Consider the following 52,514-nt stretch of genomic DNA (forward strand, 5'->3'; position numbering starts at 1 on the left):
GGACGGCGGCGCACCGACCCTACCCTCACGTAAGGGTAGAGTTGCCGGACGTGCCCGCTGCTCCCGCCCCTCACTCCGTCCGCGCGGCCCTCCGCTCGCCGCGCACGCTGCGCACCGAGGTGCTCGGCGGCCTGGTCGTGGCCCTCGCCCTGATCCCCGAGGCGATCGCGTTCTCGCTCGTCGCGGGCGTCGACCCGCGGGTGGGCCTGTTCGCCAGCTTCACCATGGCCGTCACCATCGCGATCGTCGGCGGCCGCCCGGCGATGATCTCGGCAGCCACGGGCGCGGTCGCGCTCGTCGTCGCCCCGGTGGTGCGCGACCACGGCCTCGACCACCTCGTCGCCACCGTGATCCTCGCCGGCCTGCTGCAGGTGGTGCTCGGCCTGCTCGGCGTCGCGCGGCTGATGCGGTTCGTCCCGCGCTCGGTGATGGTCGGCTTCGTCAACGCGCTGGCGATCCTCATCTTCCTGTCCCAGCTGCCGCACCTGCGGGACGTGCCCGTCGCCGTCTACCCGCTCGTGGCCGCCGGCATCGCCGTCATCGTGCTCTTCCCGCGCCTGACGAAGGTCGTGCCCGCCCCGCTCGTGGCCATCGCGCTGCTGACCGTCGTGGTGCTCGCGGCGGGCATCGCGGTGCCGACCGTCGGCGACCAGGGCGAGCTGCCCGAGTCGCTGCCCGCGCTGTTCGTCCCGGACGTGCCGCTGAACCTCGAGACGCTGCGGATCATCGCGCCCTACGCCCTCGGCATGGCCCTCGTGGGGCTGCTCGAGTCGCTCATGACCGCCAAGCTCGTGGACGAGGTCACCGACACCCGCTCCGACACGACCCGCGAGGCCTGGGGCCAGGGCGTGGCCAACGTGGTCACCGGCCTGTTCGGCGGCATGGGCGGGTGCGCCATGATCGGCCAGACCATGATCAACGTGAAGGCCTCGGGCTCGCGCACGCGGATCTCCACGTTCCTCGCCGGCGTCTTCCTGCTGGTCCTCGTGGTCGGGCTGGGGGACGTGGTGGCGGTCATCCCGATGGCCGCGCTGGTCGCGGTCATGGTGATGGTCTGCGTCGGCACCTTCGACTGGCACTCGGTGCGCCCGGCCACGCTGCGCCGCATGCCGAGGTCGGAGACCGCCGTCATGCTCGCCACCGTCGCGGTCACCGTCGCGACGCACAACCTCGCCTACGGCGTCATCGTGGGCGTGCTGGTCGCCACGGTGATGTTCGCGCGCCGCGTCGCGCACCTGACCACGGTCACCCCGCGGGACGCCGCGGACGACGCGGGGCGGCGGGTCTACGACGTCACCGGCGAGCTGTTCTTCGCCTCGTCGAACGACCTGGTCCACCAGTTCGACTACGTCGGCGACCCGCAGGACGTGGTCATCGACCTCAGCGCTGCCCACGTCTGGGACGCCTCCAGCGTCGCGGCGCTCGACGCCGTGCGGACCAAGTACGCCGCGCGGGGCAAGCACGTCACCGTGGTGGGGATGAACGCCGACTCCGCCGAGCGCCACGAGCGCCTCTCCGGCGCCCTCGGCGCCGGCGCCTGAGGCGGCCGGGCCCGCGCCGGGTCAGCGCAGCTCGTCGGGCGCCCCGGTGCCGGGCACCAGGGCGCGCTGCATCCGCAGCAGGTCGTGCCATGCGCCGAGCTTCCAGCCGACCTGCCGCTCGACGCCGACCTCGGCGAACCCCAGCGCGCGGTGCAGGCCCACGCTCGCGTCGTTCGGCAGCGCGATGCCGGTGATGACCTGCCGGTAGCCGCGCGCGGTCAGCCGCTCCAGCAGCGCGGCGTACAGCGCCCGCCCGGCGCCCGTGCGCCGCGGCGCGTCGAGGCCGAGGTACACGCTCGTCTCGGCGGTCCAGCGGTAGGCGGGGCGCGGCCGGTAGGGGCTGGCGTAGGCGTAGCCGACCAGCACGCCGTCGGCCTCGGCCACGAGCCACGCGTGGCTCGCGCCGTAGGTCTCGATGCGCCGCGCCATCTCGGCGTCCGACGGCGGGACGTCCTCGAAGCTGACCGCGGTGCCGGTCACGTACGGCGCGTACAGGGCCGCGCAGGCGGCGGCGTCGGACGCGGCGGCGTCGCGCAGGGTGATCGGCACGGTGTTCGGCACGGGGCGACGGTAGCGCGCGGCGCAGCCGCCGGCGTCCACGGCCCCGCCCGCGCGCCGGCCGGGCGAGCGCGCCGCCGTGGTGCGAGCCTCGAACCGTGCCCGACACGTCCACCTCGTCACGCCGCGCGGTCGCCACCGTCGGCCGGCTCCTGCGCCGCCGTCGCGCCGGCACCGCGCAGGGCGTCGTCGCGCGCCTCGCGCCCGGCATGCCGCCCACCCTGCAGCTCGTCAGCGACGCGTTCGCCGACGGCGCGCCGATCCCGCGCCGGTACGCCGGCCGCGGCGTGGGGGACAACGTCGCGCCCGGGTTCACGTGGTCGCGCCCGCCGGAGGGCACCGCCCAGCTCCTGCTCGTCGTCGAGGACCCGGACGCCCCGGCGCGGCGGCCGTTCGTGCACCTCGTGGCCCTGGGCGACCCCTCGGCCAAGCGCGCGGTCGAGGGGGCGCTGACCCTCACGAGCCCGGCGGAGCCGGCCCGCGTGGGCCGCGGCCGGGTGCGGTTCGTCCCCGGCTCGCTCGGCCTGCGGGGCTACCAGGGCCCGCGCGCGCTGCCGGGCCACGGCCGCCACACCTACGGCTTCCACCTCTTCGCGCTCGACCGGGCCATCCCGGACACCGCCCGGCTGCGGCGGCTCGACGACGTCATCGCGCTCGCGCGCGGCCACGTGCTCGCCCGCGGCGAGTACTTCGGCACGCAGGAGCGCTGACGTCACAGCGCTGACGTCACAGCGGCAGCTTGAAGCCCTCGTGCGACTGGGCGTAGCCGAGCGAGCGGTAGAAGCGGTGGGCGTCGGGGCGGGCCTTGTCGCTGGTGAGCTGGGCCAGCGCGCACCCGCGCTCGCGGCCGCGGGCGTGGGCGCGCTCCATGAGCCGGCGCCCCAGGCCCTGGCCGCGCAGCCGGGCGTCGACCCGCACCGCCTCGACGAGCAGCCGGGTGGCGCCCGCCCGCGAGATGCCCGGCACGAACGTCAGCTGCATGGTGCCGACGACGTCGCCGTCGAGCTCGGCGACCCACAGCTCGTCGTTCGGGCTGGCCTCGATCGCCGCGAAGGCGGCCTCGTGGGCCGGGCCGAACGCCCCGGTGCGGGCGGCCGCCACGGCGTCGTCGGCGATGAGCTCGACGACGCGCGCGAGGTCGGCGCGGCGGGCGAGGCGGAAGGTCACGCGGTCGGCGGGGGAGAGCGGCTCGGTCACAGCCCGACCGTACCGGCCGGTCTCAGTGCAGCGCGTACTTGAGCAGCACGACGAGCACGCCGAACGCGCCGGCGACCAGCGCCTCGGCGACCAGCGCGCCGCCGCGCGCCCCGGCCCGGTAGGCCGCGGCCCCGCCGGCGGCCACCAGCATGGCGATGGTGAACCACAGCGCCACCCAGGCCGCCGTCTGGGCGCCCGCGCCCAGCGCGCGAGCGAGCAGCAGCACGAGGATCGGCGGCGCGCTGCCGATGAGCACCGACCAGTTCTGCGCGAGCGACGTGGCGAGGCGGACGTGCGTCGGGTGCGCGGGGTCGACGAAGCGTCCGCCCACGGCGTCGACGTAGACGTGGGCGAGCCAGTAGACGACCGCCACCGCCGCGGTGGCCACGACGACGCCGGCGGTCTCCGGGGCGTGCGCGCTGAAGACGGCGAGGACCGACGCGGTGACGACGGCGCCGTAGAGCATCTCGGGCACGTGCGGGAGCGCGAGGCGGCGGTGGCGGGCGGCGGCGTGCTGGGTCATCGCGGGCTCCCGAACCTGCCCCCGCACGGGTGATCCGGTCGCCGGGTGCCGCGGCCACGATGGTTCTGCCGGGGCGACCGCCCGGCACCGCGGTGAGGACCGACGAGGGAGCTGGGGTCATGACCACGTTCACGGTGTGGAAGTACGACGAGCCGGAGGCCGCGCAGCGGACGGCCCGGATCCTGCAGGACGCCGCGGCCGACGGCCTCGTGACCGTCGTGGACCATGCGGTCGTCTCCTGGCCGCCGGGCGCCGACGCGCCCACGATGCACCACTCGCACGACGCGGGCCGGCGCACGGTCGGCTGGGGCGCGTTCTGGGGCGCGCTCGTCGGCACCCTGTTCCTCGCCCCCGTCGCGGGAGCGGCGGTCGGCGCGGCGGCGGGCGGCGCCAAGCGGGCCGTCGACGCCGTCGGGATCGACGAGGAGCAGCTCGAGCGGATCCGGTCGGAGGTGACGCCCGGGACGTCGGCGCTCTTCGCCGTCACCGAGGGCGCCGACCTCGACCGGCTCGGCGAGCGGTTCCACGGCGTCGGCGGCCGGCTCGTGGAGACGAACCTGACCCCGGCCGAGCGCAGCACGCTGGCCGAGGTCTTCGACGTCTGAGCCGACGTCGGGGCGGGGGTGCACGGTGCCCAGGCGCGGGTCCTCAGCGGGTCAGCCGCCGAGGATCCGCGCCTTCTGCGCGGCGAACTCGGCGTCGGTGAGGACGCCCTGGTCGCGCAGCTCGGCGAGCTGGCGCAGCTGCGCGATCGTCGGGTCCGTCTCGCCGCCGGTCGGTGCCTCCGGCGCCGGGGCGTACTGGGGCTGCGGATACTGGGGCTGCGCGTACTGCGGCGGGTAGCCGGCAGCCTGGGCGCGCTGCGCATCCTGCTCCGCCCAGCGGCCCTGCTGGCGGCGCTGCACGCGGCCCGAGACGGCGCTGGCCGTCCCGGCGATGACGGCGGTGCGGGCGACCCCGCGAAGCAGTCCGGGCATGGTGGTGCTCCTTCTCGGCTCAGTGGCCCTCTGCGGCGTCGAGCGCCGCGACCAGCGAGGGCACGGGGATCCTGCCGCTGGCGGCGATCATCCCGCCGCCGCGGCGCAGCGCCGCGGCGAACGGGGCCGCCCAGACGTTCTCGTAGACGAGCACTCCGGCCGCGCTGCCGGGCTGGAGCGTCGCGCCCGCCTCCTGCAGGTCGTCCTCGGCGAGGATCCCCGACGACGCCCCGTCGAACACGGCGAGGTCGAAGTCCCCGTCGACGTCGAGGTCGTGCAGCTCGATGCCGGCCACGGTGCCGTCGGCGGCCTTCTCGACGAAGGCGAGGTCCAGCAGGCGGATGATGCCGCGGTCGACGAGGTCCACCAGGAGCGGCAGCGCCTCACCGTTCAGCTTGTTCTCGGGGAACTCGACCACGAGGTAGTCGACGGGCCCCATCTCGTCGATCGTCCGGTCCATCTCGCGCCCCTTCGTCCCCGTCCGGCCGCCCGGATCCCGAATGCTCTCTGCGCCCCCACCGTGCGCCGGGGCCCGGTTCCCGTCCTCACCCGCGCGGGGTGAGGACCCGCGCGCGCCGCCGCCGCCTCCGCCGCCGCCTCCGTCGTCGACGACGCTGTCCATCAGCGCGAGCACCTCGGACAGGTCGACGTCGCGCACGGTGTACGACGACGTCTCGGCCGCCTCGGAACGGCTGATGCTGCCGAGCATCGCGCGCAGCACGATCCCCACGGGTCCGTGCACGGTCACCTCCACGTCCGGCCGGCCGCCCGCCGGGACCGTTCGCAGCTCGCGCAGCTCGAGGCCGAGCGCCGCCAGACGCTGCAGCACCCCGTACAGCGCGGACTGGTCCCGCACCGCGAGCTCGAGGACGGTGCAGGTGGTCGAGCGGCGGACGCCCAACTCGCTCAGATCCGTGCCCTGGCGGACCGCTCCCACGACGGTCAGCTCGACCTGCGTCATCCGGACCACCCCGCCGTCATCGGTCCCGCGAGGACGCGCGGCCGACAGCCGCGCGCACGCCGTCCAGCGTGCGCGCGTCGTCGCGCGGGGGGATCACCCGGCGGGGGTGGCGCCGCAGTACGTCTTCATGGCCCGCGTCACCCCCGCCCAGCTCTGGCGCACCTCGGCCAGGGACTCCTCGGCGGTCGCGCGCGCGTCGGCTGCGCCGGATCGCAGCGCGGCGCCGTAGTCGCGCAGCCGCGCCTCCAGGTCCTCGATCGCCGCGCTGGCCCGGTCGGCGGCCGTGTCGTCGTCCTGCTGCTGGGCCTCGGCGTCGAGCCGGTCGAGCTGGTCGAGAACCGACTGCACGGCGATGATCTCCACCTGGCCGCCGGCGCTGGGCGTGCCCGCGCTCGGCGGCGCGCTCGGCACGCGCGACGACAGGCTGTCCGGTCCGCCCGCGAGCAGCTGCTCGACCTGCACGGCGACCGCGTCGTAGCGCACGCACGGGCCCGACCCGCCGGCCTGCGAGCAGGCGCCGAGCGCCAGGGCCGCGGTCACGGCGGCGACGGCGGCGCCCCGACGTCGCCGGGTGGCTCCGGCCCCGCTCGACACGTCCATCCGCGGACTCCCGTCCTGCTGCCGTCCCGTCGTCGCCCTCGCCTCGCCCTCGCCGGCGCCCGCGCCGTCGTCGTCGCCGTCGCTGTCGTCGGCGCGCGCCGCCGCCACGGTACGAGCGGCCGGGCGTTCGTGTGTCACCCGACCTGGGTGATCGCCGGCGGGCAGCGGCGCTCGTACTCTCGTCGTATGGTCTCGGTCCGAGCGGGTGCCGAGCCGTGGCTCCGCGTGCGAGCCCCGGCCGCCGTGGGGCCGACGCGCGCCCGCACGAGCGTCCCCGTGCTTCCGCGCGCGCTGGTCCGCCGGCCCCGCCTCGAGGCGTCGCTCGACACCGCCGTCGAGCGACGGCTCACCCTGGTCTCGGCGGGACCGGGCTGGGGCAAGACGACGACGGTCGCCGCGTGGGCCCGGACGCGTGCGGGGCGCGTCGCGTGGGTCACTCTCGAGCCCTACGACGACACCCCGACGACGCTGTGGGCGGACGTCCTGGCGGCGGTGCGCGGTACCGGCGTCGCACCGCCGGGACACCCGCTGGACGCCGTCCAGATCCCCGCCCGGTTCACCTCCGACCTGCTGCGCCGGCTGCTCTTCGCGGTCGACATGCTGCCCGCGCCCGTGGTGCTGGTGCTCGACGACTTCCACCACGTCGCCGACCCGGAGGTGCTCGAGAGCATCGACGACCTGCTGCGCTACCCGCTGCCGCTGCACCTGGTCGTGCTGACCCGCCTCGACCCGATGCTGAGCCTGCAGCGGCTGCGCGGCCGGGGCGAGGTGGTCGAGCTCGGCGCCGGCGACCTGGCCTTCGACGAGTCGGACGTGGCGTCCCTCGGGGCGCTGGAGGGCCGCCGCCTCGCGCCCGCGCAGGTCGACCGGCTCCTGGCCGACACCGGCGGGTGGCCCGTCGGCGTCCGGCTGCGGGTGGAGGCGCCCACCGGACCGGCGGGCAGGGCGCGGGCGGAGCGGTCGGCGGCGGAGTTCCTGCTCACCGAGGTGCTCGACCGGCTCGATCGTGCGCAGCGGCAGTTCCTGCTGCGCACGTCGGTGGCGGCGGACGTCTGCGCGGAGCTCGCGGCGGTGCTCGACCCCGGCGCGCCGGCCGCGCGCCTGCTGCTCGAGCTGGCCGCGTCCAACGGGTTCGTGACGGCGCTGGACGCGCAAGGGACCTGGTACCGGTACCACCCGCTGCTGCGCGAGATGCTCCGCCACGAGCTGCAGCTGGAGGACCCGGGGCACCTCCAGGAGGCCCACCGGGCCGCCGCCCGGTGGTTCGCCCGGCACGGTGAGCCGCTGCGCGCGCTGGAGCACGCCGTCGACTCCGGCGACTGGTCGTTGGTGGGCGACGTGGTCGTCGACGCGGCAGCGGCCCACCTCGTCGGGCCTCGCCGACCGGCGCTCGCCGCAGCGCTGGCGCGTGTGCCGTTCGCTACCCTCGACCCCGACCCGTCCTTGCACCTGTGTGCCGCGGTTCTGGCCCTGGCCACCGACCGGTTCGACGCCGCGGAGCAGCACATCGCGCGTGGTCGCGCGTTGCTCGCCGCGGACGCCGAGGGCGCCGAGACACCGGCGGCGGTCCTGCTCGAGGTGCTGGACGCCGCGGCGGCCCGCGTCCGCGGCGACGTACGCCGCCTGGCGGCGGCGGGCGCGGCTGCCGTCGCCGCGGCGGACCGCGCGCCGTTCCCGTTCCTCGCCCTGGAGACGTACCGGAGCCTCGGCCGCGAGGACGAGCGTGCCGGCCTCGCGTGGTGCGGCGTCGACCCGCCGGCTCCGCTGCCGGGGGACGTGCGTGCGCTCTCGGCGGCTGACCCCACGTACGGCGGCGAGGTCGACCCTCAGGGGCCGGCGGACGTCGCCGACGGCGATCTGCGCGCCGCCCGGGAGCTCGTCGGGCTCGGGGCGCGGTCCGCGGCCGCCCTGCAGGCGGTCGCCTCGGGGCGGCCGTCGCAGGGCGAGCGCCTGGCGCGCGCCGTGCTCGAGGAGGCGTCGGCCAGGGGCTGGGCGGCGCACGTGCAGACGCGCGGAGCGCACGCGGCGCTCGGGTGGGCGGAGCTCCTGCGAGCCGACGACGCTGCGGCGGCAGGCCGGCTGGTGCACGCGCTGACCGTACGCTCAGGCGGGTGCGAGCCCGCGTCGGAGGCGGCGGTGCACCTCCTCCAGGCGCTCCTGGCGGCGTCGCACGGGCACTCCCAGGGCGCGCGCCGCTCGCTCGCGGAGTGCGATCGTGTGCTCGGGGCGGTCGCGCTGCCGCCCCTGCTCGCCGACCTGCGGGCGCGCGTCGAGACGGAGCTGGCGGTGCTCGACAGCGGCGGACCGCGCGACGTGGCGGCAGCCGACGGCACGCGGTGCTCCCCGCAGGTCGCCGACGTGAGCCGCGCCCGGGTCCTGCTCGCCACGGGGCGTGCGGGCGCGGCGGCACGGTCCGTCGCGGGCGTGCCGGGCGGGCGGGAGGGTGAGCTCGACGCGCTGACCCGGGTCGAGGCTCTGCTGGTGGAGGCGTCCGCGCTCGGGCGCGCGGGCACGCGCCGGGCGGACCGGGCGGTCGAGCGGGCTCTGGACACGGCGGAGCCCGAGGAGCTGGCCCTGCCCTTCCTGACCGTGGCGACCGCGGACCTGCGGCCCGTCGTCGCTGGCGCGGTCGCCCACCGGCCCGGCCCCCTCGCCCGGACGCTCCGTGAACGGCTGCCGGTCGCCGTGGACCGCCCCGGCCCAGACTCGCTCGTCGAGCCCCTGACCGAGCGCGAGCTCGCCATCCTCGCGGTGCTGCCGACCATGGAGAGCAACGTCGAGATCGCGGAGGACTTCGTGGTCTCCGTCAACACCGTCAAGGCGCACCTGAAGGCGCTCTACCGCAAGCTGGGCGTCGCCAGCCGCCGGGACGCGGTGCGCCGGGGCCGGGAGCTCGGCCTCATCCGCTGACGCCCTCGAGCTGCCGTCGAGCTGCCGTCGAGCCCGACAGGCAGGCTCAGCGCCGTCGCCCGACGCGCCGCAGCACCAGCTTGCCGAGCTCGACCAGCAGCAGAAACGCCAGCGCGACCAGCGCGCACACCCCCCACTGGCGGCCGTCCAGGGCCACCGTGCCGAAGACCCGCTGCAGGCCGTCGAGGGTCGAGACGAGGAAGGTCAGCGCCAGCACGACCACGACGAGCAGCACGAACCGGCCGTTCGCCAGCGTCTCGTGCGACAGGATGCTCGCGTGCGGGTCGCGCCACTCGAGGGCGGCGACCACCTGCATCAGCGACATGGCGGTCAGACCCATGGTGGTCGCCACCGCCAGGTCCGCGCGGCCGGCGCCCCACGCGACGGCGAGCAGCACGCCGGTCGCCACGAGCAGCCCGCCCACGCCGAGGCGCACGGCCAGGGCGCGGCCGATCACCGGGGCCGACGGCGGCCGCGGGCGGCGGCGCATGAGCCCCGGCGTGGGCGCGTCGAAGCCGAGGCCCGCCGCCAGCGGCACGTCGACGGCGAAGTTCACCCAGAGGATCTGCAGCGGGGTCAGGGGCGTGCCGCCCGCGACGGTGAAGATGCCGGCGCCGACGAACGTGAGGATGAACCCGACCAGGACGACCATCTGGAACCGGATGTACTTCATGAGGTTGTCGTAGAGCCCGCGGCCGCCCTCGACGGCGGTGACGATCGTCGCGAAGTCGTCGTCGGTGATGATCATCTCGGCGGCGTCCTTGGTGACCTCCGTGCCGGTGATGCCCATCGCCACCCCGATGTCGGCCCGGGCCAGCGCGGGCGCGTCGTTGACGCCGTCGCCCGTCATCGCCACCACGGCGCCCTGGCGCTTGAGCACCTCGACCAGCCGCACCTTGTCCTCGGGGGCCACGCGCGCCACCACGCCGATCCCGCCGACCTCGGCGCCGAGCTCGACGTCGGACATGGCCCGGAACTGGGCGCCGGTGATCGCGCGCCCCTCGATGCCGAGCTGGCGCGCGATCGCCGCCGCCGTCGTGACGTGGTCGCCGGTGATCATCCGGACCCGGATCCCCGCGGTGCGGCACGCGGCGATCGCGTCGCGCGCCTCGCGGCGGGGCGGGTCCACGATGCCGACGAGGGCCAGGAGCTCCAGGTCGTCGAGAGCGTCGAGCAGGTCGCCGGCCAGGTCGGCCTCGGTCACGTCGCGGCGCGCCACCGCCAGCACGCGCATGCCCTCGCGGGCCAGCGCGTCGTTCTCCCGGGCCACGAGCGTGCGGGCGGCGTCGTCGAGCGCCACGGTGCTGCCGTCCGCCGCGAGGTAGCGGCTCGAGCGGGCCAGCAGCACGTCGGGGGCGCCCTTGACGTAGCAGCGCAGCACCCCGTCGATCTCGTGGACCGTCGCCATGAGCTTGTAGGCGGCGTCGAACGGCACCTCCGCCAGGCGCGGGTGCTCCCGGCGCGTCTGCTCGACGTCGAGGCCCGCCTTCGCGGCCAGCACCACCAGCGCGCCCTCAGTCGGGTCGCCGAGGCACTCCCCGTCGCGCACCACGGCGTCGCTCGCCAGGGCCATCGGCAGGGCGAAGGGCTCGAGGGCGATGTCGCCCGCGCCGGCCGCGGCCAGCACGCGGCCCGCCGTCGAGTAGCCCTCGCCGTCGACGGTGAACCGCCGCCCGGCGAGCACGAGGCGCCGGGCGGTCATCTGGTTGAGGGTGAGGGTGCCGGTCTTGTCCGAGCAGATCGCCGACGTCGAGCCCAGCGTCTCCACCGACCTCAGGCGCTTGACGATCGCCCCGGAGTCGGCGAGCCGGCGCGTGCCCACGGACAGCAGCATCGTCACCACGGCCGGCAGGCCGGTGGGTATCGACGCGATCGCGAGGCTGACGGCCACGACGAAGAGGCTGTCGAAGGCCTCGCCGCGCAGCAGCCCGAGCCCGATCACCACGACCAGGGCGATGCCGGCCATCGACGTGATGAGCACGGTGATGCGGTCGAGCTGGCGGGTCAGCGGCGTGGTGTCGCGCTCGACGCTGCCGAGCATCCCGGAGATCCGGCCCACCTCGGTGGCCATCCCGGTGGCGGTGACCACCATCTCGCCGCGTCCGCGCGTCACCTGCGAGTTCATGTACGCGATGTCGGTGCGGTCCCCGAGCGCGGCGTCGGCCCGCGCTACAGGCTCGGCGGTCTTGGCCACCGGGGTGCTCTCGCCCGTCAGCCCCGCCTCCTCGATCTCGAGGGACGCGGCCACCAGCAGGCGACCGTCCGCCGGCACCTTGTCGCCCGCCTCGAACCCGACCACGTCGCCCGGCACGAGCTCCTCGGCCGGCACCTGCTGCTGGCGGCCGTCGCGGCGCACGGTGGCGGTCATGACGAGCATCTGGCGCAGCGCCGCGACGCTCTGCGCCGCCTTGCCCTCCTGGTGCAGGCCGATGAGCGCGTTGACCAGGGTCAGGGCCACCAGCACCACGCCCGTGCCGACGTCGCCGAGCGCCAGGAAGCTGACCAGGGCGGCGCCCAGCAGGACCAGCTGCATGAGGTCGCGGTACTGCCGGACGAACGCCTGCCAGGGCCGCTCCCCGCGCACCTGAGCCAGGGCGTTCGGACCGTAGTGAGCGCGCCGCCCGACCACCTCGTAGGACGTCAGCCCCACCGCCGGGTCGACGCCGAGGTCCGCGCACACCGCGCCGGCCGGCGCGGTGTGCCAGGCGGCAGCCGCCGGTTGCGTGCCGGTCGGCGTGGCGGGTGGTGCACCGGCCGGCACGCCCCGGCCGGCAGGTCCGGTCGTGGGACCCGAGGAGACCGGGCCCGGCGTGTGCGCAGGAGTCATCACGGCCTCCCTCGGCGGTCTCCGACCCACGGTCACAGGAGCCCCGGTGGCTCGGCTCACCCACCCAGGGTGACCTCGGCCCACCCGTCGCGGCGCAGCCCGGGGGACTACCCGGGACGGGTGAGGCCCGGCCCGCGGCGCCTGCCCACAGTGGTGTCGGCCGCGGGCGTTCGCGGCCCTGACTCGAGGAGCGCCCATGGACACCTTCTGGGACTGGTTCTGGCTCATGGTCTGGTGGTTCTGCTTCATCGCGTACCTCATCCTGCTGTTCCACATCGTCGCCGACCTGTTCCGGGACCGGGGGCTCAACGGCTGGCTCAAGGCGCTGTGGATCGTCGCCCTGATCGTGCTGCCGTTCCTCGCAGCGCTCGTCTACGTCATCGGTCGGGGCAAGGGGATGGCAGACCGCAGCGCGGAGGCCGCCGTGCAGGCGAAGCAGGCGACGGACGAGTACATCCGGCAGGCGGCCGGCAGCGGCCGCTCGGCGGCGGACGACATCGCGCAGGCCAAGGCCCTGTACGACGCCGGCGTGGTCGACGAGCGGGAGTACGCCCGCCTCAAGGAGAAGGCGCTGACCTGAGGCCCGCCGCCCCGCACGGGGCACCGACCGCATCGGGAGGACGCCGTGAGCGACGCGACCGGTCTGCCGGGGGACAACCCCGAGGGCTCGCCGGCGGAGGCGCCGGGGAAGCCGACCGGCTCCTCGACCGCCGCTCGGCTCGCCGCCCTCGAGCGGGAGAACGCCGAGCTGCGCGCGAGGCTTCTCGTCGGCGGCGCCCCGCCGGGCGGCGACGGCGAGCGGCCCCCTGCTCGCCGTGGCCGCCGGCGCGTGCGCAGCGTGGTCAGCGCGATCCTCGTCGTGCTCGGCACGCTCCTGGCGCCCGTCGGCGCCGTGGCGGCGTGGGCCCAGCGCGAGCTCACCGACACCGACCGGTACGTCGCGACGGTGGCCCCCCTGGCGAGCGACCCCACCGTGCAGTCGGCGGTGGCGGGGCGGATCACCCAGGAGGTCGTCTCGCGCATCGACGTCGGCGCGCTGCTCGACCAGGTCACGAGCGGCCTGGCCGAGCGGGGCGTCCCGCCGCGCGCCACCGATGCGATCGGGGCGCTGCAGGCGCCCCTGACCAGCGGCGTCGAGTCGTTCGTCCGACGGGCCGCCGACGACGTCGTCCAGAGCGACGCGTTCGCGCAGGCCTGGACGCAGGCGAACCGGGTCGCGCACCAGCAGCTCGAGCAGGTCATGCGGGGCGAGCAGGGGCAGGTCCTCCAGGTCGGTCAGGACGGGCAGCTGACCATCCAGCTCGCCGGCGTCGTCGACCTGCTCAAGCAGCGGCTCGTGGACCGTGGGCTCACCGTGGCGGCGCGGATCCCCGAGGTGGACGCCTCGTTCACGATCGCCCAGTCGAGCCAGCTGGTCGTGCTGCAGAACCGCTACGCCCAGGTCGTGACCCTGACGACGTGGCTGCCGTGGGTGGCGCTCGGCCTGCTGGCCGCGGGCGTCCTCGTCGCCGTCCACCGGGTGCGCACCCTCATGGTCGCCGGGCTGGCGCTCGCCGGGGCCATGGTCGTCCTCGGCGTCGGGCTCGCGGTGGCGCGGAACCTGTACCTCGACGCCCTGAGCGGCACGGTGCTGCGGCTCGACGCGGCCGAGGTGGTCTTCGACCAGCTCGTGGCGTTCCTGCGGCTCACGCTGCGCACCGTCGGCGTGCTGGGGCTCGTGGTCGCGCTGGGCGCCTACCTCGGGGGCGGCAGCGCCTCGGCCCGCAGCCTGCGCGCCGGCTTCTCCCGGGCCGCCGCGCGCGCCCGCGGGGCGGGCGAGGAGCGGGGCGTGACGACCGGGCCGGTCGGCGTGTGGCTCGGCCGGCACCGGGGCTTCGCGCGGGCCGTCGTGGTCGGCCTCGGGGCGCTGTGGCTGCTGCTGGCGGGCTCCCCGACGCCCGGGCTGATCGCCACCGTCGCCGTCGTCGTCCTCATCGCGCTGGGGCTGCTCGAGCTCCTCGCCCGGCCCGAGCCGGCCGGCGCGGACGGGGACGGCACGCCGGCAGCGGCCTCGATCCCGACCGGCTGAGTGGTTTTCGTCACCTGGGCGGCCGAGGGCGCCCGTGCAGGTCTACGGTCGAGGTGTCAGACGTCCTGACCGGCCGCGACGCAACACGCCGGGCCCGCCGGGGCACCACGTCCGCACGGGCACCCGGCCGCACGGTCGCCGCCGCTCGCGCCGGACCCGCGAGAAAGAGGTAGGCGATGACGTTCGACGGCAGGGTGGCCCTGGTGACCGGCGGGGGCTCGGGCATCGGCGAGGCGATCAGCAAGGAGCTCGCCGCGCACGGCGCCAGGGTGGTCGTGACCGACATCCGGCTCGAGGCGGCCCGGCGCGTGGCCGACGAGATCACGGCCGCCGGCGGCGAGGCCGCGGCGTTCCAGCAGGACACCGCCACGAAGGAGGACGCCGAGCGGGCCGTGGCGTTCGCGCGCGAGACCTTCGGCGGCCTGAACTACGCCGTCAACAACGCCGGCATCGGCGGCAAGGCCGCCCCGGCGGGGGAGACGGACCTGGACGACTGGGACCGGGTCATCGACATCAACCTCAACGGCGTGCTGTACGGGATGCGCTACCAGATCCCCGCGATGCTCGAGGCCGGCGCGCAGCAGTCCGCCATCGTCAACATGGCCTCGATCCACGGCACGGTCGCGGCGCTCGGCAACGGCGCGTACACCGCCGCGAAGCACGGCGTCGTCGGCATCACCAAGAACGCCGCCGCCGAGTACGGCCCGCAGGGCCTGCGCATCAACGCGGTCGGCCCCGCGTACATCCGCACGCCGCTGGTCGAGTCCAGCCTGACCGACGAGGCGCGCCAGGCGCTGGTCGGCCGGCACGCGCTGCGCCGCCTGGGCGAGCCGCGCGAGGTCGCCACCGTCGTGCGCTTCCTGCTGTCCGAGGACGCGTCCTTCGTCACCGGCGCGTACTGGCTGATCGACGGCGGGTACACCGCCGTCTGACGCGGCAGTCCGACGGGTCCGGACCGCGCGGTGCCCCGGGCACCGCGCGGTCCGAAAACCGCTCGCCCGCTGTCACCGGCACGGGGAAGGATCCTCCCGTGCCCTCACCTGCTCGCTCGCGCTCCGGCGCCCTCGACTTCTGGTCCGCCCTGCCCCGGGACGGCCGCTGGCTGCTGTCCACGGTCGTCGTGCAGTTCTTCGGCCGCGGCCTGACCCTGCCGTTCACGATCATCTACCTGCACGAGGTGCGCGGTTTCCCGCTCGCGCTGTCCGGCACGCTGATGGGCCTGGTCGCCGTCGTCGGCCTCGCCGTGACCGGCCCGGCGGGCTGGCTCGTGGACCGGTTCGGGGCGCGCATGGTCATCCTCGGCGGGCTCGCGTCCGCCGTGGCCGGGTGCACGGTGATCGCCCTCGCGACGACGCCGCTGGTCGCCGGCCTGGGCCTGGCGCTGTTCGGCGTGCAGCTCGGGGTGGCCTGGCCCGCGGTCAACGCGCTGGTCGCCACCGTGGTCACCGGCGAGCTGCGCCAGCGGTACTACGGCGTGAACTTCGCGCTGCTCAACCTCGGCATCGGCGTGGGCGGCGTGGTCGGCGGCTTCGTCGTCGACGTCGAGCGGCCCGGCACGTTCGTCGCCGCCTTCCTCGTCAACGCCGCCACCTTCGTGGTCCCCGCCGTGGTGCTGCTGGGCCCGCTGCGCCACCTGCACGGCCGCGCCGCCCGCCCCGCCGCCGACGCCGCGACGGCGGCCGGCGCGACGACCGGCTACCTCGCGATCCTGCGCCGCCCGGAGGTGGCGTGGCTGACCGCCCTGTCCGTCGTGGCCGCGTTCGTCGGGTACGGGCAGATGGAGGGCGGCTTCCCGGCGTACGCGCGGCAGGTCTCCGAGGTGTCCACGCGCACCGTCGGCCTGGCGTTCGTGGTCAACACCTGCGCGATCGTGCTGCTGCAGTTCTGGGTGATGAACCGCGCCCGCGGCCACCGGCGCACCCGGGTGCTCGTGGTGATGGCCGCCATCTGGGCCGCGTCCTGGGGGCTGCTCGGCCTCACCGGCCTGGTGCCCGGCACGGCGGCGGCAGTCGTCGGCGTGCTGGCCTTCCACAGCGTGTTCGGGCTGGGTGAGACCCTCATGCAGGCCGCGCTGCCCGCCGTGGTCAACGACATGGCGCCCGACCACCTGCGGGGGCGCTACAACGCCGTCAACTCCGCCGCGTTCCAGGGCGGCACCATCGCCGGTCCCGTCGCGGCGGGCGTGCTGCTGCAGCACGGGGCCGGCGGCGCGTTCGTCACCGTGATCGTGGTCGGCTGCGTGGCGCTCGCGGCGATGGCGCTGGTGCTCGAGCGGCGGGTGAGCGACGTCGTCAACGGCGTCGGCTGACCGGCCTGCTCAGCCCACCACCTGCAGCGCGCGCGGGGAGTCGTTGAGCCGGCGCGCCGCGCCGGGCACGGCGTCGTCGAACGCCACGACGACGTCCTCGATCCGCACCCCGAACCGGCCCGGCAGGTAGATCCCCGGCTCCACCGAGAAGCACATGCCCGCCTCGATCGGCCGGGTCTCGCCCTCGACCATGTACGGCGGCTCGTGCGTCGTCAGCCCGATGCCGTGCCCGGTGCGGTGGATGAAGTGCTCGCCGTAGCCGGCCTCCTCGACGACGGCGCGGGCCGCGCGGTCGACGTCCTGGCAGGTGGCGCCGGGTACGACGGCGCGCACGCCGGCCTCCTGGGCGGCGCGCACCACGTCGTGCACCTCGCGCTCCTGCGCGCTCGGCTCCCCGACGTGCACGGTGCGGGTGGTGTCCGAGCCGTACCCGTCGGCCAGCCCGCCGAAGTCGAGCACCACCATGTCGCCCTCGCGGAGCACCCGGTCGCCGGCGTCGTGGTGGGGGTCGGCGCCGTTCTCGCCGGCGCACACGAGCGTGAAGTCGACCTGCTTGTGCCCGTGCGCGCGCAGCAGCGCGTCGAGGTCCGCCGCCACCTCGCGCTCGCGCCGGCCGGCGAACGGCCGCGCGAGGATCTCGCCGAAGGCCGCGTCGGCGCCGGCCCCGGCGGCGGCCATCCGCGCCACCTCCTCCGGTGACTTCACCGCCCGCAGCATCGGCAGCGCGCGGGTGACCGGCACGAGCGCCGCGCCCGGGAGGGCCTCCAGCAGCCCCAGGACGTGCAGGGCCCAGGCGGAGTCGCTGATCGCGTACCGCCCGCCGGGCCGCAGCAGCCGTGCGGCGACGGCGTGCTCGTCCTCGCCGTCGGACCACGCCAGGGCCTCCACGGGCCCGACCGCCCCGACCTCGAGGTCGTGCGCCTCCAGGCGGGGCACCACGGCGAGCGCCTGGGCGACGCCGTCCGGCTCGGCCGCACCGTCGGCGGCCGGGACCACGAGCAGCGTGAGGCGCTCGGTCGTGGCGGCGGGGGAGTAGCCGAGGAAGTAGGCGAGGTCCGGACCGGGCGTGACCAGCAGGCCGTCCAGGCCGGCACGGGCCGCCTGCGCGGCGGCCCGGCGGCGGCGCTCGGCGTAGACGTGCGGGGCGAAGGGCGTCATGGGCCCAGCGTGCCACCGCGGCCGTGCCGCCACAGCGTGCCACCGCGGCCGTGCCGCCGGCCGGACGGCGGTCAGACGCGCACGACGATCTTGCCGCGCCCGTGGCGCGACTCGCTGGCCCGGTGCGCCTCGGCGGCGTCCGCGAGGCCGAACACCCGCGCCACCTCGACGCGCACCGCGCCGTCGTCGATCAGCCCGCGCAGCGCGTCGAGGTCCGCGGTCGACGGGCGCACCCACACGTAGTGGCCGCCGTGCTCGTCGCGCGCCGAGGCGTCGGTGATCGAGGTGATCACGCCGCCGGGGGCGAGCAGCGACGCGCTCTGGGCCACCGCGCCGTGGCCGGCGAAGTCGAGCACGACGTCGACGCCGTCCGGGGCCAGGGCGCGCACGCGGTCGCCCAGGCCCTCGCCGTAGGCGACCGGCTCGACGCCCAGGCCGCGCAGGTAGTCGTGGTTGCCCTCGCTCGCGGTGCCGATGACGCGCGCGCCGAGGTGGCGCGCGATCTGGACGCCGAACGAGCCGACGCCGCCGGCCGCGGCGTGCACCAGCACGGTCTGCCCGGCGCGCACCCCCGAGCGGGCGATCGACTGGTAGGCGGTCAGGCCGGCGAGCGGCACGGCAGCGGCCTCCTCGAAGCTGAGCGACGCCGGCTTGCGCGCGAGGGTGCGCACCGGGGCGGCGACGAGCTCGGCGAAGGTGCCGCCGTGCACCCAGTCCTTGCGCACGTAGCCGTACACCTCGTCGCCGACCTGCAGCTCGGGGGTGTCCAGGCCCACGCGCTCGACCACGCCGGCGACGTCCCAGCCCGGGATCACGGGGAAGGCCACGTCCATGAGGCCGTCCAGGTAGCCCTGGCGGATCGACCAGTCGACGGGGTTGACCGAGGCCGCGCGCACGCGCACCAGCACGGTGTCGGCGCCGACCTTCGGGTCGGGCTGCTCGGTGAGCTCGAGGACGTCGGCGCTGCCGTATCGGGAGTAGGTGATCGCTCGCATGACGGGGGCAACGGTCGGCGCCCGGCCGGATGTTCCCGCCCGGGCGCGCGACCGGGACCTCAGGGCCTCAGGCGCCGTCGCCGGCGTGGCCCGTGCCCTGCGCGAACGCCTGGGCCGCGGTCTCGGTGTCCATGGCCAGCACCTCCCAGTGGTGCCCGTCGAGGTCGCAGAAGCCGCGCGAGTACATCCACCCCAGGTCCTGCGTGGGGCGCGACTCGGTGCCGCCCGCGGCGAGCGCGGCGTCCGCGACGGCGTCGACGTCGGCGCGGCTGGCCAGGCCGAGCGCGGTGATCACCTCGATGGCCTGGGTCGGGTCGGTCTGCGGCCGGCTGGTGAACGTGCCGAAGTACTCCGGCCGCAGCAGCATGGCGTAGATCGACGTCCCGAACACGATCCCCGAGGCGTTCTCGTCGGTGAAGGTGGGGTCGACGGCGAAGCCGATCGCCTCGTAGAACCGCTTGGCGGCGTCGAGGTCGCGCACCGGCAGGTTGACGAAGACGTGCGACGCGGCGATGCGCGGCGTCGGGGGCGTGGGCAGGCCGGTGGGGGCGCCGGTGGTCTCGGCGGGGACGTCGGTGCTCATGGCGGGCTCCTTGGCGCGTGGTGATCGGGTGGGCACCGGGTCCGACGACGCCCGCGCCCGGGACTCATCGGCGGTCGCGGGCGGTCAGCGCTCGACGACGACGTCGTCGGGCGTCTTGTCCTCCCGCCAGCCGCGCCAGGACGGCTGGCGCAGGCGCGCGTCCGGGTCCTGGGCCGGGTCGCCGGTCCACTCGGCCATCTCCACCTCGCCCACGAGCCGCGGGGTGACCCAGCGCGCGTGCCGCGCCTCGGGCCGCGGCACGCCCTCGACGGGCGGCGTCTTGCGCGCCAGCGCGTGCAGGCGCTGCGCGACGGCCCGGCGGTCGGCCTCGGTGAAGCCGGTGCCGACCTTGCCGGCGTACCGCAGCTCTCCGTCGACGGGCACCGCCAGCAGCAGCGAGCCGGCGCGGTGGTCGTCCTCGCGGTGGGTGCCCGCGTGCAGCGGGCGCCACCCGACCACCACGACCTCCTGCGCGCTGGAGTGCTTGAGCTTGAGCCACTGCCGCGAGCGGCGGTCGGAGTAGGCGGCGTCGCGGCGCTTGGCGACGACGCCCTCCAGGCCCAGCCGGCGGGAGGTGCGCATCGCGGCGTCGAGGTCGCCGTCGAACGCCGGCGGCAGGTGCACGGGCGCGCGGGCGGCCAGGACGTCCTCGAGCACCTTGCGCCGCGCGTCGTACGGCTCGCGCACCAGGGTCCGGGCGCCCACCTGCAGCACGTCGAACACCATGAGGTCCACCGCCACCTTGGCGCGCGCCGCCGCCACGTCCGCCGCGCGCTGGATGTTCGCCCGCTGCTGCAGCAGGCGGAACCGCGGCCGGCCGCTGTCGTCCAGGGCGACGATCTCGCCGTCGAGCACCACGGGCAGGTCGTCGCCGACCTGCCCGGCGAGCACCTGGAGCTCCGGGTAGGTGCCGGTCATGTCCTGTCCGGTGCGCGAGACGAGCCGCACCCGGCGGCCGGCACGGCCGCCCTCGCCGGCTCCGTCGCCGGCCTCGTCGCCGGCCTCGTCGCCGGCTCCGTCGCCGGCCTCCACCACGGCGAGCGTGCGGAACCCGTCCCACTTCATCTCGAAGGCCCAGGCGGGCCGCCCGTCGTGGCCGTCCGCGGCGAGCGCGCGCTCCTCGCCCGCGTCCGCGAGCGTGGCCAGCATCGGGCGCAGCGGCACGTCGACGGCGGGGGAGCCAGGGTTCTCCTGGACCGCGGTCCCCGCGCCGGCGTCGACGGCGTCGGGCCCGGCCGCGCCGGCCGGCTGCTCCTTGGTGCGGTGGATGAGCCATCCGGCCTCGTCGCTCCCGCCGGTGTGGATGAGGGCGAGGCGGCGCGACCCCCGCCGCTCGCTGTGCAGGGTGACGATGACCTCCTTGCCCTCGCGCCACTTCTCGAGGTCGTACGTGCCGGCGTCCCAGATGGTCACCTCCCCGGCGCCGTACTCGCCCTTCGGGATGGTGCCCTCGAAGCCGCCGTACTCCAGCGGGTGGTCCTCGGTCTGGACGGCGAGGTGGTTCTGCCGCGGGTCGGCCGGCTCACCCTTGGGCAGCGCCCAGCTGACCAGCACGCCCTCGTGCTCGAGGCGGAAGTCCCAGTGCAGCCGGCGGGCGTGGTGCTCCTGGATGACGAACGTGGGCCGCTCGTCGCCGTCGCCGTCGCCGTCGTCGTCGCTGTCGTCGGGCGCCGCGCCGGGCGCGGCGCCCGGCTCGGCTGCCCCGAAGGGCTCCGGGGTCTTCTCCGGGTCGCGCTTGGCGCGGTAGACCTCGAGCCGCTCGAACCGCGCCATGTGCTCCGGCGTGGGCTCGAGCTGCGCCAGGTGCCCGGCGGTGAGCCCGGCGAGCAGGTCGCCGTCGCGCTCGACGCGCTCGAGCACCTCCGGGTAGGTCAGGTGCCGCAGGTCCGGGTCGTCCAGCTCCTCCCAGGTGCGCGGTGCGGCGACCGTCGGGTGGTCACGGCCGCGCAGCGAGTACGGCGCGATCGTCGTCTTGTTGCCGTTGTTCTGCGACCAGTCGACGAGCACCCGGCCCTGGCGCAGCGACTTCTTCATGTCGCTCACCACGAGGTCGGGGTGCTCTGCCTCGAGGTAGCGGGCCAGCTCGTGGGCCACCGCCGAGACCTGGTCGGCGGACCCCACCCCGCCGGTGCCCGCGTTGCCCGACGCGTCGAGCGCGGCGTAGAGGTGGATGCCCTTGGACCCGCTGGTCACCGGCAGCGGGTCGAGGCCCATCCCGGTGAGGACGGCGCGCGCCCAGCGCGCCACCTGCGCGCACTCGGCGAGCCCGACGCCCGGGCCCGGGTCGAGGTCGAGCACGAGCCGGTCGGGCGGGTGCGCCGCGCCCGTGCGCCCGAACTGCCACTGCGGCACGTGGATCTCCAGCGTCGCCGTCTGCCCCAGCCACGTGAGCGTCGCCAGGTCGTTCACCAGCACGTAGTCGTTGGTCGAGGACTTGTGCCGGATGCGGCGCGTGCGGACCCACGAGGGGGTGGAGGCGTCCGCGTTCTTCTGGAAGAACACCTGGCCCTCGACGCCGTTCGGCCACCGCTTGCGCGTGGCGGGGCGCTGGCGCGCGTGCGGCAGCAGCACCGGAGCGACCTGGGCGTAGTACTGGAGCACCTCGCCCTTGGTGGTTCCGGTGGCGGGGTAGAGCACCTTGTCGAGGTTGGTCAGCTGGACGCGGTGCCCCTCGACGGTGACGGTCTGCGCGGCGGCCATGCCTCATCCTGTGCCGGGGCGCTGCCCAGCGCCCGTCGGGTGGGCATCGGGTGGGCATCGGGTGGGCTGGGCGGGTGGGCTCGGCGACGTCCCGGACGCGTCTCACACGGGACGTTCACAGGTCCCCCGTGCCGGCGGCCCTACGGTGGAGGGCGTGACCGAGCCGCTCGCCGCCGACGACGCCCTGCGCCCCCCGATGCCCGACCCCGCGGTGGTGCGCGCGCGGATGCACGAGCTGCGGCGGCTGGTGCTGAACTACAAGTTCGGCATCGACGAGATCATGACGAAGATCTCGATCCTGCGCGACGAGTTCCGCCACATCCACGACTACAACCCGATCGAGCACGTCGGCTCGCGCCTGAAGTCGCTCGACTCCATCGCCGCCAAGTGCCGGCGCAAGGGCATCCCGCTGACGCCCGAGGGCATCCGGACGAAGATGTTCGACGTCGCCGGCGTGCGCATCACCTGCAGCTTCGTGTCCGACATCTACCGGGTGCGGGACATGCTGGCGGCGCAGAAGGATCTGACGCTCGTCGAGGAGCGCGACTACATCGCCCACCCCAAGGCGAACGGCTACAAGTCGCTGCACCTCATCGTCCAGGTGCCGGTCTACCTGTCGGACCGGGTCGAGGACGTCGTCGTGGAGATCCAGCTGCGCACCATCGCCATGGACTTCTGGGCGAGCCTGGAGCACAAGATCTACTACAAGTACGACCGGGACGTGCCGCGCCACCTGACCGACTCGCTCAAGCTGGCCGCCGACGTCGCGTGGTCGCTCGACAGCTCGATGGAGCGCATCCACGACGAGGTGCGCGCGATCGCGGGGGAGCGGGAGCCGGCCGAGCACCGCGACTCGCTGTTCAGCGCCCCCGAGATGGCCCAGGAGATGCTCGACGCCTTCTGGCGCACGGCCGAGGCGGCCGACGACGTCGCGCGCCGCCAGGGGGACTGACAGGGGCGACCGGCAGGGCGAGCGCGAGTGGCGCACGGAACAGCGCCGGGTGCGCGCCCGCGCCTACCATCACGGCCATGACCGACGGCACGACCGACCTCGCCCACCCCGCCCAGCTCACCATGTACGGCGCCGCCTGGTGCGGCGACTGCCGCCGCAGCAAGCGGCTGCTCGACGCCCGCGGCGTCGACTACGTGTACGTGGACCTCGAGGCGGACCCCACCAAGGCCGACGACGCGCACGCGATCTCCGGCCGCACCAACATCCCCGTCGTCGTGTTCCCGGACGGCGACCACTTCGTCGAGCCCACCGACGCGGAGCTGTCGGCCAAGCTCGACGCCGTGGGGCTGTGAGCGTGGCCGACGGCGGCGTGCAGCTGCCCGTCGCGTGGGCGGTGGTGCTCGTCGTCACGGCCCTGTGGAACCTGCTGATCTGGCCGCGGTTCTTCCAGCGCGTCGCCAAGGACCCGCGCGCCACCGACGCCGCCGGGCGCCGCACCCGGTTCTACACGGTGCACGCCGTGCTCATCGGCGTGTCCCTGGTGCTGGCGCTCGCCGTCGGCGTGCTCGGGGTCGTCGCGCTCGTGTGAGCGACCGGCGGCGCGCCGACGTCGGTGGCGCGCCGCCGCAGGCCGGGCCAGCATGGGCTCATGCGGTCGATCTGGAAGGGTGCCGTCTCGTTCGGCCTCGTCAACGTGCCGGTCAAGCTGTACAGCGCGACCGAGGACCACGACGTGCCGCTGCACCAGGTGCACGACGCCGACGGCGGCCGCATCCGGTACCAGCGGGTGTGCGAGATCGACGGCAAGACGGTGCCGTACGAGCACATCGACCGCGCGTACGACGACGGCGAGCACACGGTCGTGCTCACCAAGGACGACCTGTCCGCCCTGCCCGCCGAGCGTGACCGCGAGATCGAGGTGGTCGAGTTCGTGCCGAGCGACCAGATCGACCCGATCATGCTGGACCGCACGTACTACCTGGAGCCCGACTCCAAGTCCGCCAAGGCGTACGTGCTCCTGCGCCGCACGCTCGAGGAGACCGAGCGCTCCGCCGTCGTGAAGTTCGCGCTGCGCCAGCGCACCCGCCTGGCGGTGCTGCGCGTGCGCGGCAAGACGCTCGTGCTGCAGACGCTGCTGTGGGCGGACGAGGTGCGCGAGGCCGACTTCCCGTCGCTCGAGGACGACGTGACCGTCTCCGACCGCGAGCTGGCGATGTCGTCGCAGCTCGTGGAGAGCTTCGCGTCGGACTTCTCGCCCGAGGAGTTCACCGACGACTACCAGGTCCAGCTGCGCCAGCTCATCGAGGCGAAGATCGCCAAGGGCGAGTCGATCGACACCGCCGAGACGTTCGGCGAGCAGCCGGCCGAGGAGAGCGCCGAGGTGATCGACCTCATGGAGGCGCTGCGCAAGAGCGTCCAGGAGGCGCGGTCGCGCAAGGGTGGGGCCGCCGACGACGGCGCGCAGGACGGCGAGAAGCAGGGCTCGTCGTCGAAGTCGGCCTCGAAGTCGTCCTCGACGTCGGCGAAGTCCTCGGGCTCGAAGTCGTCCTCGAAGTCCTCGGGCTCGAAGTCCTCGGGCTCGAAGTCGTCGGCGTCGAGGTCCTCGTCGGCCAAGGGCTCGTCGTCGAAGGACGACGCGTCGTCCTCGCGCCGGCGCACCGCCGCCCGCAAGACCGGCTGACCTGCGCGCTGGCGTCGGCCGACCGGATCGTCCAGGGTGGTCGCGATGACCCGCCCGCCCCGCCGCACCCCGCCCCGTCCGCTGCGCTGGACCGTGGCCACCGTCGGTGCCTTCCTGGCCTGCCTGCTGTTCGGGATCACCACGGCGACCGCCGACCTGTCCCTCGGCCCGCACACCGCGCGGTACGAGATCTCGCTCGGCGGCGAGGTGACCGTCGACCTCGGCCCCCTCGGGACGCTGCAGATCGACTCGCCGGCGGGGCCGCTGGGTGTGGACGTCACCGTCTCGGAGATCCCCGCCGACCTCACGGAGATCGACCGGGCCACGACGCTCGACGGGCTGCAGCGGGACCTGCAGAGCTACCTGCAGTTCTTCGGCGACCCCGCCACGACCGTCGCCTCGGTGGTGCGGGCGCTCGTCGTCGACGCCGTGCGACGCACGCTCGTGGCCATGGCCGTCGTCGTGGTGGCCGGCCTCGGGCTTCGCGCGCTGCTCGGGCGGGCGCGCCGGCGCGAGCTGTCGGCCTGGCTCGCCCCGCGCACCGCCGAGGTCACCGTGGGCGTCGTCGTGGTCGCGCTCGTGGCCGGCGGCCTGAGCGCCGACGACGTCGAGCCGGGGGAGCGCGGGGTGCCCACGTCGCCGGTGTTCCGGGGCACGGCGCTCGAGGGCGCGCGCATCACCGGGCGGCTCGCGGGCGTCATCGACACCTACGGCGCCGAGCTGGTGGGCCTGTACCGGCAGAACGAGAAGTTCTACGACGACGCCCGCACCTCGCTCGTCGCGGCGTGGCAGGAGCGCCAGGCGGACGAGACGCAGCAGGCCCTCCGCGACGCCCTCGCCGCCGGCTCCGGGGCCCTGGAGGCGCTCGGGGCCCCGCCGGCGGGCGCCGGGGCGGGCCCGAGCCCCGTCCCGCCCTCGCCCTCGCCGTCGGCGCCGGCGCCGGACGAGGAGCCGGTGCGCCTGCTGGTGATCTCCGACCTGCACTGCAACACGAGCATGGCGCCCCTGGTCCGGGAGGTCGCCACGCGGGCGGGCATCGACGTGCTGCTCAACGCGGGCGACACGACGATGAACGGCACCGCCGTGGAGAAGGTCTGCGTCGACGCGTTCGCGTCCGCCCGCCCGTCCGGCGTGCCGATGGTCGTCTCCGACGGCAACCACGACTCGCAGGTCGTGTCCCAGGCGGAGCGGGCGAGCGGGCAGACCGTGCTCGACGGCGCGGTCGTGGAGGTGGCCGGCGTGCGCATCCTCGGCGACCGCGACCCGAACGAGACGCGCGTGGGCGGCGGGACGTCGTCGGTCGAGTCCGCGGTCGACGAGGGGCGCCGGCTGCGGGACGTGGCGTGCGACGCCGGCGACGTCGACCTGCTGCTGATCCACACCCCGTCGGTCGGGGACGCGGCGATGCACTCCGGCTGCGTGCCGTTCCAGGTCTCCGGGCACACCCACACGCGCTACGACCCGACGGCGTTCGGTCTCGGGGTGCGGTACGTCAACGGCTCCACCGCGGGCGCCGCCCCGAACCAGCCCACCGTGGGGCCGCTGCACGGCACCGCGGAGATGACGCTGCTCGAGTTCGACCCGGCGCAGGACCGGTTCACGCGCTGGAAGCTCGTCGAGGTGCGGCCGGACGCCACCGCGTCGGTGGGCGCCTGGCAGGACGTGCCGCCGCCGGTGGCGCCGCCCGCCTCGGGCATCGTGCCCGTGCCGGACGCCGTCGGGGCCGCTCCCTCGGGGGCGGCGCCGTCCGGCACCGCGTCGCCGTAGGCTCGGGGCCGTGGCACCCGAGCTCAGCACCGACCCGAGCACGCCCGAGCGGCCGGACCCCGACACGCTGACGCCGGTCGCGCAGGACTACCTCAAGGCCGTGTGGTCGGCCCTGGAGTGGTCCGACGACCGCGTCACGACGGGTCAGCTCGCCGACCGGCTCGGCGTCGGTCCCTCGACGGTCTCGGAGACGGTGCGGCGCCTGGCCGACCAGGGGCTGCTCGAGCACGAGCCGTACCGCGGGGTGGGCCTGACCGAGCTCGGCCGGGCGTACGCCCTGGTCATGGTGCGCCGCCACCGCCTCATCGAGACGTGGCTGGTGCGCCAGCTCGGCTACACCTGGGACGAGGTGCACGACGAGGCCGAGAGGCTCGAGCACGCGGTCTCCGACCTCCTCGTCGAGCGGCTCGACGCGCAGCTGGGCCGCCCGGTGCGCGACCCGCACGGGGACCCGATCCCCACCGCCGACGGGCGGGTGCTGCGCCCCGACGCCGTGCCGCTCGGTGCGCTGGCCGACGGCGCGGGCGGGGTGGTCGCGCGCATCTCCGACGCCGACCCCGGGGCGCTGCGGCGGCTCGCCGGGCTCGGCATCGAGCTCGACGTGCGCGTGACGGTCACCGGCCGGCGCGAGCGCGCCGGCACCGTGGCGCTGGCCTGGCACGCCGACGGCGTGGCGCGCGCCACGGAGCTCGACGCCCTCGCGGCGTCGCGCATCTGGGTGGTCCCGGCGTAGCCTTCTGGCATCCCCACGAGGCCGTGCGTGCCGGGCTGGGGCGCGCGGTCGAAACGATACGACGCCCTCGTCCCCCCGGAGGAGACCCAGTGACCGCACCCACGACCACGGCCGCACCCGCCCCCGCGCCGGCCCGCAAGGGGTCGCCGCGCGTCGGCGCCGCGCTGTTCGCCCTGGCCGTCGGCGGCTTCACGATCGGCACCACCGAGTTCGCCACGATGGGCCTGCTGCCGCAGATCGGCGCCGACCTCGGGGCGAGCGACCCCGTCGTCGGCCACGCCATCACCGCCTACGCCCTCGGCGTCGTCGTGGGGGCGCCGCTGCTCACCGTGGCCGCGGCCCGCATGTCCCGCCAGCGGCTCCTGCTGCTGCTCATGGGGGTCTACACGGCGGCCAACCTGCTCTCGGCGGCGGCCCCGAGCATCGAGCTGCTCGTGGCGGGCCGGTTCCTCGCCGGCCTGCCGCACGGCGCCTTCTTCGGCGTCGGCGCGGCCGTCGGGGCGGCCGTGGCCGGCCCGGGGCGCCGCGGCCATGCCGTCTCGATGATGATGACCGGCCTGACCATCGCGAACGTCGTCGGGGTGCCCCTGTCGACGTGGGTCGGCCAGGTGCTCGGCTGGCGCGCCGCCTTCCTGCTCATCGGCGTGCTCGGCGCCGCGACGCTCGCGGGCCTGCTCGCGTTCGTGCCGCACGACGGGCCGGTGGACTCCTCGGCGCGCCGCGAGGTGCAGGCGCTGCGCAACGGCCCGCTGTGGATCGGCTTCGCCGCCGGGTCGATCGGCTTCGGCGGCCTCTTCGCCGTCTACTCCTACGTGGCGCCGACCGTCACCAAGGTCTCCGGCATCGCCGAGGGGCACGTGCCGTGGGTGCTCGCGGTGTTCGGCGTCGGGATGACCGTGGGCACGCTGCTGGGCGGCCGGCTGGCGGACCGCGACGTGCTCGGCACCGTCGTCGGCGGGTTCGTCGCGACCGGCGTCTCGCTGGTGCTGTTCGCCCTCGTCGGCGGCGCCCCGGCGCCGGCGATCGCCGCGCTGTTCCTGCTCGGCGTCACCTCGCAGGTGCTCGGCCTGGCGCTGCAGACGCGCCTGATGGACCTCTCGCCGCGCGCCCAGTCGCTCGGCGCGGCCCTGTGCCACTCCGCCCTCAACACGGGCAACGCCGCCGGTGCCTTCTTCGGCGGCCTGGTCATCGCGGCCGGCTGGGGCTACCTCGCCCCCGCCTGGACCGGGGCGGCGCTCACCGCGCTCGGCCTCGCGCTGCTGCTGGCCTTCGGCCGCCAGAAGGTCGTGCACCGGCCCGAGTCCGACGGGTGACGCGCGGGCCGGCCGCCCCACCGGCCGCCCCACCGGCGCCGACGGCCAGGGAAGTGGGACGAAACTCGCGAGGTTTCGTCCCGCTTCCCTAGCCGTCGGCCGCAGCCGGCGGCGGTAGCTCGGTCGCACGAGCCCGGGGTGGGCCGGGCGGGCCGTGCGCCCCGCGGCTCCCCGGGAGGTGACAGGTTCGTGCGGTACCTTGCCCCCGTGACCCGGACCCCCGTCGGCGCCGCCACCGGCGCCGCGACCGCCGCCTCGGACGTCGACCTCCCGGCCGGGGACGCCGGTGACGCCGCCCTGGAGGGCGTGCGCCCGCTGCGGGACCGCACGCTGGCGATCGTCCTGGTCGTCCTCGGCGCGGTCGCGTTCCTCGCCTCGGGCGAGCTGGCGATCGAGCGGTACCTCACGCTGGTCGACCCGATGCACGCGCTGAGCTGCACGCTCAACCCGCTGGTCGACTGCGGCCCGGCCATGAACTCCTGGCAGGGCCGGCTGCTCGGGTTCCCCAACCCCTACATCGGCCTCGTCGCGTTCCCCGTGGTCATCACCACCGGCGTGCTGTGGCTGACGGGCTACCGGCCCCCGCGGTGGTACCGGCTGTCGCTGCTGGGCGGCACCGTCCTGGGCCAGGCGCTGATCTTCTTCCTGATGTTCACGATCCTGCACGAGCTGCGCTCGATCTGCCTGTACTGCGCGGTGGTGTGGACGTGCATGTGGCCGCTGCTGTGGCTGCAGGTGGTGCACGCCCTGCAGACCCGCGCGCTGCCCGCGCCGGACGGCCTGCGCCGCTTCGCCGTCGGCAACCGCGGCCTGGTGCTCGGCCTCGGCTACGTGGTCGCCGTGCTGTGGGTCGCGCTGACCATGGGCCGCCAGCTCGTCGCGTCCTTCCTGGGCTGACGCCCCGCCGCCCCGCCGCCCCGCCGCCGGGCGGGCGGGCGGGAAATGCGGGGAAGGAGCGCCCCGCGGCGGCACTAAGATCGTCCGGGTGAGCACGCCTGACGCCCCCGCAGCGACCGAGGCTCCGAAGGAGCCCCCGTTCCGGTACACCCCGGCCCTCGCGCAGCAGATCGAGCAGCGCTGGCAGGACCGCTGGGAGGAGCGCGGCACGTTCCACGCCGCCAACCCCTCGGGCGAGCTCTCGGGCCCCGGCGGCGACCGCCCGCAGGGTGACCCGTTCTTCATCATGGACATGTTCCCGTACCCCTCGGGGGCCGGGCTGCACGTGGGCCACCCGCTGGGCTACATCGCCACCGACGTCGTCGGGCGCTTCCGTCGCATGCGCGGCGACAACGTGCTGCACGCGCTGGGCTACGACGCGTTCGGCCTGCCCGCCGAGCAGTACGCCGTGCAGACCGGCCAGCACCCGCGCGTGACGACCGAGCAGAACATCGCCACGATGCGCCGCCAGCTGCGCCGCATGGGCCTGGCGCACGACCCGCGCCGCACGTTCGCCACGATCGACCCCGAGTACGTGCGCTGGACGCAGTGGATCTTCCTGCAGATCTTCGACTCCTGGTACGACGCCGAGGCCGTGCGGCCCGACGGCGGTCGGGGCCGCGCGCGCCGCATCGCGGAGCTGCGCGAGGAGCTGGCCGCCGGCACGCGGCCGGTGCCCGGGCACGACGGCGACAATGCCGGCGGCGCCGTGTGGCGATCGCTGAGCGAGCGCGAGCAGCGCGACGTGCTGGACGCCCAGCGCCTGGCCTACGTCGACGAGTCCCCGGTGAACTGGGCCCCCGGCCTGGGCACCGTGCTGGCCAACGAGGAGGTCACCGCCGACGGCCGCTCCGAGCGCGGCAACTTCCCGGTGTTCACCAAGTCGCTGCGCCAGTGGAAGATGCGCATCACCGCGTACGCCGACCGGCTCACCGACGACCTGGCGCTGATCGACTGGCCCGAGAAGGTCAAGTCGATGCAGCGCAACTGGATCGGCCGCTCCACCGGCGCGCAGGTGCGCTTCGACGTGGTGGGCACCGCCGACCACGAGGCGGCCGGCGCGGCGCAGACCCTCGAGGTCTTCACCACGCGCCCCGACACGCTGTTCGGCGCCACGTTCATGGTGGTGGCCCCGGAGCACCCGCTGCTCGACGAGGTGCCGGCCGCCTGGCCCGAGGGCACGCGCGAGGCGTGGACCGGCGGGTACGCGAGCCCGGCCGAGGCCGTCGCGGCCTACCGCCGGGAGGCCGCCGCGAAGACCGCCGTCGAGCGGCAGGCCGACGCCGGCAAGAAGACCGGCGTCTTCTCCGGCCACCTGGCGGTCAACCCGCTGACCGGCACCTCGATCCCGGTGTTCACCGCCGACTACGTGCTCATGGGCTACGGCACCGGCGCCATCATGGCCGTGCCCGGCGGCGACGCCCGCGACTTCGCGTTCGCCGAGGCCTACGACCTGCCGGTGATCCACACCGTGCTGCCCGCCGACGGGCTGCCCGAGGGGCACGAGGGCGCCTGGACCGGCGACGGCGTCGTGGTTAACAGCCCCGCGGCGGGCCAGGACGCCCCGCTCGACCTCAACGGCCGGGACGTCGCCGGCGCCAAGGCCGCCACCATCGCCTGGCTGGAGGAGACCGGCATCGGCGCGGGCACCACCACGTACCGCCTGCGCGACTGGCTGTTCAGCCGCCAGCGCTACTGGGGCGAGCCGTTCCCGGTCGTGTGGGACTCCGACGACCGCCCGGTGGCGCTGCCGGCGAGCATGCTGCCGGTGGACCTGCCGGACGTGCCGGACTACGCCCCGCGCACGTTCGACCCGGACGACGTGGACTCCGAGCCGGAGGCGCCGCTGGGCCGCAACGACGACTGGGTCAACGTCACGCTCGACCTGGGCGACGGGCCGAAGACCTACCGCCGCGACACCAACACCATGCCCAACTGGGCCGGGTCGTGCTGGTACTACCTGCGCTACCTGGACCCGACGGACGGCAGCAACGACGGCGCCGTCGTCGACCCCGAGCTGGAGCAGTACTGGCTGGGGCCGAAGCACAACCCGACCTCGGGCCCGGCCGGCGGTGTCGACCTGTACGTCGGCGGCGTGGAGCACGCGGTGCTGCACCTGCTGTACGCCCGGTTCTGGCACAAGGTGCTGTACGACCTGGGCTACGTGACCGCGCTGGAGCCGTTCGGCAAGCTCTTCAACCAGGGCTACATCCAGGCCTACGCGTTCACCGACGCCCGCGGTGCGTACGTGCCCGCGGCCGAGGTCGAGGGCGACGAGCAGACCGGCTTCACCTGGCACGGCGAGCCCGTCCAGCGCGAGTACGGGAAGATGGGCAAGTCCCTGAAGAACGTCGTGACGCCGGACGAGATGTACGCCCAGTACGGCGCCGACACCTTCCGCGTCTACGAGATGTCGATGGGCCCGCTGGACCTGTCGCGCCCGTGGGAGACCCGCGCCGTCGTCGGCTCGCAGCGGTTCCTGCAGCGCCTGTGGCGCAACGTCGTGGACGAGGAGACGGGCGAGGTCACCGTGACCGACGCGCCGGCGTCCGAGGCCACGCGCCGCGCGCTGCACCGCACCATCGCCGACGTGACCGCCGAGATGGAGGGCATGCGCCCCAACACGGCGATCGCCAAGCTGATCACGCTGAACAACCACCTGACGTCGCTGGACGAGGTGCCGCGCGAGGCGATCGAGCCGCTGGTGCTCATGACCGCCCCGATAGCCCCGCACGTGGCCGAGGAGCTGTGGGAGCGGCTCGGGCACGCCGAGTCGCTCGCCCACGAGCCGTTCCCGGTGGCCGACCCGCAGTACCTGGTCGAGGAGACCGTCACCTGCGTGGTGCAGGTCCAGGGCAAGGTGCGCGGGCGCGTCGAGGTGCCGCCGTCGATCAGCGACGCGGACCTCGAGGCGGCGGCGCTGGCCGACCCGAACGTGGTCAAGGCGATCGACGGGCGCGAGATCCGCAAGGTGATCGTGCGCGCGCCCAAGCTCATCAACGTCGTCGTCTGACGCCCCGGCCGTGACGTCCCCCGTCGAGGGGGCCTACGAGCGCGCCCGCCGCGCGTTCGCGGGCCCGATGCTGGCGCTGCTGCACAAGCGGCACGCCCCGCTGGTCGTGGCGCTGCTCGGCGCCCTGTTCACGCCCGAGCGCGCCGCCGTGCCGGTGGCCGACGCGCACACCGAGCTGGACGAGGCGCTGCGCGCGCTGCGGGCGGCCGGGCACGCGGACCTGCCCGAGGGCAGCGCCCGCGACCTGTGCCGCCAGTGGGTCGCCGAGAGCTGGCTCGTGCGGCAGGTGCCCGAGGGCGGCGACGAGGAGTACCGCCTGACGGCGCACGCCGTCGACGCGCTCGACGTCGCCGCCCGCGCCGGGGGGCCGCGCACGCGCGTCACCCGCTCGCGCGTGCGCACGCTGCTCGACGCCGTCGAGCGGCTGGCGCAGGACGTGGACCCGGACGTGGAGGCGCGCAAGGCGCGGCTGCGCGCCGACGTCGCCCGCGCGAGCGCGGAGCTCGAGCGGCTCGAGGTCGGCGGGCAGGTGGAGACGCCCGACCCCGAGCAGCTGCTCGAGGAGGCGGAGAACGTCCTGTTCCTCGTGCGCGAGCTGCCCGCCGACTTCGCGCGCGTGGCGGAGAGCATCAAGGCGCTGCAGCGGCGCGTGGTCACGGCCCTGCGCCAGGACGACCGGCCGACGGGCGAGGTGCTCGCCGAGTACCTCGAGCAGGCCGAGCACCTGCTGGAGTCGACGGCGGAGGGCCGGGCGTTCGCCGGCGCGGTGCGCCTGCTCGGTGACGCCGCGCGCCTGGACGCGCTGGCCGGGCAGCTGGACGTGGTCCTGCGCCACCCGTTCGCCGCCGGGCTGGACCCCCAGCAGCGGGCGGAGCTGCGGGGCATCACCCGGCAGATCGAGCAGGGTCTCGACGACGTGCTCACCGCGCAGCGCCGGGCGTCGCACGTCATCACGACGCAGGTGCGCCACCACGACCCGCTGCGCGACCGGCAGGTCGACGACCTGCTGCGCGACGTCGTCGCAGCGCTCGCCGACTGGGTGCCGGGCACGCGGCGCGGCCAGGGCGTGGACGCGCTGCGGCGGCTGCCGCGCGCCGAGCTCGGGCGACTGCGCCGCACGCTGCACGACCTGCGGCCGGACGAGCCGCCGGCGCCGCTGACCGGGTCGACGGGCTGGGACGAGGACCTCGAGGTGTCGCTCGAGGACGCGCGCGCCTGGGGCGGCCCGCAGTACGCCGACCTCGAGGCGCACCTGCGCCGGCTCGCCGCCGGGCGCGCCGTCGAGGACGGCGAGGACGCCGGCGCGGCCGTCGACGTGGCCGAGGCGTTCGAGAGCGCGCCGGACTCCCTGCGCCGGCCGGTGGACCTCGTGGGCCTGCTCGAGCTGGCGGCGCGGTCCGCGCCGGCCGCCGGCGGCGGGGCGGGAGCCGGCGCGGCGGACGCGGCGCCCGTGTCCGTGGTGACGGCCGTGCGGCCGGACGGGACGCGGCGGCGGTTCGCGTTCGCGCGCGCCGGCGTCCGGGCCGGCGGCGCGCAGGACGGCGGGGCGCAGGGCGGCGGGCAGGGCGGCGGGCAGGACGGCGCGCGGGACGGGCAGGACCAGGACTGGACGGGGGAGCGGGCGTGACGGTGGAGACGCAGGAGGCGCGGCCGGAGGAGACCGAGCCGGGCGACGAGGCGTTCATCGCGCCGCTGCCCGCGGAGGAGGACCTGCCGGCCCTGTTCCCGGGCGACACGGGCACGCTGGAGGCGCCCGTGCGCCAGGTGCTGGCCCGGCTGCTGCGGCAGCGCTACCTGTCGGCGGCCGACCAGCCGCGGCTGTGGCGCACCCTGCTGGTGCACCAGGCGACCGTCGAGTCGCGGCTGCACGACCTGTTCGTGCACCTGGTGGTCGACCACGACCGCGGGCTGGCGTACAAGCGCCAGGTCCGCGAGGCCGAGGTCGACGTGCCGGTGCTGCTGCGCGACGAGCCGTACACGCGGCTGGAGACCGTGCTGCTGGTGCACCTGCGGGCGGTGTTCCAGCGCGAGCGCGGCGCCGGCGAGCAGCAGGTGCGCGTCGACGCCGAGGAGCTCGAGCAGACCGTGCTGAGCTTCCTGCCGCCGGGGGAGACGAACGTCGCCGCGCGGCAGCGGGAGATCCAGGGCGCCGTGGCGCGCCTGGTGCGCGAGCGGGTGCTCGCCGAGGAGACCCCGGGCCGCTACCGGGTCCTGCCGGTCGTCGAGGTGATCCTGTCGGTGGAGCGCCTGGCCGAGCTGGCGCGGTGGCTGCGCGAGGACGCCGCTCGCCCGGCCGGCGAGGAGGCCGACCCCGACCCCGACGCCGACGCCGACGCCGACACCGACACCGACGTCGACGCCGACATCGACGTCGACACCGACGCCGACGCCGACGTCGACGCCGACGCCGACACCGACATCGTGACCGACGAGGAGGGCGACCTGTGACGCTCATGGCCGACAGCCTCTTCGGGCTGATCCCCGCCGCCTCCACGGGCCAGCAGTGGGTGGCCCGCGACCTGCAGCTGGTCAACTGGGGCGGCTACTCCGGCTGGCACCAGGTGCGGTTCGCCGCGACGGCCACGCTGCTGTCCGGCGCCTCCGGGTCGGGCAAGTCCACGCTGCTGGACGCCTACATCGCCCTGCTCATGCCGCACACGACGCCGTTCAACGGCGCCTCCAACGGCGGCGTCGTCGGGCGCCCGCGCGGCAAGGACCAGCGCAACGTCATCTCCTACTCGCGCGGCAAGATCGACGAGTCGCGCACCGCCGAGGGCACCCGCGAGACGGTGCTGCGCGGCGACGGCACCGACACGTGGTCGGCCATCGCGATGACCTGGGCCGACCAGGCCGGCAGCCTGTTCACCGCGCTGCGCGCCTGGTACGTGCCCGCCGACGCCACGCGCACCGAGGACCTCGTGGCCGTGCGCGCCTCCGTGGACGGCGCGTTCGACGCCCGCGACCTCGAGCCCGTCGCGGCGCGCCGGCTCGCCCGCGGCGCGCTGGCCGAGCTCGGCCTGACGCTGCACGACACCGACCGCGACTTCACCGCGCGCCTGCACGCCACCCTCGGCATCGGCGCGGCCGGCGGCGGGGCGAAGGCCGTCGCGCTGCTCGGGCGCATCCAGGCCGGCCAGCAGATCACCACCGTCGACGCGCTGTACAAGTCGATGGTCCTCGAGGAGCCCGAGACGCTCGCCGTCGCCGACGCGGCCGTCGCGCACTTCGACGACCTGGCCGGCACGCGCACCCGCATGCTCGTGGCCAAGGACCAGGTCCGCGTGCTGGCGCCGATCCGCCGGCACCGCGCCGCCGTCGACGCCGCGCGCGAGCGGCTCGCCGTCATCGGCGAGGTCGGCACGTTCGACGACGCCGCGTCGCCGGCGAGCCTGTGGCGGCACGAGCGTCGCCTCGGCCTGCTGCGCGCGGCCGAGGCGGACGTGCGCCGCCGGGCGCGCGACGCCAAGGCCGACGTCGCGTCGCGCCAGGCCGCGCACGAGGGGCAGGCCGCCGCGCTCGACGGGCTGCGCCAGGCCCTGTGGGCCGCCGGCGGCGAGCGCGCCGCCACGGCGGAGCGCGAGATCGCCGCCGCCCGCGCCCGCGTGGCCGACGTGCGCCGCGCCCGCGCCGTGCTCGACGGCGCGCTGGAGCGGCTCGGCGCCACGGTGGGCTCGCGCGCCGACTTCGACCGGCAGGTCGCCGCCTCCCGCGCGGCGCTCGACGACGTCGCCGGCGCGCGCCGCCGCTCGCTCGACGCGCTGTACGCCGCCAGCGACGCCGCCCGCCAGGCCCGCCAGGAGGTCGAGCGGCTGGAGCGCGAGCGCGAGTCCTTCGCCCGGCGCCGCGGCAACGTGCCCGACGGTCACCACCGCGCCCGCGTCGCCCTCGCCCAGGCGGCGGGGCTCGAGGTCGACGACCTGCCGTTCGTGGCGGAGCTGCTCGAGCTGCGCCCGGAGCACGAGCACTGGCGCGAGGCCGCCAACCTGGCGCTCGGCGGGTTCGCGCTCAGGCTGGTCGTCGACGAGCGGCGGCTCGCGGGCTTCCGCGCGGCGATCGACCAGGTGCCGTCGGCCGTGCGGCTGCGGTACGAGGGCGTCCCGGTGGACCTGGCCGAGGACGTCGCGCGCGACGAGCGCACGCTGCCGGGCCGGCTCGACGTCAAGCCCGGGCCGTTCGCGGGCTGGCTCGCCGGCCGGCTGGCCACCGCCTACGACTACGTCTGCGTCGACGACCCCGCCGAGCTGGGCCGGCACGCCAAGGCGCTGACCCGCACCGGGCAGACCTCGGACGGCGCCCGCGGCGCGCACGGCGGCCACGGCCGCGAGAACGTGCTCGGCTTCACCAACTCCCGCCGCCTGGCCGACCTCGACGCCCGCCTGGAGTCCGCCCGCGAGGCGGAGCGCCGGGCGGCGGAGGTGCGCGCCGGCGCCGAGCTGCGGGACGCCGCCCTGGCCGAGCAGACGGCGGCGCACGAGCGCGTCGTCGAGCTGGTCTGGGAGCACGTCGACGTGGCAGCGGCCCAGGCCGAGCTGGAGCGGTGGGAGGCAGTGCTGGCCGACCTGCAGGACGGCGACACCGACGTGCGCGAGCTGCGCGACCGCGTCGCGGTCCAGGCGCGGGCGGTCGACGAGCTGCACTCCCAGGTCGTGCGGGCGCGCGACGCGCAGGCGGCGCTCGACGCGCGGTGGGAGGAGGTCACCGAGGCGGTCGACGTCGCGCAGGCGGCGCTCGACGCCGCCGAGGCGCGCGGCACCGCGCTGGCCGCCGCGCACCGGGCCTACCTCGACGACCTGCTCGCCCGCGCGGCGGGCGGCGACGCCGCGGGTGAGCACGGCGCGGGCGAGCGTGGCGCGGGCGGCGACGCCGCCGGCGACCTCACGCTCCCGGCGTTCGACGCCGCGCTGCACGCGGTGGGCCAGCGGCTCGTCTTCGACCGCGAGCAGGCCACGGCCGCCGTCACGGCGGGCCTCGACGCGCTGCGCACGGTGTTCGAGACGTTCACCCGCCAGTGGCCCGACCCGAACCTCGGCACGGACCCCGACGCGTCCTACCCCGACTTCGAGCGGGTGCTCACCGCGCTGGAGACCGAGCGGCTGCACGAGCTCGAGGCGCAGTGGTCGCGCAACCTCGCACGCATGTCCGGCGACGACCTCACCGCGCTGGACGCCGCGATCAGCCGGGCCCTGCGGGAGATCTCCGAGCGCATCGACCCGGTCAACGAGATCCTCGGCCACCTGCCGTTCGCGGACGACGACCACCGCCTGCGGATCGACCCGCGCCCGGTGCAGTCCGCCGTCATCGCCCGGTTCCGGCGCGACCTGCGCGACGTGCGCGGCTCGCTGGGCCCGGACGCCACGGACGCCGAGCGCGAGGCGCGGTTCGCCCGCATGGAGCGGGTCATCGACCGCATCCGCCGCACCAGCCCGGACTTCACCGACCTGGTCGACGTGCGCCGGCACGTGCGCATCAGCGCCGAGAAGGTCGACCTCGCCGGCAACCACGTGGCCCTCTACGACCACATCGGCGAGAAGTCCGGCGGCGAGTCGCAGGAGCTCGTGGCGTTCATCGTCGGCGCGGCGCTGCGCTACCAGCTCGGCGACGCCGGCGCCCGGCGCCCGCGCTACGCCCCGGTGTTCCTCGACGAGGCGCTCATCAAGGCCGACGCCCAGTTCTCGGGCCGGGCCGTGCGCGCCTGGCGCGGGCTGGGCTTCCAGCTCGTGATCGGCGCGCCGCTCGACAAGGTCAGCGCCCTGGAGCCGCACGTCGACGCCGAGTACGTGGTGGTCAAGGACGAGCAGGGCCGGTCGCGGGCCGTGGCGGTGGTCGGCCTGGCGGACGACGTCGCCTGACCGCACCGGGACGCCCGGTTGCCAGGCGCGGGGCCGTGCGCAGCATGGAGGCATGGACACGTTCATCGTCCCCGTGACCTTCCCGAACCTCGACACCGCGACCCGCGACTCCGGGTCGTTCCAGGACGCCCTGCGCACGGCCGGCCTCACCGCCGAGCTCGTCGGCGTGCCGGACGACGACGCGCAGGACGACGCGGCGCGCCCGGACCCGGGCCCCGCCACGTTCGAGCTGCGGGTCGAGGCGGCCGACGCCGACGAGGCGGTCCGCCGGGTGCAGCAGGTGGCCGACGGCCAGTTCCCTCCGGGCATGCTGCTGCTCGGTGCCGCGACACCCGTCTGACGAGGCCCGTCGTGTCCTTGTAGTGTCGAGACGTGACCGAGACGACCCCGCTCATCGCCACGCCCGAGCACTCCGTCGACGGCTTCGTCCGGCAGTACCTGCGCGAGCTGACGTACTCGCAGGGCACCACGCTCGAGCGTGCCTCGACCCACGACCAGTACCTCGCCCTGGCCCGCACGGTGCGGGACTACCTCATGGCGCGCTGGACCCGCACGGTGGACAGCTTCCTGCGCAGCGACGACGCGCGGGCGGTCGCCTACCTGTCGGCGGAGTACCTCCTGGGGCGCCAGCTCGACAACGCGCTGATCGCCACCGACCTGCAGGACATCGCCGCGCAGGGCCTCGAGCGCCTGGGGATCTCCCTGGAGGACCTGCGCGCCGCCGAGGTGGAGCCCGGCCTGGGCAACGGCGGGCTGGGCCGCCTGGCCGCGTGCTTCATGGACTCGCTCGCCACCATGGACGTGCCGGCCATCGGGTACGGGATCCGCTACGAGTACGGCATCTTCCGCCAGACGTTCGTGGACGGCCGCCAGGTCGAGGAGCCGGACAACTGGCTGGACAACGGCTCGCCGTGGGAGTTCGCGGCGCCCGAGCAGGAGGTCACCGTCGGCTTCGGCGGCCACACCGAGAAGTACACCGACGACGGCGGCACCGAGCGGTCGCGGTGGGTGCCGGGCTGGCAGGTGCTCGGCGTGCCCTACAACTACATGGTCCCCGGCTACCAGAACGGCCGGGTCAACACGCTGCGGCTGTGGAGCGCCCGCGCCACGCACGCGTTCGACCTGCGGATCTTCAACTACGGCGACTACACCGAGGCGGTGCGCGCCCAGACGTACGCCGAGAACATCTCCAAGGTGCTGTACCCGGAGGACTCGACGCCGCAGGGCAAGGAGCTGCGCCTGCAGCAGCAGTACTTCTTCGTGGCCTGCTCCCTGCGCGACTTCGTCGACAACGTCCTCGGCCAGGACTTCGACCTGCACCGCCTGCCCGAGCGCGTCGTCTTCCAGCTCAACGACACCCACCCCGTCATCGCGATCCCCGAGCTCATGCGCCTGCTCGTGGACGAGAAGGGCTTCGGCTGGGACGAGGCGTGGGAGGTGACGCAGCGGTGCTTCGCCTACACCTGCCACACCCTGCTGCCCGAGGCGCTCGAGGTGTGGCCGGTCGAGCTGCTCGGCCGCCTGCTGCCGCGCCACCTGGAGATCATCTACCGCATCAACGACGAGTTCCTGGCCCAGGTCCGCGAGCGCTCGGGCGGCGACGAGATGCTGGTGCGGCGCATGTCGATCGTGGCCGAGCACCCCGAGCGTGCGGTGCGCATGGCCTTCCTCGCCACCGTCGCGTCGTCCAAGGTCAACGGCGTCGCCGAGCTGCACTCGCAGCTGCTGCGGGACAAGGTGCTGCAGGACTTCGCGAGCTTCTTCCCGGACAAGTTCACCAACGTCACCAACGGCATCACGCCGCGCCGGTTCGTGCGGCTGGCCAACCCCGGCCTGTCGGGGCTGATCACCGAGGCCATCGGCGACGGCTGGGTCACCGACCTGGACCGCCTGCGCGAGCTGGAGCCGCTGGCCGACGACGCCGAGTTCCGCCGCCGCTTCCGCGAGGTCAAGGCGGCCAACAAGGCGCGCCTGGTGGGCTTCCTCGCCGAGCGGGACGGGATCGACATCGACCCGGGCACGATGCTCGACGTCATGGTCAAGCGCCTGCACGAGTACAAGCGGCAGGTGCTCAAGCTGCTGCACGTGGTCACGCTCTACGAGCGCATCCGCTCCGGCGAGCTGGACCCGGCCGGCGTCACCCCGCGCACCGTCGTGTTCGGCGCCAAGGCGGCGCCCGGCTACCGGATGGCCAAGGAGATCATCGCGCTGATCAACCACGTGGCGGCGCGCGTCAACACCGACCCGGTGGTCTCGCAGGTGCTGCGGGTCGCCTTCCCGGCGAACTACAACATCACTGTCGCCGAGACCCTGATCCCCGCCGCCGACCTGTCCGAGCAGATCTCGCTCGCCGGCAAGGAGGCGTCGGGCACGGGCAACATGAAGTTCGCCCTCAACGGCGCGCTGACGATCGGCACCGACGACGGCGCCAACGTGGAGATCCGCCAGCTCGTCGGCGACGAGAACTTCTTCCTGTTCGGCCTCACCGAGCCGGAGGCCAGCGCGATCCAGGAGGCCGGCTACCGGCCGGCGGCGTACTACGAGCAGAACGCGACCCTGCGCCGCACCCTGGACCTCGTCGCCGCGGGGGAGTTCTCCGGCGGGGACCGCAGCGTGTTCGAGCCGATCGTCTCGAACCTGCTGCACGAGGACCGCTTCATGGTGCTGGCGGACTTCCAGTCCTACCTCGACGCCCAGGAGCGGGTGGAGGCGGCGTACGCGGACGCGGACGCGTGGAGCCGGTCCGCAGTGCTCAACGTCGCCCGCAGCGGCTACTTCTCCTCCGACCGCTCGATGCGCGACTACCTGGACCGCATCTGGCACGCGCACCCGGTGACCATCAGCGCCTGACCGCCCGGCTTCACCCCGCCCGGGTGAGCCCTCGGGGTCCGGCGGTCCCTACGGTGGCAGGCCGAGGCCTGTTCGCCCGCGGGGAGGTGGCCGCATGGTCGGCACGAGCACGCACGCCGGCGCGAGCACGACGGCGCGGGGGGTGCTGGCCGCGACCTGCCTGTCGACGCTGGTGGTCAACGCCAACACCTCCGCCGTGAGCATCCTGCTCCCGGCGATCAGCGCGGACACCGGTACGTCGGTCGAGACCCTGCAGTGGGCGGTGACCGGCTACTCGCTGGTCGGCGCGGCGGTGATCATCACCTCCGGGTCGCTGGGCGACGTGTTCGGCCGCAAGCGGGTCTTCCAGCTCGGGCTGCTGCTGTTCGTCGCCTCCTGCGTGCTGATCGCCGTGGCGCAGTCGGGGGCGATGGTGATCGCCGGACGCGTCGTCCAGGGCGCCGCCGGCTCGACGATCCTCGCGTGCGGCCTGAGCCTGCTCACCGTCGCCATCACCGACGACACGGCGCGGCTGCGCGCCGTCTCGCTGTGGGGTGCCGCGGCGGCGGTCGGCGCCGCGGCCGGGCCGCTGGTGGGCGGCGTGCTGGTGGAGCTCACCGGGTGGCAGGGCCTGTTCTGGATCGACGCCGTGGTCGCGGTGGTGTGCATCCTGCTCGCCTACGCCACGGTGGCCGAGTCGCGCGACCCCGACCGGCCCCGCTCGATCGACTACGCCGGCTCCGCGCTGGTGGCGCTGACCCTGATGCCGCTCATCCTCGGGGTGAGCAAGAGCGGTGAGTGGGGCTGGGTCTCGCCGGGCACGCTCGCCTGCCTCGCGATCACCGTGGCCGCGGGGTTCGCGTTCGTGGCCGTCGAGCGGCGGGTGCGCGTCCCGCTGCTCGACCTGGGCCTGCTGCGCAACCGCGTGCTCGTGGGGTCCACGCTCGCCATCCTCATTGGGGCCGGCACGATCAACGCCCTGATGTACCTGCTGAGCCTGTACTTCCAGGACCCCGCCACGCTCGGCCTCAGCCCGCTGCAGGCGGGGCTCGCCACCGTCCCGGCCACCGTCGGCCTGGTGGTGATCGCACCGGTCGTGCCGCAGATCGCCGGGCGCATCGGCGCGCGGCAGACCATCGCCGCCGGGTTCGCCCTCACCGCCGCCGGGTTCGTGATCGTCGGATTCGCCCAGGGCCCCTGGCGGTACGCGGCGTTCCTGCTGCCGCTGGTGGCGATCGCCGTCGGCATGGGGCTGACGAACGGGCCCGCGTCCGCCGCCGCGACCGCCTCGGTGGCCGAGCGGCAGGTGGGGGAGGCGTCCGGGGTCTCCAACATGGCCCGGTACGTGGGCGCCGCGGTCGCCACGGCGCTCGCCGCGACGATCTACGCGTCGGTCACCGCGGGCCGCGAGGCGGCCGGCGAGTCGACGGCGGACGCGCTCGCCACCGGCCTGGGCGCCGCGTCCTGGGTCATGGCGGTGGCCTGCCTGCTGGGCCTCCTGCTCGCCGTCGTCGCCGTCCGGCGCCAACGGGCGGCGGGGCGCGCGACCCTCGAGGACTCCGCCGCCGCCGCGGCGGCCCACCTGCACACGATCCCGACGTCGAGGTCGGGGCACCGGCCGCGGCCGGCGAGCCCCGCGCGCGGGGCGGCCTGACCTCAGCCACGTCCCGGGGCGGCGGCCCGATCCGGCAGCCCGAGCCACGAGGAGACGACGATGTCCCAGACCTCAGGTTTCCCCGCACCGTTCACGCGCGAGGACTATGCCACCCGGATGCGCCGGGCCCTCGACGATGCCGCGGCCGCCGGGCTCGACGGGCTGGTCGTGACGCCCGGGCCCGACCTCGTGTGGCTCACCGGGTACCGGCCGACGGCGATCACCGAGCGCCTCACCGCGCTCGTGCTGGCCGCCGACCGGGACCCCACGCTACTGGTACCCGTCCTCGAGCGCCCCGACGCCGAGGCGGCAGAAGGGGCAGCGGCGGCCGCCCTCGTCGACTGGGCCGACGGCGCCGACCCCTACGCCGCCGCGAGCGCGCTGCTGCGCCCCGGAGGCCGCTACGCCGTGTCCGACAGCGCCTGGGCGATGCACCTGCTCGGCCTGCAGGCCGCGGTGCCCGGGGCGCGGTTCCACCCGACCACCGAGCGGCTGCCGATGCTGCGGGCGGTGAAGGACGCGAACGAGCTGGCCCGGCTGACCGCCGCGGCGCGGGCGGCCGACGCGGCCTACGAGGAGATCGTCACCGTGCGCTTCGAGGGGCGCAAGGAGACCGAGGTCGCCGCGGACCTGGCCGACCTCCTGCGCCGCTTCGGGCACGAGCAGGTGGACTTCACCGTCGTCGGCTCGGGCCCGAACGGCGCCAACCCGCACCACGAGGCGGGCGACCGGGTCATCGAGGCAGGCGACTGCGTGGTGCTCGACTTCGGCGGCCTGATGTTCGGCTACGGCTCCGACACCAGCCGCACGGTGTGCGTCGGCGAGCCGTCGGCCGAGGTCCGGCAGGTGCACGACGTCGTCCGGGCGGCGCAGGAGGCCGGGGTGGCGGCCGTCCGCCCGGGTGCGGCGTGCCAGGAGGTCGACCGGGCGGCGCGGCGGCTGATCGCCGACGCCGGGTACGGCGAGCGGTTCATCCACCGCACGGGGCACGGCATCGGGCTGACGACCCACGAGCCGCCGTACATGATCGAGGGCGAGGAGCGGCAGATGGTGCCCGGCATGTGCTTCTCGGTCGAGCCTGGCGTCTACCTCCCGGGGCGTCTCGGCGTGCGGATCGAGGACATCGTCACCGTGACCGAGGACGGCGGCCGGCGGCTGAACACCACGGATCGGGAGCTGCGAGCGGTCGGGTGAGGGGCCCACCCGCGACTACCCGCCGGAGGTGAGGCGGCGCCCGCCACCGTGGACGCAGCATCGGTCGGGACGGTGGTTCGCGGCTGGCTCGACGATGAGGAGTCCGGACATGACGATGGTGTACGGTTGCTCCGCCCTCGGGGGTGGGGCGCGATGAGCGCGATGGACCTGCCGGCGGACCGGCCGGTTCCCCGGCCGGCGTCCGCGCCGGCTTCCCAGGCGTCGCCCGCGTCGGCGCGGACCAAGGCGACCGCGACCGTCTGGATCTCGTGGGTCGCCCTGGCGCTCATGACCACCAGCTCGGTGGCCAGCCTGCGCGCGGCTCCGACGATGGCGGTCTACGGGCTGGCGTGCGTGTTCCTGTACATCGTCCCGGCGATCGTGTTCCTGCTGCCCACCTCCCTCGTGTCGGCGGAGCTGGCCTCGGGCTGGGACGGCGGGGTCTACAAGTGGGTGTCCCTGGGCATCTCGAACCCCATGGGCTTCCTCGCGATCTGGTGCCAGTTCGCGATGACGATCTTCTACTACCCGAGCCTGCTCGGGTTCGTCGCGAGCACGCTGGCATACGTGATCAACCCGGCGCTCGCGTCCAGCGGCGTCTGGACGGCGCTGGTGATCGTGGTCGTGTACTGGACCGGCGTCTGGGTCTCCTCGCGCGGCACGTCCGGCGTCGCGGGGCTCGCGAGCGCAGGCCTGATCATCGGCACGCTGATCCCCGGCACCGTGCTCGTGACGCTCGGCGCCGTCTTCCTGGGCCAGGGGAACCCGTCGGCGGCGCCGATGGACGCCTCCCACCTCCTGCCGCAGTGGGCCGGCCTGGCCAGCCTGGTGCTGATCGTGAACAACTTCCTGTCCTACTCGGGCATGGAGATGAACGCCGTCCACGTGGGATCGCTGCGGAACCCCGGCAGGGAGTTCCCCAAGGCGATGTTCCTGGCCATGGGGCTGGTGCTGCTGATCTTCATCCTGCCCGCGCTGGCCATCAGCTGGGTCGTCCCCGCCGAGCAGCTCTCCTTGACCGCCGGCGTGATGCAGGCGTTCGACGCGGTGTTCGCCCAGTTCGGCACGCAGTGGCTGACGCCGATCTTCGGCATCATGCTCGTGGCGGCCTCCCTCGGCGGCATGCTCACGTGGCTGGCAGGGCCGTCCAAGGGGCTGCTGCTCATCTCCCGGCAGGAGGGCTACCTCCCGCCCTTCCTGCAGCGGCTCAACAAGCACGGCGTGCAGCAGAACATCCTCGTCACCCAGGGCATCATCACCACGGTCATCGCCCTGGGCTACGCGCTGATCCCGAACGTCTCCAGCGCCTACTGGATCTTCTCGGTCATCACCACGCAGGTGTACCTGATCATGTACCTGCTGATGTTCGCCGCCGCCGCCCGGCTGCGGCGCAGGGACCCGGACCACCCGCGCGGGTACCGGGCGCCCATGCTCGTCACGATCTGCGTGGTCGGGTTCGTGGCGTCCCTCGCCGCGCTGCTGGTGGGCTTCATCCCGCCGTCGCAGTTCGGCGGCAGCAACCCGCTGGTCTACCTGCTGATCGTCGGCGGCGGCGCGCTCGGGCTGGGGCTCCTCGTGCCGTTCTTGTTCTACCGGTTCCGCAAGCCGTCGTGGAAGCAGCCCGAGCCGGCCGGGCGGGAGGCGTCGTCATGACCGACCAGACCGCGAGGCAGCCCGGCGGCCAAGCCGTCGCCGGCAGCACGGCCGCGGAGCGGCCGGACCCGTGGCGCCGCGTCGTCTACTGGGCCGCGCTGGGCCTGCTCGTCCTGCTCGCCGTGGTGGCGCTGCTGATGTTCCGGGCGGCCCGCACGACCACCGAGGCGCAGGAGAAGGCCGACCAGCTCATCGCCGCCCTCGAGGACGCCGGCGCCCAGGCGCCGTCGCAGGAGCAGATCGTGCGGGTCCTCGGCGACGACGGCGGGGCGGCGTGCCAGGACCCGGGCAACGCCCTGCGCAAGGCCACCCTTCTCGCGCAGCTGACGAACGGGGCCTCCGGCCCCGGGACCCGCCCGGTGGTCGCCGACAGCCGCGTGGTCCAGGGACAGCTCCTCATCGTCCAGATCTACTGCCCGGACGAGCTGCAGGAGTTCGAGGACACCGTCGCGAGCCTGGAGCTGCAGGACGTGGTGAACGGATGACGACCGCCGACCGCGCCACCGGTTCGACCGCCGGACCCACCGCTGACCTCGAGGCCCGGGTGCGGGCCCAGATGTCCCGGACCCGCACGGACCTGGCCGAGCTGGTGGCCATCCGGTCGGTCGCGGACGCGCGCCAGTTCCCGCCCGAGGAGTGCGCGCGCGCCGCGCGCTGGGTCTGCGAGGCGTTCCGCGAGCTGGGCTTCGCCGACGTCGCGCTGCACGACACGCCCGACGGCAGCCAGGCGGTCGTCGGGTCTCGTCCCGGCGGCGGTCCCGGAGCTCCGACCGTGCTCCTCTACGCGCACTACGACGTCCAGCCGCCGCTCGACGACGGGGCCTGGCGCACGCCCCCGTTCGAGCTCACGGAGGCGGACGGGCGGTGGTTCGGGCGCGGCGCGGCCGACTGCAAGGGCAACATCGTCATGCTCCTGACCGCCCTGCGCGCGCTCGAGGACGACGTCCCGGTGAACCTCCGGCTGGTCGTGGAGGGCTCGGAGGAGCAGGGCACCGGCGGGCTGGAGGACTTCGTGCCCGGTCACGCCGACCTGCTGCAGGCAGACGCGGTCCTCGTCTGCGACACCGGCGACGCGGCCGTCGGCGTCCCCGCGGTCACCGTCAGCCTGCGGGGCATGGTCAACGTCGTCGTCGACGTCGAGGCGCTGCCGTCGGAGCTGCACTCCGGCATGTTCGGCGGTCCGGCCCCGGACGCGCTCGCCGCGCTCGTGGCCATGCTGGCCACGCTCCGGGACGAGGGCGGCGACACCACGGTGCTCGGCCTGGACCACACCCAGACCTGGCCAGGGGCGCCGTACGACCCCGACGCGTTTCGCCGCGACGCCGGCGTGGCGCCCGCCGAGTCGCTCCTCGGCTCGGGCACGGTCTCGGACATGCTGTGGGCCCGGCCGGCCCTCACGGTCCTCGGCATCGACTGCCCGCCCGTCGTGGGGTCGTCCGCCTCCATCGTGCCCCGGGCGAGCGCCCGGCTGAACCTCCGCATCCCACCGGGCATCGCACCGGACCAGGCGCAGACGGCCCTGACCGGGCACCTGGCCGAGGTCGCGCCGTGGGGGGTCCAGGTGGGCGTGCGGCTCGAGTCGAAGGGGGCGCCCTTCCGGGCCGGCACGGAGGGACCGGCGTACGCGGCGATGGCCGCGGCGATGCGGGAGGCGTTCGGGCGCGACATGGTGCTGCTCGGCCAGGGCGGATCCATCCCGCTGTGCACCGTCCTCGCCGAGACCTACCCGGACGCCGAGCTGCTGCTGATGGGCGTGGAGGAGCCGCTGGCCCTGATCCATGCCCCCAACGAGAGCGTCGACCCGCAGGAGATCGAGCGCCTGGCCGTCGCCGTGGGCGGCTTCCTGCAGCGGTACGCCGGGGAGCCGACGCCGCCGCCGTCGCCGTGACAGGTGCACGAGAGGGAGGCGCGTCACCTCTGGCGGGTGGCGCGCCGCCGTCGTTCCCTGGAGGAGACGGCCGGGAATACTTGCACGTCGCGGGCGCTTAGGAGACAAGAACCGCCGCAACTACCCGGACCGCATGGTCGTCCGCAGGTACGACCCGGTCGCCAGGCAGCACGTCGACTTCCGCGAGGAGCGCCCGAGATGAAGAAGGACATCCACCCCACCTACGGCCCCGTCGTGTTCCGCGACGCGAGCGCCGGGTTCGCCTTCCTGACCCGCTCGACCCTGGCCGGGGACACGGCCGCGGGCCCGGGCCGGCCCGCCAAGACGATCGAGTGGGAGGACGGCAACACCTACCCGGTCGTGGACGTGGAGATCTCCAGCGCGAGCCACCCGTTCTGGACGGGCAGCGCGCGTGTGGTCGACACCGCCGGTCGCGTGGAGAAGTTCCGCCAGCGCTACGGCGACCGCGGCAAGCGCTGACCCCGCTGCCCGGGCCCGCCGGTCCGGGCACCGAGAGCCGACAGCACGACGCGCGAGGGCGCGGCACCTGCGGGTGCCGCGCCCTTCGTCGTCCCGTCACACGTCGCGCCAGGTCACGAACCGGCAAGATGCAGTTGATAATCGTTCTCACTTCTGCTTCGCTGGGCGCATCGCGTGAGAACCGTTCTCATGTGATCCGACGACGCAGAAGGACCCCGCATGCACCGCACGACCACCCGCCGCCTGTCGGCGCTCGCCCTGATGCTGCCGCTGGCCCTCGCGGCCTGCGCCCCGAGCGACGCCGGCTCCGACGCCGCCGCGTCCACGCCCGCCCCTGAGGAGACCCCTGCCGCCACCGAGGAGCAGGCCCCCACCCCACGCATCGCCGTGACCTACGACGGCGGCGTCCGCGTGCTCGACGCGATGACGCTGGAGGAGGTGGGCGACCTGGAGATCGGCGGCTTCACCCGGCTCAACCCGGCCGGCGACGGGCGGCACCTGCTGGTCTCCACCACCGGCGGCTTCCGCGTCCTGGACGCCGGCACGTGGGCGCAGGCGCACGGCGACCACGCGCACTACTGGACGTCGGCGCCCGAGCTGCTGGACGTCATGTACCCGGCCGAGGAGCCGGGCCACGCGGTGCACCACGCCGGGCGCACCGCGCTGTTCGCCGACGGCACCGGCGAGGTCACCGTGCTCGACCCGGCCCACGTCGCCGAGCCGGGCGACGCCGTCGTCGACCGGCTCGCGCTCCCCGCCGCGCACCACGGCGTCGCCGTGCCGCTGTCGGACGACACCATGGTGGTCTCCGAGGGCACCGCGGAGACCCGCACGGGCATCCGCGTGCTGGACGCCGACGGCGCCGAGCTCGCGGCGAACGACCAGTGCCCGGGCGTGCACGGGGAGGCCGTCGCCGCCGACGAGGCCGTGGTCATCGGCTGCGAGGACGGTGCGCTCGTCTACGCCCACGGCACGATCACCAAGGTGCAGGCGCCCGACGCCTACGGCCGGATCGGCAATCAGGCCGGCAGCGACGCGTCGCCCGTCGTGCTCGGCGACTACAAGACCGACCCGGACGCGGAGCTCGAGCGCCCGACGCGCGTCTCCCTCGTCGACACCCGCGACGCGTCCCTCACGCTGGTCGACCTGCCCGCGAGCTACACGTTCCGCTCCCTGGCCCGCGGCGACGACGGCGAGGCGCTCGTGCTCGGCACCGACGGGCAGCTGCACGTCATCGACCCGGAGGCCGGCACGCTCGTGAGGTCCGTCCCGGTGATCGACGCCTGGGAGGAGCCGGTCGAGTGGCAGGAGCCGCGCCCGGCGGTCCTCGCGCTCGACGGCTCGGTCTACGTGACCGACCCGGCGACGCAGTCGGTCCACGCCGTCGACGTGGAGTCCGGGAAGGTGTGGAAGAGCGCGCAGCTCGACGTGACACCGAACGAGATCAGCGGCGTCACCGGCGAAGGGGCCACGGAGCACGCGCACTCCGAGCACGCGCACGCCGAGCACGACCACGAGCACGACCACGCTGGCGACGAGCACGCGCACGAGGGCTGAGGCCGCACGCCCGGCGGCGGCGCACCCGCGCGGGGCGCGCCGCCGCCGGCGTGGGCCGGCTCAGCGGCGGCGGCGCGTGCCGAAGACGGAGCGCGTGATCTCCCGGGCCAGGGTGCTGCCCGCCGTGCGCAGCAACGAGTCCAGCGGGCCGGCGGAGCGGCGCGACGACGTGCGCGCCCCGCCCGAGCGCCCGCGGGCCGCCTCGCGCTCGAGCCGCTCGCGGCGCTCCGCGAGCTCGGCCCGTTCCTTCTCCGCCTGCGCCGCGCGCTCGGCCTGCGCCTCGGCCGCGGCGCGCGCCGCGGCCTGCTCCTGGGCGCGCACCTGCAGCAGCTCCGCCGCCGACTCGCGGTCGACCGCGGTGCCGTAGGTCCGCTGCCCCGGCGAGGCGGCCACGATCCGCTCGGCGACGTCGGGCGGTGCCGGCGCCATGGCCGACTGCGGGGCCCGCACGCGCGTCCACGCCACCGGGGCCGGGGCGCCCTGCTCGGTGAGCACCGTGACCACCGCGTCGCCGGTGCCGAGCGACTGCAGCAGCCGCTCGAGGTCGTACGGGGAGCGCGGGAACGTGCGCACCGCGCGGCGCAGCGCCGTCGCGTCGTCGGGCGTGAAGGCCCGCAGCGCGTGCTGGACGCGGTTGCCGAGCTGGGCCAGGACGTCGGCCGGCACGTCCTTGGGCGACTGGGTGACGAAGAAGACGCCCACCCCCTTGGAGCGGATGAGGCGCACCGTCTGGACGACCTGCTGGAGGAACTCCTTCGAGGCGCCGGTGAACAGCAGGTGCGCCTCGTCGAGGAAGAACACCAGCCGCGGCCGCTCGGGGTCGCCGACCTCGGGCAGCTCCTGGTACAGGTCGGCCAGCAACCACATCAGGAACGTCGAGAACAGCGCCGGGCGGTCGGCGACGGCGGGCAGCTCGAGGCACGAGATCACGCCCCGGCCCTCGGCGGTGGTGCGCAGCAGGTCCGCCGTCGCGAAGGCCGGCTCGCCGAAGAACGCGTCGGCGCCCTGCGCCTGCAGCGCGACGATCTCGCGCAGGATCACCCCGGCGGTGGCGGGGGAGACGCCGCCGATGCCGTGGAGCTGGTCCCTCCCGTCGTCGGAGACGAGGTAGGCGATCGTGGACCGCAGGTCCGCGAGCTCGAGCAGCGCCAGGCCCTGGGAGTCCGCCCAGTGGAAGACGAGCCCCAGGCTCGACTCCTGCGTCGCGTTGAGGCCCAGCACCTTGCCGAGCAGCAGCGGGCCGAAGTCGGTGACGGTGGTGCGGATCGGCACGCCGGTGCCCAGGCCGCCCAGGGAGTAGAGCTCCACCGGGTAGGCGGTGGGTCGCCACGGCTGGCCGATGCCCGCGGCCCGGCGCGCGACCGCGTCGTCCGGGGCTCCCGGGACCGCGAGGCCCGACAGGTCGCCCTTGACGTCGGCGAGGAACACCGGCACCCCGGCGTCCGAGAGGCCCTCCGCCATGCCCTGGAGCGTCTTGGTCTTGCCGGTGCCGGTCGCCCCCGCCACGAGCCCGTGGCGGTTGAGCATGCGCAGCGCGAAGCCCACCTGCACGTCCGCGTCCGGCACCGGGTCCGCGCCCGGCTCGCCCTCCAGCAGCGCGCCCAGGGGCAGCGTGCCGCCGGGGGAGGCGTACGCCGCGGCGACCTCGGCCGCGTACCCCGCGAGCCCCGACGTCGGCGCCGCGGGCGGGGTCGTGCCGCCGGCCCGGGTCGCGGCCTCGGCCGCCTCGGCCGCCTCGAGGGCCGCCTGCGCCGCTGCGGCCCTCGCCTCGGCGGCCTCCGCGGCGGCCTGCGCCGCCGCCGCGCGCAGCGCGGCGAGCTCGGCGGCGGAAGGTCCGGCGGAGCGGGCGTCGTCGTCCGACATGCTCGCAACGTAGCGCGCGGCCACCGGCGGCGCTCTGCGAGCGCGCGTCGGTAGGGTGGCCGTGCCATGACCGACGCCCGCCCCTCCACGTCCCTGCCACCGGTGCGGGTGGTGACCGACTCCACCGCCTGCCTGCCGCCGGCGGCGCCCGGCGGCGCCACCCCGCTCGTCGTGCCGCTGCGGGTGGTCGCGCCCGACGGCGAGCACCGCGAGGGCGTCGACCTGGACCCCGTCGCCGTCGCCGAGCGGATCGCGGCCGGTGAGCTCCTGACGACCTCGCAGCCCCCGCCGGAGGACCTCGCGGCCGCCTACCGCGACGCGGTCCGCTCGGGTGCCCGGGCGGTCGTCGCCGTGCACCTGTCGGGTGCGCTGTCCGGCACGGTGGGCGCCGCGGCGCGCGCGGGGCAGCGCGCGATGGTCCCCGTGCGGGTCGTCGACTCGCGCACCGTCGCGATGGGCCTCGGCTTCGCCGCGCAGGCCGCTGCGGCGTGCGCGGCCGCCGGCGCCGACGCCGCGCACGTGGCCGAGCGGGCGGCGCAGGTCGCCCGCGCCGGGCGCACGCTGTTCCTCGTCGACTCGCTGGACCACCTGCGCCGCGGCGGGCGCCTGTCGGCGGGTGCCGCGGCGCTCGGCACCGCGCTCGGGGTGCGACCCCTGCTGGAGATCCGCGACGGGCGCATCCAGACGGTCCAGCGGGTGCGCACCCGCGCCGCGGCCCTCGACCGGCTCGTCACCCTCGCGGTGGAGCACGCCGCGGGCTGCGCGGCCCCGGCGGTCGCCGTGCACCACCTCGGCGCCGAGGACCGGGCCGCCGACGTCGCGCAGCGGCTCGCCGGCGAGCTCGGCGTGGCCCCGGTCGTCACACCGGTCAGCGCCGTGCTCGGCGCGCACGCCGGGCCGGGGGCCCTCGCCGTGGTGGTCACCGACGTCGGGGGGCACGCGCACTGACGGGTCGGGCGAGCAGCCCGCCGTCGCGGCGGGGCTGCCCCCAGGCGGCGTGACCCGCGGGTCCTCCACAGCCGGCCGGGGGCGGCCGACGGGGTGCACGGACCGCCGCCTAGCGTCGCCGACGTGACCACCGACGTCCCTCCCGTGCCGCCGGACCGGCAGCCGGCCGCACCGCACGCCCGGCGGCCTGCCGAGCCGCTCCCTGGGCCGCTCCCGGGGTCGCCCCCGGTGCCGGTGGCGGCGCCGGGCGACGACCGCGACGCGCTGGCCGCCGCGCTCGCGCGGTGGGACGCGGCCC

General features: G+C 75.4%; 42 protein-coding genes and 1 pseudogene. 31 read left to right on the plus strand and 12 right to left on the minus strand.

All coding sequences use genetic code 11. The annotated features are described in order from the left end of the window. Positions 1–41 precede the first annotated feature (41 nt). Positions 42–1,541 (plus strand): SulP family inorganic anion transporter, encoded by a 1,500-nt coding sequence (locus GSF02_RS07295; protein WP_159794264.1) that lies wholly within the window; start codon positions 42–44, stop codon positions 1,539–1,541. Positions 1,542–1,562: 21 nt separating this feature from the next. On the opposite strand, the gene GSF02_RS07300 is transcribed toward GSF02_RS07295, so the two are convergent. Next, positions 1,563–2,102, minus strand: a complete 540-nt coding sequence (locus tag GSF02_RS07300) for a GNAT family N-acetyltransferase (RefSeq protein WP_235915431.1) — start codon at positions 2,100–2,102, stop codon at positions 1,563–1,565. 95 nt (positions 2,103–2,197) lie between these two features. Between GSF02_RS07300 and GSF02_RS07305 the strand changes: the two genes are divergently transcribed. After that, entirely contained in the window at positions 2,198–2,809 is a 612-nt protein-coding gene (locus GSF02_RS07305; protein WP_159794266.1) for a YbhB/YbcL family Raf kinase inhibitor-like protein, read from the plus strand. Between the two features lie 16 nt (positions 2,810–2,825). Here GSF02_RS07305 and GSF02_RS07310 read toward each other — a convergent pair whose 3' ends face one another. Both GSF02_RS07310 and GSF02_RS07315 read right to left on the minus strand, forming a co-directional pair. Beyond that, the gene (locus GSF02_RS07310) at positions 2,826–3,296 is read right to left on the minus strand and encodes a GNAT family N-acetyltransferase (RefSeq protein WP_235915432.1); all 471 of its coding nucleotides are present in this window, start codon (positions 3,294–3,296) and stop codon (positions 2,826–2,828) included. Positions 3,297–3,318: 22 nt separating this feature from the next. Then, entirely contained in the window at positions 3,319–3,819 is a 501-nt protein-coding gene (locus GSF02_RS07315) for a hypothetical protein (protein ID WP_159794268.1), read from the minus strand. Positions 3,820–3,938: 119 nt separating this feature from the next. Here GSF02_RS07315 and GSF02_RS07320 point away from each other — a divergent pair, with 119 nt between their 5' ends. Then, entirely contained in the window at positions 3,939–4,424 is a 486-nt protein-coding gene (locus GSF02_RS07320; RefSeq protein WP_159794270.1) for a DUF1269 domain-containing protein, read from the plus strand. Positions 4,425–4,475: 51 nt separating this feature from the next. On the opposite strand, the gene GSF02_RS07325 is transcribed toward GSF02_RS07320, so the two are convergent. From GSF02_RS07325 to GSF02_RS07335, 3 genes are all read right to left on the minus strand, one after another. Next, positions 4,476–4,796 (minus strand): SHOCT domain-containing protein, encoded by a 321-nt coding sequence (locus GSF02_RS07325; RefSeq protein ID WP_159794272.1) that lies wholly within the window; start codon positions 4,794–4,796, stop codon positions 4,476–4,478. 19 nt (positions 4,797–4,815) lie between these two features. After that, a complete protein-coding gene (locus tag GSF02_RS18795) occupies positions 4,816–5,757 on the minus strand; it encodes a DUF6325 family protein (protein WP_235915433.1) in 942 nt (313 codons plus the stop codon). A gap of 93 nt (positions 5,758–5,850) precedes the next feature. Beyond that, on the minus strand, positions 5,851–6,495 hold the full coding sequence (locus GSF02_RS07335) for a hypothetical protein (RefSeq protein WP_159794274.1): 645 nt from the start codon (positions 6,493–6,495) through the stop codon (positions 5,851–5,853). 138 nt (positions 6,496–6,633) lie between these two features. Between GSF02_RS07335 and GSF02_RS07340 the strand changes: the two genes are divergently transcribed. Next, on the plus strand, positions 6,634–9,267 hold the full coding sequence (locus tag GSF02_RS07340; RefSeq protein WP_159794276.1) for a helix-turn-helix transcriptional regulator: 2,634 nt from the start codon (positions 6,634–6,636) through the stop codon (positions 9,265–9,267). A 46-nt stretch (positions 9,268–9,313) separates the two neighbouring features. Here GSF02_RS07340 and GSF02_RS07345 read toward each other — a convergent pair whose 3' ends face one another. Continuing rightward, positions 9,314–12,094, minus strand: coding sequence for a cation-translocating P-type ATPase (locus tag GSF02_RS07345; protein ID WP_201308833.1), 2,781 nt, complete (start codon positions 12,092–12,094; stop codon positions 9,314–9,316). A gap of 196 nt (positions 12,095–12,290) precedes the next feature. On the opposite strand from GSF02_RS07345, the gene GSF02_RS07350 reads away from it, so the two are divergent. The 4 genes from GSF02_RS07350 to GSF02_RS07365 all read left to right on the plus strand — a co-directional run bounded on the left by GSF02_RS07350 (position 12,291) and on the right by GSF02_RS07365 (position 16,470). Further along, complete coding sequence (locus tag GSF02_RS07350; protein ID WP_159794278.1) at positions 12,291–12,674, plus strand: SHOCT domain-containing protein; 384 nt, start codon at positions 12,291–12,293, stop codon at positions 12,672–12,674. 45 nt (positions 12,675–12,719) lie between these two features. Continuing rightward, on the plus strand, positions 12,720–14,162 hold the full coding sequence (locus GSF02_RS07355; RefSeq protein WP_201308834.1) for a hypothetical protein: 1,443 nt from the start codon (positions 12,720–12,722) through the stop codon (positions 14,160–14,162). Between the two features lie 176 nt (positions 14,163–14,338). Then, positions 14,339–15,094 carry an SDR family NAD(P)-dependent oxidoreductase gene (locus GSF02_RS07360; RefSeq protein ID WP_159794280.1) on the plus strand — a complete coding sequence of 252 codons (756 nt, stop codon included), beginning with the start codon at positions 14,339–14,341 and terminating at the stop codon, positions 15,092–15,094. Between the two features lie 98 nt (positions 15,095–15,192). Next, positions 15,193–16,470, plus strand: a complete 1,278-nt coding sequence (locus GSF02_RS07365; RefSeq protein WP_159794282.1) for an MFS transporter — start codon at positions 15,193–15,195, stop codon at positions 16,468–16,470. Between the two features lie 9 nt (positions 16,471–16,479). On the opposite strand, the gene GSF02_RS07370 is transcribed toward GSF02_RS07365, so the two are convergent. From GSF02_RS07370 to GSF02_RS07385, 4 genes are all read right to left on the minus strand, one after another. Beyond that, positions 16,480–17,628 (minus strand): aminopeptidase P family protein, encoded by a 1,149-nt coding sequence (locus GSF02_RS07370; protein ID WP_159794284.1) that lies wholly within the window; start codon positions 17,626–17,628, stop codon positions 16,480–16,482. Positions 17,629–17,699: 71 nt separating this feature from the next. Continuing rightward, positions 17,700–18,623 carry an NADP-dependent oxidoreductase gene (locus tag GSF02_RS07375; RefSeq protein WP_159794286.1) on the minus strand — a complete coding sequence of 308 codons (924 nt, stop codon included), beginning with the start codon at positions 18,621–18,623 and terminating at the stop codon, positions 17,700–17,702. 67 nt (positions 18,624–18,690) lie between these two features. After that, positions 18,691–19,206: a VOC family protein gene (locus tag GSF02_RS07380; RefSeq protein ID WP_235915434.1), complete on the minus strand. Its 516-nt coding sequence runs from the start codon at positions 19,204–19,206 to the stop codon at positions 18,691–18,693. An 84-nt stretch (positions 19,207–19,290) separates the two neighbouring features. After that, the gene (locus GSF02_RS07385; RefSeq protein ID WP_159794288.1) at positions 19,291–21,906 is read right to left on the minus strand and encodes an ATP-dependent DNA ligase; all 2,616 of its coding nucleotides are present in this window, start codon (positions 21,904–21,906) and stop codon (positions 19,291–19,293) included. Positions 21,907–22,102: 196 nt separating this feature from the next. On the opposite strand from GSF02_RS07385, the gene GSF02_RS07390 reads away from it, so the two are divergent. The 22 genes and pseudogenes from GSF02_RS07390 (at position 22,103) to aztD (ending at position 49,405) form a co-directional block, all read left to right on the plus strand. Beyond that, positions 22,103–22,858, plus strand: a complete 756-nt coding sequence (locus GSF02_RS07390) for a GTP pyrophosphokinase (RefSeq protein WP_159794350.1) — start codon at positions 22,103–22,105, stop codon at positions 22,856–22,858. Positions 22,859–22,935: 77 nt separating this feature from the next. Continuing rightward, positions 22,936–23,211: a glutaredoxin family protein gene (locus tag GSF02_RS07395; RefSeq protein WP_159794290.1), complete on the plus strand. Its 276-nt coding sequence runs from the start codon at positions 22,936–22,938 to the stop codon at positions 23,209–23,211. Continuing rightward, entirely contained in the window at positions 23,208–23,447 is a 240-nt protein-coding gene (locus tag GSF02_RS07400) for an SCO4848 family membrane protein (RefSeq protein WP_408003872.1), read from the plus strand. The genes GSF02_RS07395 and GSF02_RS07400 overlap by 4 nt, the downstream gene beginning before the upstream one ends. Positions 23,448–23,507: 60 nt before the next feature. Continuing rightward, on the plus strand, positions 23,508–24,539 hold the full coding sequence (ku, locus tag GSF02_RS07405; RefSeq protein ID WP_159794292.1) for a non-homologous end joining protein Ku: 1,032 nt from the start codon (positions 23,508–23,510) through the stop codon (positions 24,537–24,539). A gap of 45 nt (positions 24,540–24,584) precedes the next feature. Next, positions 24,585–26,306, plus strand: a complete 1,722-nt coding sequence (locus GSF02_RS19005; RefSeq protein WP_159794294.1) for a metallophosphoesterase family protein — start codon at positions 24,585–24,587, stop codon at positions 26,304–26,306. 10 nt (positions 26,307–26,316) lie between these two features. Next, a complete protein-coding gene (locus tag GSF02_RS07415; protein WP_159794296.1) occupies positions 26,317–27,039 on the plus strand; it encodes a metal-dependent transcriptional regulator in 723 nt (240 codons plus the stop codon). 89 nt (positions 27,040–27,128) lie between these two features. Then, on the plus strand, positions 27,129–28,352 hold the full coding sequence (locus tag GSF02_RS07420) for an MFS transporter (protein ID WP_159794298.1): 1,224 nt from the start codon (positions 27,129–27,131) through the stop codon (positions 28,350–28,352). 207 nt (positions 28,353–28,559) lie between these two features. After that, positions 28,560–29,249, plus strand: coding sequence for a vitamin K epoxide reductase family protein (locus GSF02_RS07425; RefSeq protein ID WP_159794300.1), 690 nt, complete (start codon positions 28,560–28,562; stop codon positions 29,247–29,249). Between the two features lie 88 nt (positions 29,250–29,337). Further along, on the plus strand, positions 29,338–32,301 hold the full coding sequence (leuS, locus tag GSF02_RS07430; protein ID WP_159794302.1) for a leucine--tRNA ligase: 2,964 nt from the start codon (positions 29,338–29,340) through the stop codon (positions 32,299–32,301). 10 nt (positions 32,302–32,311) lie between these two features. Next, positions 32,312–33,928 (plus strand): DUF3375 domain-containing protein, encoded by a 1,617-nt coding sequence (locus GSF02_RS07435; protein ID WP_159794304.1) that lies wholly within the window; start codon positions 32,312–32,314, stop codon positions 33,926–33,928. Further along, positions 33,925–34,749 (plus strand): DUF4194 domain-containing protein, encoded by an 825-nt coding sequence (locus GSF02_RS07440; RefSeq protein ID WP_328799004.1) that lies wholly within the window; start codon positions 33,925–33,927, stop codon positions 34,747–34,749. The genes GSF02_RS07435 and GSF02_RS07440 overlap by 4 nt, the downstream gene beginning before the upstream one ends. Before the next feature lie 5 nt (positions 34,750–34,754). After that, positions 34,755–38,150: an ATP-binding protein gene (locus GSF02_RS07445; protein ID WP_159794356.1), complete on the plus strand. Its 3,396-nt coding sequence runs from the start codon at positions 34,755–34,757 to the stop codon at positions 38,148–38,150. Between the two features lie 52 nt (positions 38,151–38,202). Beyond that, positions 38,203–38,490, plus strand: a complete 288-nt coding sequence (locus GSF02_RS07450) for a hypothetical protein (protein WP_159794306.1) — start codon at positions 38,203–38,205, stop codon at positions 38,488–38,490. Between the two features lie 32 nt (positions 38,491–38,522). Continuing rightward, complete coding sequence (locus GSF02_RS07455; RefSeq protein ID WP_159794308.1) at positions 38,523–41,000, plus strand: glycogen/starch/alpha-glucan phosphorylase; 2,478 nt, start codon at positions 38,523–38,525, stop codon at positions 40,998–41,000. A gap of 94 nt (positions 41,001–41,094) precedes the next feature. Further along, positions 41,095–42,633, plus strand: coding sequence for an MFS transporter (locus GSF02_RS07460; RefSeq protein ID WP_159794310.1), 1,539 nt, complete (start codon positions 41,095–41,097; stop codon positions 42,631–42,633). Positions 42,634–42,693: 60 nt separating this feature from the next. Next, positions 42,694–43,827 carry an aminopeptidase P family protein gene (locus GSF02_RS07465; protein WP_159794312.1) on the plus strand — a complete coding sequence of 378 codons (1,134 nt, stop codon included), beginning with the start codon at positions 42,694–42,696 and terminating at the stop codon, positions 43,825–43,827. A 153-nt stretch (positions 43,828–43,980) separates the two neighbouring features. Then, the gene (locus tag GSF02_RS07470) at positions 43,981–45,480 is read left to right on the plus strand and encodes an APC family permease (protein ID WP_159794314.1); all 1,500 of its coding nucleotides are present in this window, start codon (positions 43,981–43,983) and stop codon (positions 45,478–45,480) included. Further along, on the plus strand, positions 45,477–45,965 hold the full coding sequence (locus GSF02_RS07475; RefSeq protein ID WP_235915435.1) for a hypothetical protein: 489 nt from the start codon (positions 45,477–45,479) through the stop codon (positions 45,963–45,965). Before GSF02_RS07470 ends, GSF02_RS07475 begins: the two co-directional genes overlap by 4 nt. Next, the gene (locus GSF02_RS07480) at positions 45,962–47,368 is read left to right on the plus strand and encodes a dipeptidase (RefSeq protein ID WP_159794316.1); all 1,407 of its coding nucleotides are present in this window, start codon (positions 45,962–45,964) and stop codon (positions 47,366–47,368) included. The genes GSF02_RS07475 and GSF02_RS07480 overlap by 4 nt, the downstream gene beginning before the upstream one ends. A 106-nt stretch (positions 47,369–47,474) precedes the next feature. Beyond that, positions 47,475–47,570: pseudogene (rpmG, locus tag GSF02_RS07485) on the plus strand (50S ribosomal protein L33); the annotation flags it as partial. After that, positions 47,567–47,848 carry a type B 50S ribosomal protein L31 gene (locus GSF02_RS07490; protein WP_159794318.1) on the plus strand — a complete coding sequence of 94 codons (282 nt, stop codon included), beginning with the start codon at positions 47,567–47,569 and terminating at the stop codon, positions 47,846–47,848. The pseudogene rpmG and the gene GSF02_RS07490, both read left to right, overlap by 4 nt. A gap of 219 nt (positions 47,849–48,067) precedes the next feature. Then, positions 48,068–49,405: a zinc metallochaperone AztD gene (gene aztD / locus GSF02_RS07495; RefSeq protein WP_159794320.1), complete on the plus strand. Its 1,338-nt coding sequence runs from the start codon at positions 48,068–48,070 to the stop codon at positions 49,403–49,405. Positions 49,406–49,465: 60 nt separating this feature from the next. Here the strand turns inward: aztD and GSF02_RS07500 are convergent, their stop codons facing one another. Beyond that, on the minus strand, positions 49,466–51,268 hold the full coding sequence (locus GSF02_RS07500) for a helicase HerA-like domain-containing protein (RefSeq protein ID WP_159794322.1): 1,803 nt from the start codon (positions 51,266–51,268) through the stop codon (positions 49,466–49,468). 66 nt (positions 51,269–51,334) lie between these two features. Here GSF02_RS07500 and GSF02_RS07505 point away from each other — a divergent pair, with 66 nt between their 5' ends. After that, the gene (locus tag GSF02_RS07505) at positions 51,335–52,216 is read left to right on the plus strand and encodes a DegV family protein (RefSeq protein ID WP_159794324.1); all 882 of its coding nucleotides are present in this window, start codon (positions 51,335–51,337) and stop codon (positions 52,214–52,216) included. Positions 52,217–52,514: the final 298 nt, after the last annotated feature.

Origin of the sequence: Puerhibacterium puerhi (assembly GCF_009846865.1) — a bacterium.
GTDB lineage: Bacteria > Actinomycetota > Actinomycetes > Actinomycetales > Cellulomonadaceae > Puerhibacterium > Puerhibacterium puerhi.

Bases quoted from the DNA above. Each gene is read 5' to 3' on its own strand.
- GSF02_RS07315 (WP_159794268.1), bottom strand. From the start codon at position 3,819: ATGACCCAGCACGCCGCCGCCCGCCACCGCCGCCTCGCGCTCCCGCAC.
- GSF02_RS07320 (WP_159794270.1), top strand. From the start codon at position 3,939: ATGACCACGTTCACGGTGTGGAAGTACGACGAGCCGGAGGCCGCGCAG.
- GSF02_RS07325 (WP_159794272.1), bottom strand. From the start codon at position 4,796: ATGCCCGGACTGCTTCGCGGGGTCGCCCGCACCGCCGTCATCGCCGGG.
- GSF02_RS18795 (WP_235915433.1), bottom strand. From the start codon at position 5,757: ATGACGCAGGTCGAGCTGACCGTCGTGGGAGCGGTCCGCCAGGGCACG.
- GSF02_RS07345 (WP_201308833.1), bottom strand. From the start codon at position 12,094: ATGACTCCTGCGCACACGCCGGGCCCGGTCTCCTCGGGTCCCACGACC.
- GSF02_RS07350 (WP_159794278.1), top strand. From the start codon at position 12,291: ATGGACACCTTCTGGGACTGGTTCTGGCTCATGGTCTGGTGGTTCTGC.
- GSF02_RS07360 (WP_159794280.1), top strand. From the start codon at position 14,339: ATGACGTTCGACGGCAGGGTGGCCCTGGTGACCGGCGGGGGCTCGGGC.
- GSF02_RS07370 (WP_159794284.1), bottom strand. From the start codon at position 17,628: ATGACGCCCTTCGCCCCGCACGTCTACGCCGAGCGCCGCCGCCGGGCC.
- GSF02_RS07375 (WP_159794286.1), bottom strand. From the start codon at position 18,623: ATGCGAGCGATCACCTACTCCCGATACGGCAGCGCCGACGTCCTCGAG.
- GSF02_RS07380 (WP_235915434.1), bottom strand. From the start codon at position 19,206: ATGAGCACCGACGTCCCCGCCGAGACCACCGGCGCCCCCACCGGCCTG.
- GSF02_RS07385 (WP_159794288.1), bottom strand. From the start codon at position 21,906: ATGGCCGCCGCGCAGACCGTCACCGTCGAGGGGCACCGCGTCCAGCTG.
- GSF02_RS07390 (WP_159794350.1), top strand. From the start codon at position 22,103: ATGCCCGACCCCGCGGTGGTGCGCGCGCGGATGCACGAGCTGCGGCGG.
- GSF02_RS07395 (WP_159794290.1), top strand. From the start codon at position 22,936: ATGACCGACGGCACGACCGACCTCGCCCACCCCGCCCAGCTCACCATG.
- ku (WP_159794292.1), top strand. From the start codon at position 23,508: ATGCGGTCGATCTGGAAGGGTGCCGTCTCGTTCGGCCTCGTCAACGTG.
- GSF02_RS19005 (WP_159794294.1), top strand. From the start codon at position 24,585: ATGACCCGCCCGCCCCGCCGCACCCCGCCCCGTCCGCTGCGCTGGACC.
- GSF02_RS07445 (WP_159794356.1), top strand. From the start codon at position 34,755: ATGGCCGACAGCCTCTTCGGGCTGATCCCCGCCGCCTCCACGGGCCAG.
- GSF02_RS07450 (WP_159794306.1), top strand. From the start codon at position 38,203: ATGGACACGTTCATCGTCCCCGTGACCTTCCCGAACCTCGACACCGCG.
- GSF02_RS07460 (WP_159794310.1), top strand. From the start codon at position 41,095: ATGGTCGGCACGAGCACGCACGCCGGCGCGAGCACGACGGCGCGGGGG.
- GSF02_RS07465 (WP_159794312.1), top strand. From the start codon at position 42,694: ATGTCCCAGACCTCAGGTTTCCCCGCACCGTTCACGCGCGAGGACTAT.
- GSF02_RS07470 (WP_159794314.1), top strand. From the start codon at position 43,981: ATGAGCGCGATGGACCTGCCGGCGGACCGGCCGGTTCCCCGGCCGGCG.
- GSF02_RS07475 (WP_235915435.1), top strand. From the start codon at position 45,477: ATGACCGACCAGACCGCGAGGCAGCCCGGCGGCCAAGCCGTCGCCGGC.
- GSF02_RS07480 (WP_159794316.1), top strand. From the start codon at position 45,962: ATGACGACCGCCGACCGCGCCACCGGTTCGACCGCCGGACCCACCGCT.
- GSF02_RS07490 (WP_159794318.1), top strand. From the start codon at position 47,567: ATGAAGAAGGACATCCACCCCACCTACGGCCCCGTCGTGTTCCGCGAC.
- aztD (WP_159794320.1), top strand. From the start codon at position 48,068: ATGCACCGCACGACCACCCGCCGCCTGTCGGCGCTCGCCCTGATGCTG.
- GSF02_RS07500 (WP_159794322.1), bottom strand. From the start codon at position 51,268: ATGTCGGACGACGACGCCCGCTCCGCCGGACCTTCCGCCGCCGAGCTC.
- GSF02_RS07505 (WP_159794324.1), top strand. From the start codon at position 51,335: ATGACCGACGCCCGCCCCTCCACGTCCCTGCCACCGGTGCGGGTGGTG.